General features: G+C 32.0%; 58 protein-coding genes (2 of these 58 cut by a window edge). 26 read left to right on the top strand and 32 right to left on the bottom strand.

The features are described 5' to 3' along the window. From V8G69_RS11150 to acs, 9 genes are all read left to right on the top strand, one after another. A protein-coding gene (locus V8G69_RS11150) for a hypothetical protein (protein WP_394882007.1) crosses the window boundary here: on the top strand, positions 1-1,018 show its 3' portion. Its footprint begins 206 nt before the window's first position; only the last 1,018 of its 1,224 coding nucleotides appear in the window; its start codon lies beyond the left edge, outside the window; the stop codon is at positions 1,016-1,018. 11 nt (positions 1,019-1,029) lie between these two features. Next, complete coding sequence (locus V8G69_RS11155; protein ID WP_331633516.1) at positions 1,030-1,290, top strand: DUF4212 domain-containing protein; 261 nt, start codon at positions 1,030-1,032, stop codon at positions 1,288-1,290. A 24-nt stretch (positions 1,291-1,314) separates the two neighbouring features. Further along, complete coding sequence (locus V8G69_RS11160; protein ID WP_394882008.1) at positions 1,315-3,087, top strand: sodium:solute symporter family protein; 1,773 nt, start codon at positions 1,315-1,317, stop codon at positions 3,085-3,087. A gap of 89 nt (positions 3,088-3,176) precedes the next feature. Then, positions 3,177-3,371 (top strand): hypothetical protein, encoded by a 195-nt coding sequence (locus V8G69_RS11165; protein WP_394882009.1) that lies wholly within the window; start codon positions 3,177-3,179, stop codon positions 3,369-3,371. Further along, entirely contained in the window at positions 3,364-6,051 is a 2,688-nt protein-coding gene (locus V8G69_RS11170) for an ATP-binding protein (protein ID WP_394882010.1), read from the top strand. Before V8G69_RS11165 ends, V8G69_RS11170 begins: the two co-directional genes overlap by 8 nt. Before the next feature lie 15 nt (positions 6,052-6,066). Further along, a complete protein-coding gene (locus V8G69_RS11175) occupies positions 6,067-6,432 on the top strand; it encodes a response regulator transcription factor (RefSeq protein WP_394882011.1) in 366 nt (121 codons plus the stop codon). A gap of 48 nt (positions 6,433-6,480) precedes the next feature. Then, a complete protein-coding gene (locus V8G69_RS11180) occupies positions 6,481-6,705 on the top strand; it encodes a hypothetical protein (RefSeq protein ID WP_394882012.1) in 225 nt (74 codons plus the stop codon). Beyond that, a complete protein-coding gene (locus V8G69_RS11185) occupies positions 6,702-8,594 on the top strand; it encodes an acetate--CoA ligase (RefSeq protein WP_394882013.1) in 1,893 nt (630 codons plus the stop codon). Before V8G69_RS11180 ends, V8G69_RS11185 begins: the two co-directional genes overlap by 4 nt. Before the next feature lie 13 nt (positions 8,595-8,607). Then, the gene (acs, locus tag V8G69_RS11190) at positions 8,608-10,515 is read left to right on the top strand and encodes an acetate--CoA ligase (protein WP_394882014.1); all 1,908 of its coding nucleotides are present in this window, start codon (positions 8,608-8,610) and stop codon (positions 10,513-10,515) included. 47 nt (positions 10,516-10,562) lie between these two features. Here the strand turns inward: acs and V8G69_RS11195 are convergent, their stop codons facing one another. Further along, complete coding sequence (locus V8G69_RS11195) at positions 10,563-11,228, bottom strand: PolC-type DNA polymerase III (protein WP_394882016.1); 666 nt, start codon at positions 11,226-11,228, stop codon at positions 10,563-10,565. A 1-nt stretch (position 11,229) separates the two neighbouring features. Then, positions 11,230-13,137: a DUF294 nucleotidyltransferase-like domain-containing protein gene (locus V8G69_RS11200; protein WP_394882017.1), complete on the bottom strand. Its 1,908-nt coding sequence runs from the start codon at positions 13,135-13,137 to the stop codon at positions 11,230-11,232. A gap of 285 nt (positions 13,138-13,422) precedes the next feature. On the opposite strand from V8G69_RS11200, the gene V8G69_RS11205 reads away from it, so the two are divergent. After that, positions 13,423-14,430 carry an NAD(P)-dependent alcohol dehydrogenase gene (locus tag V8G69_RS11205; protein WP_394882018.1) on the top strand — a complete coding sequence of 336 codons (1,008 nt, stop codon included), beginning with the start codon at positions 13,423-13,425 and terminating at the stop codon, positions 14,428-14,430. Positions 14,431-14,660: 230 nt separating this feature from the next. Here V8G69_RS11205 and V8G69_RS11210 read toward each other — a convergent pair whose 3' ends face one another. The 8 genes from V8G69_RS11210 to V8G69_RS11245 all read right to left on the bottom strand — a co-directional run bounded on the left by V8G69_RS11210 (position 14,661) and on the right by V8G69_RS11245 (position 22,376). After that, positions 14,661-15,002, bottom strand: coding sequence for a hypothetical protein (locus V8G69_RS11210; RefSeq protein WP_394882020.1), 342 nt, complete (start codon positions 15,000-15,002; stop codon positions 14,661-14,663). A 26-nt stretch (positions 15,003-15,028) separates the two neighbouring features. Beyond that, positions 15,029-15,217 carry a hypothetical protein gene (locus V8G69_RS11215; protein WP_394882021.1) on the bottom strand — a complete coding sequence of 63 codons (189 nt, stop codon included), beginning with the start codon at positions 15,215-15,217 and terminating at the stop codon, positions 15,029-15,031. A 138-nt stretch (positions 15,218-15,355) separates the two neighbouring features. Further along, positions 15,356-18,478, bottom strand: coding sequence for a M1 family aminopeptidase (locus tag V8G69_RS11220; protein ID WP_394882022.1), 3,123 nt, complete (start codon positions 18,476-18,478; stop codon positions 15,356-15,358). Between the two features lie 64 nt (positions 18,479-18,542). Next, complete coding sequence (locus V8G69_RS11225; RefSeq protein WP_394882023.1) at positions 18,543-19,418, bottom strand: ABC transporter ATP-binding protein; 876 nt, start codon at positions 19,416-19,418, stop codon at positions 18,543-18,545. Positions 19,419-19,511: 93 nt separating this feature from the next. After that, a complete protein-coding gene (locus V8G69_RS11230) occupies positions 19,512-19,718 on the bottom strand; it encodes a helix-turn-helix domain-containing protein (protein ID WP_394882024.1) in 207 nt (68 codons plus the stop codon). A 2-nt stretch (positions 19,719-19,720) separates the two neighbouring features. Further along, positions 19,721-20,239: a DUF2975 domain-containing protein gene (locus V8G69_RS11235; RefSeq protein WP_394882025.1), complete on the bottom strand. Its 519-nt coding sequence runs from the start codon at positions 20,237-20,239 to the stop codon at positions 19,721-19,723. Between the two features lie 343 nt (positions 20,240-20,582). Further along, positions 20,583-21,314 (bottom strand): hypothetical protein, encoded by a 732-nt coding sequence (locus V8G69_RS11240; RefSeq protein WP_394882027.1) that lies wholly within the window; start codon positions 21,312-21,314, stop codon positions 20,583-20,585. A gap of 147 nt (positions 21,315-21,461) precedes the next feature. After that, positions 21,462-22,376: a hypothetical protein gene (locus V8G69_RS11245; protein WP_394882028.1), complete on the bottom strand. Its 915-nt coding sequence runs from the start codon at positions 22,374-22,376 to the stop codon at positions 21,462-21,464. Positions 22,377-22,687: 311 nt separating this feature from the next. Here V8G69_RS11245 and V8G69_RS11250 point away from each other — a divergent pair, with 311 nt between their 5' ends. Both V8G69_RS11250 and V8G69_RS11255 read left to right on the top strand, forming a co-directional pair. Next, positions 22,688-23,056 carry a DsrE family protein gene (locus V8G69_RS11250; protein ID WP_394882029.1) on the top strand — a complete coding sequence of 123 codons (369 nt, stop codon included), beginning with the start codon at positions 22,688-22,690 and terminating at the stop codon, positions 23,054-23,056. A 3-nt stretch (positions 23,057-23,059) separates the two neighbouring features. After that, on the top strand, positions 23,060-23,428 hold the full coding sequence (locus V8G69_RS11255) for a rhodanese-like domain-containing protein (protein WP_394882031.1): 369 nt from the start codon (positions 23,060-23,062) through the stop codon (positions 23,426-23,428). A gap of 51 nt (positions 23,429-23,479) precedes the next feature. Here the strand turns inward: V8G69_RS11255 and V8G69_RS11260 are convergent, their stop codons facing one another. The 7 genes from V8G69_RS11260 to V8G69_RS11290 all read right to left on the bottom strand — a co-directional run bounded on the left by V8G69_RS11260 (position 23,480) and on the right by V8G69_RS11290 (position 28,892). Beyond that, a complete protein-coding gene (locus V8G69_RS11260) occupies positions 23,480-24,346 on the bottom strand; it encodes an AraC family transcriptional regulator (protein ID WP_394882032.1) in 867 nt (288 codons plus the stop codon). Positions 24,347-24,494: 148 nt separating this feature from the next. Beyond that, positions 24,495-25,118, bottom strand: coding sequence for a CatB-related O-acetyltransferase (locus V8G69_RS11265; RefSeq protein WP_394882033.1), 624 nt, complete (start codon positions 25,116-25,118; stop codon positions 24,495-24,497). 393 nt (positions 25,119-25,511) lie between these two features. Then, positions 25,512-25,967 carry an anthrone oxygenase family protein gene (locus tag V8G69_RS11270; protein WP_394882035.1) on the bottom strand — a complete coding sequence of 152 codons (456 nt, stop codon included), beginning with the start codon at positions 25,965-25,967 and terminating at the stop codon, positions 25,512-25,514. 39 nt (positions 25,968-26,006) lie between these two features. Next, positions 26,007-26,489: a cupin domain-containing protein gene (locus V8G69_RS11275; protein ID WP_394882036.1), complete on the bottom strand. Its 483-nt coding sequence runs from the start codon at positions 26,487-26,489 to the stop codon at positions 26,007-26,009. A gap of 267 nt (positions 26,490-26,756) precedes the next feature. Beyond that, a complete protein-coding gene (locus tag V8G69_RS11280) occupies positions 26,757-27,119 on the bottom strand; it encodes a hypothetical protein (protein ID WP_394882037.1) in 363 nt (120 codons plus the stop codon). A gap of 1 nt (position 27,120) precedes the next feature. Continuing rightward, entirely contained in the window at positions 27,121-27,510 is a 390-nt protein-coding gene (locus V8G69_RS11285) for a hypothetical protein (protein WP_394882038.1), read from the bottom strand. An 11-nt stretch (positions 27,511-27,521) separates the two neighbouring features. Further along, positions 27,522-28,892, bottom strand: coding sequence for a hypothetical protein (locus V8G69_RS11290; RefSeq protein WP_394882039.1), 1,371 nt, complete (start codon positions 28,890-28,892; stop codon positions 27,522-27,524). A gap of 403 nt (positions 28,893-29,295) precedes the next feature. On the opposite strand from V8G69_RS11290, the gene V8G69_RS11295 reads away from it, so the two are divergent. The 7 genes from V8G69_RS11295 (at position 29,296) to V8G69_RS11325 (ending at position 35,756) form a co-directional block, all read left to right on the top strand. Beyond that, positions 29,296-31,062, top strand: coding sequence for an ABC transporter ATP-binding protein (locus V8G69_RS11295; RefSeq protein WP_394882041.1), 1,767 nt, complete (start codon positions 29,296-29,298; stop codon positions 31,060-31,062). An 11-nt stretch (positions 31,063-31,073) separates the two neighbouring features. Next, positions 31,074-31,592 (top strand): DinB family protein, encoded by a 519-nt coding sequence (locus V8G69_RS11300; protein WP_394882042.1) that lies wholly within the window; start codon positions 31,074-31,076, stop codon positions 31,590-31,592. 117 nt (positions 31,593-31,709) lie between these two features. Continuing rightward, positions 31,710-32,267 (top strand): Crp/Fnr family transcriptional regulator, encoded by a 558-nt coding sequence (locus V8G69_RS11305; RefSeq protein ID WP_394882044.1) that lies wholly within the window; start codon positions 31,710-31,712, stop codon positions 32,265-32,267. Positions 32,268-32,362: 95 nt separating this feature from the next. Beyond that, on the top strand, positions 32,363-32,716 hold the full coding sequence (locus V8G69_RS11310; RefSeq protein ID WP_394882046.1) for a nuclear transport factor 2 family protein: 354 nt from the start codon (positions 32,363-32,365) through the stop codon (positions 32,714-32,716). Positions 32,717-32,753: 37 nt separating this feature from the next. Continuing rightward, a complete protein-coding gene (locus V8G69_RS11315; RefSeq protein WP_394882048.1) occupies positions 32,754-33,332 on the top strand; it encodes a YceI family protein in 579 nt (192 codons plus the stop codon). A 112-nt stretch (positions 33,333-33,444) separates the two neighbouring features. Then, on the top strand, positions 33,445-34,056 hold the full coding sequence (locus V8G69_RS11320; RefSeq protein WP_394882049.1) for a DEAD/DEAH box helicase: 612 nt from the start codon (positions 33,445-33,447) through the stop codon (positions 34,054-34,056). A gap of 119 nt (positions 34,057-34,175) precedes the next feature. Further along, positions 34,176-35,756: a hypothetical protein gene (locus V8G69_RS11325; RefSeq protein ID WP_394882050.1), complete on the top strand. Its 1,581-nt coding sequence runs from the start codon at positions 34,176-34,178 to the stop codon at positions 35,754-35,756. Between the two features lie 284 nt (positions 35,757-36,040). Here V8G69_RS11325 and V8G69_RS11330 read toward each other — a convergent pair whose 3' ends face one another. The 6 genes from V8G69_RS11330 to V8G69_RS11355 all read right to left on the bottom strand — a co-directional run bounded on the left by V8G69_RS11330 (position 36,041) and on the right by V8G69_RS11355 (position 42,006). Continuing rightward, positions 36,041-37,582, bottom strand: a complete 1,542-nt coding sequence (locus tag V8G69_RS11330; RefSeq protein WP_394882051.1) for an acyl-CoA carboxylase subunit beta — start codon at positions 37,580-37,582, stop codon at positions 36,041-36,043. A 3-nt stretch (positions 37,583-37,585) separates the two neighbouring features. Then, a complete protein-coding gene (gene accC / locus V8G69_RS11335) occupies positions 37,586-39,028 on the bottom strand; it encodes an acetyl-CoA carboxylase biotin carboxylase subunit (protein ID WP_394882052.1) in 1,443 nt (480 codons plus the stop codon). After that, positions 39,025-39,507 (bottom strand): acetyl-CoA carboxylase biotin carboxyl carrier protein subunit, encoded by a 483-nt coding sequence (locus tag V8G69_RS11340; protein ID WP_394882053.1) that lies wholly within the window; start codon positions 39,505-39,507, stop codon positions 39,025-39,027. The genes accC and V8G69_RS11340 overlap by 4 nt, the downstream gene beginning before the upstream one ends. A gap of 117 nt (positions 39,508-39,624) precedes the next feature. Then, the gene (locus V8G69_RS11345) at positions 39,625-40,302 is read right to left on the bottom strand and encodes a PrsW family intramembrane metalloprotease (RefSeq protein WP_394882054.1); all 678 of its coding nucleotides are present in this window, start codon (positions 40,300-40,302) and stop codon (positions 39,625-39,627) included. A gap of 6 nt (positions 40,303-40,308) precedes the next feature. Continuing rightward, positions 40,309-40,866: an NUDIX domain-containing protein gene (locus tag V8G69_RS11350; protein WP_394882055.1), complete on the bottom strand. Its 558-nt coding sequence runs from the start codon at positions 40,864-40,866 to the stop codon at positions 40,309-40,311. 51 nt (positions 40,867-40,917) lie between these two features. After that, on the bottom strand, positions 40,918-42,006 hold the full coding sequence (locus V8G69_RS11355) for a M42 family metallopeptidase (protein ID WP_394882056.1): 1,089 nt from the start codon (positions 42,004-42,006) through the stop codon (positions 40,918-40,920). Positions 42,007-42,186: 180 nt separating this feature from the next. Between V8G69_RS11355 and V8G69_RS11360 the strand changes: the two genes are divergently transcribed. The 5 genes from V8G69_RS11360 (at position 42,187) to V8G69_RS11380 (ending at position 48,679) form a co-directional block, all read left to right on the top strand. Next, complete coding sequence (locus V8G69_RS11360; RefSeq protein WP_394882057.1) at positions 42,187-43,071, top strand: ABC transporter ATP-binding protein; 885 nt, start codon at positions 42,187-42,189, stop codon at positions 43,069-43,071. 35 nt (positions 43,072-43,106) lie between these two features. Beyond that, on the top strand, positions 43,107-46,763 hold the full coding sequence (locus V8G69_RS11365) for a M1 family aminopeptidase (RefSeq protein ID WP_394882058.1): 3,657 nt from the start codon (positions 43,107-43,109) through the stop codon (positions 46,761-46,763). Between the two features lie 92 nt (positions 46,764-46,855). Further along, a complete protein-coding gene (locus V8G69_RS11370; RefSeq protein ID WP_394882059.1) occupies positions 46,856-47,530 on the top strand; it encodes a DUF4294 domain-containing protein in 675 nt (224 codons plus the stop codon). 9 nt (positions 47,531-47,539) lie between these two features. Then, a complete protein-coding gene (locus V8G69_RS11375) occupies positions 47,540-48,163 on the top strand; it encodes a hemolysin III family protein (RefSeq protein ID WP_394882061.1) in 624 nt (207 codons plus the stop codon). Between the two features lie 24 nt (positions 48,164-48,187). Continuing rightward, positions 48,188-48,679, top strand: a complete 492-nt coding sequence (locus tag V8G69_RS11380) for a GNAT family N-acetyltransferase (RefSeq protein ID WP_394882062.1) — start codon at positions 48,188-48,190, stop codon at positions 48,677-48,679. Between the two features lie 125 nt (positions 48,680-48,804). On the opposite strand, the gene V8G69_RS11385 is transcribed toward V8G69_RS11380, so the two are convergent. The 4 genes from V8G69_RS11385 to V8G69_RS11400 all read right to left on the bottom strand — a co-directional run bounded on the left by V8G69_RS11385 (position 48,805) and on the right by V8G69_RS11400 (position 51,089). After that, positions 48,805-49,104, bottom strand: a complete 300-nt coding sequence (locus V8G69_RS11385; RefSeq protein WP_394882063.1) for a GIY-YIG nuclease family protein — start codon at positions 49,102-49,104, stop codon at positions 48,805-48,807. Between the two features lie 148 nt (positions 49,105-49,252). Continuing rightward, a complete protein-coding gene (locus V8G69_RS11390) occupies positions 49,253-49,681 on the bottom strand; it encodes a DUF4268 domain-containing protein (RefSeq protein WP_394882064.1) in 429 nt (142 codons plus the stop codon). Next, positions 49,681-50,352 carry a ZIP family metal transporter gene (locus V8G69_RS11395; protein WP_394882065.1) on the bottom strand — a complete coding sequence of 224 codons (672 nt, stop codon included), beginning with the start codon at positions 50,350-50,352 and terminating at the stop codon, positions 49,681-49,683. Before V8G69_RS11395 ends, V8G69_RS11390 begins: the two co-directional genes overlap by 1 nt. Before the next feature lie 5 nt (positions 50,353-50,357). Beyond that, positions 50,358-51,089 carry a class I SAM-dependent methyltransferase gene (locus V8G69_RS11400; RefSeq protein ID WP_394882161.1) on the bottom strand — a complete coding sequence of 244 codons (732 nt, stop codon included), beginning with the start codon at positions 51,087-51,089 and terminating at the stop codon, positions 50,358-50,360. Positions 51,090-51,304: 215 nt separating this feature from the next. Here V8G69_RS11400 and V8G69_RS11405 point away from each other — a divergent pair, with 215 nt between their 5' ends. Next, positions 51,305-52,462 (top strand): class I SAM-dependent RNA methyltransferase, encoded by a 1,158-nt coding sequence (locus V8G69_RS11405; RefSeq protein WP_394882066.1) that lies wholly within the window; start codon positions 51,305-51,307, stop codon positions 52,460-52,462. Positions 52,463-52,834: 372 nt separating this feature from the next. Here V8G69_RS11405 and V8G69_RS11410 read toward each other — a convergent pair whose 3' ends face one another. Further along, the gene (locus tag V8G69_RS11410; RefSeq protein WP_394882067.1) at positions 52,835-54,457 is read right to left on the bottom strand and encodes a TIGR02391 family protein; all 1,623 of its coding nucleotides are present in this window, start codon (positions 54,455-54,457) and stop codon (positions 52,835-52,837) included. After that, positions 54,447-55,508, bottom strand: a complete 1,062-nt coding sequence (locus tag V8G69_RS11415; RefSeq protein WP_394882068.1) for a DNA cytosine methyltransferase — start codon at positions 55,506-55,508, stop codon at positions 54,447-54,449. The genes V8G69_RS11410 and V8G69_RS11415 overlap by 11 nt, the downstream gene beginning before the upstream one ends. A gap of 279 nt (positions 55,509-55,787) precedes the next feature. Here V8G69_RS11415 and V8G69_RS11420 point away from each other — a divergent pair, with 279 nt between their 5' ends. Further along, a complete protein-coding gene (locus V8G69_RS11420; protein WP_394882069.1) occupies positions 55,788-55,967 on the top strand; it encodes a hypothetical protein in 180 nt (59 codons plus the stop codon). A 64-nt stretch (positions 55,968-56,031) separates the two neighbouring features. Here the strand turns inward: V8G69_RS11420 and V8G69_RS11425 are convergent, their stop codons facing one another. The 3 genes from V8G69_RS11425 to V8G69_RS11435 form a co-directional block, all read right to left on the bottom strand. Next, positions 56,032-56,463: a universal stress protein gene (locus V8G69_RS11425; protein ID WP_394882070.1), complete on the bottom strand. Its 432-nt coding sequence runs from the start codon at positions 56,461-56,463 to the stop codon at positions 56,032-56,034. An 87-nt stretch (positions 56,464-56,550) separates the two neighbouring features. Next, positions 56,551-56,922, bottom strand: a complete 372-nt coding sequence (locus tag V8G69_RS11430) for a hypothetical protein (protein WP_394882071.1) — start codon at positions 56,920-56,922, stop codon at positions 56,551-56,553. A 163-nt stretch (positions 56,923-57,085) separates the two neighbouring features. After that, on the bottom strand, positions 57,086-57,671 hold the end of the coding sequence (locus V8G69_RS11435) for a type II toxin-antitoxin system HipA family toxin (protein WP_394882072.1). 725 nt of this gene lie beyond the right edge of the window; only the last 586 of its 1,311 coding nucleotides appear in the window; its start codon lies beyond the right edge, outside the window; its stop codon occupies positions 57,086-57,088.

Here is a 57,671-nt window from a genome sequence, read left to right on the forward strand (position 1 = left end):
TTTAAGGCGCGCCAGGGTCTTAATGTATGCTCAAATTAATGACAAGTTTTTAATCTTAACTCATTTCGGATTAAATAGCTTAAACAGTTCAACTTTAAATCCAACAGGAAAAGGAGATGGTTCTCAATTATTTTTTCATGATGTTTGGGCTCAGTATAGCTTAGGAAAAAATCATGCAATTGGTGGTGGATTACATTATTTTAATGGTATTTCAAGGCTAAATAACCAAAGTACATTAAACATGATGACCTTAGATAATAATCGTCAGTCATGGTCTACTTTAGGTTTAACAGATCAGTTTGCAAGACATATTGGTGTATTCGCAAAAGGTAAATTTGGAAGTCTTCAATATCGTGTAGCAATAAACGATGCTATTGTCAATGGGCTTGACACTAGAGATCCTTCAACTGGTGGACCAGCCACTTATGCTGGAAAGCGTTTAATAGGTTCAAAAGATGCAGGAAAGGCTTACGCAGGTTATTTTGAATATAATTTTCTTGACCAAGAATCTAATTTCTTGCCATTTAAAGTGGGTTCATACCTAGGCGAGAAAAAGATTTTTAATATTGGAGCTGGTTTCTTTGTACATCCAAGTGGTTCTGTAATTATGGATTCAAATGGAGATTATAAAGGAGAAGATGTTAGTCTTTTGGCTATTGATGCATTTTATGATACACCACTAGGAGATGATGGAAGTGCAATTACTGCCTATGCAACGTATCAAAATAATGATTATGGAAAGGATTATTTATTTAGTGCTTATGGTACCGGTAGTATGGTTTATGGCCATGTAGGTTATGTTTTTGCAGGTGATAAAGCTAAAACAAGATTCCAACCTTACATTTCTTATGCTTCAAACTCTTATGATGCAGTAAGCGATAGTAGAAATATTTTTGGATTAGGAGCTAATGCTTATTTAAGTGGGCACAATTCAAAATTAACTTTAGAATATCAAAACCAGAAGTTTGGAAGTTCAAAAACAGGAACACTTACCCTTCAAGCAATGATTTACTTATAAAAAATAAAACTATGTCAGAAAAACAAAAACATGCAACTGCATACTGGAAAAAGAACTTAAGTTATTTAGTTATTTTATTAACTATATGGTTTTTAGTTTCTTATGGTGCAGGAATATTATTTAAAGATGAATTGAATAATATAAAATTGGGTGGATTTAAACTTGGGTTTTGGTTCGCACAACAAGGTTCTATTTATGTATTCGTAATACTAATTTTCGTTTACGTAAGATTGATGAATAAACTAGATAAAAAATTCGGTTTCGACGAGTAACCCTTAACTAAAAAAACAGAAATTATGAGTGTACAAACATGGACATGGATATTAGTTGGGCTTACTTTCGCCCTATATTTTGGAATTGCAATTTGGGCCAGAGCTGGTTCAACTAAAGAATTCTATGTTGCAGGTGGAGGAGTTTCACCTTTAGCAAATGGTATGGCAACTGCAGCCGACTGGATGAGTGCTGCTTCTTTTATAAGTATGGCAGGTATTATTTCGTTTGCAGGTTATGATGGATCTGTCTATCTTATGGGATGGACAGGTGGTTATGTACTATTAGCGTTACTTTTAGCACCTTACTTAAGGAAATTTGGAAAGTTTACGGTACCAGATTTTATTGGTGACAGATATTATTCACATACAGCGAGAACTGTGGCTGTTATTTGTGCGTTAATTGTTTCATTTACTTATGTTGCAGGACAAATGCGTGGTGTGGGAATTGTATTTTCCCAATTTTTACAAGTTGATATCAATTTAGGAGTAATTATTGGGATGGCAGTTGTGCTTGTTTTTGCCTTTTTAGGAGGCATGAAAGGGATTACCTATACTCAAGTTGCTCAATATTGTGTTTTGATATTCGCTTTTATGGTTCCGGCTATATTTATTTCATTGCAAATGACAGGAAATCCAATACCCCAATTAGGTATGGGAAGTAAAACACATGATGGCGTTTTCTTATTAGATAAGCTAGATACGCTTCATACACAATTAGGCTTTAAAGAATATACTAGTGGAACTAAATCTACTTGGGATGTTTTTGCAATTACTTTAGCACTAATGGTTGGAACTGCAGGATTACCACACGTAATTGTTAGATTCTTTACTGTGCCAAAAGTAAAAGATGCTAGAAAGTCAGCTGGCTTAGCGTTATTATTTATTGCTATATTATATACAACTGCACCTGCAATTGCAGTATTTTCAAGAACCAATCTTATTGAAACAGTAAGTGATAAAGAATATGCTTCAATTCCAGAATGGTTTAAAAACTGGGAAGACACAGGATTAATAGCTTGGAGTGATAAAAATGGTGATGGAAAAATTCAATATATAGAAGGAGCTTCTACTAAAGGAAAACCTGCTTATACTAGCGAAAGAGGTGCCCATGGAGAGCGTTTAGTATCAAATGCTTCTGATGGTGCAAATGAACTATATGTAGATAGAGATATTATGGTATTGGCGAATCCAGAGATTGCTAATTTGCCAAACTGGGTAATTGCTTTAGTAGCAGCCGGTGGATTGGCGGCCGCTTTATCTACAGCTGCAGGTTTATTACTGGTGATTTCAACATCTATTTCTCATGATTTAATTAAAAAACAAATCAAGCCAAATATTTCTGAAAAAGGAGAATTAATGGCAGCTCGTATTGCAATTTTTGTTGCTATTCTTATAGCAGGAATTTTTGGAATTTATCCGCCAGGGTTTGTTGCTGCAGTTGTAGCTTTGGCATTTGGTTTGGCAGCAGCTTCATTCTTCCCAGCTATTATACTTGGAATTTTTGATAAGCGCATGAACAAAGAAGGCGCAATTTCAGGGATGATTGTAGGTATAACACTTATGTTATTTTACATGATTCGTTATAAAACAGGTTTAATTGGTGTTATGGAACCAAGACCAGCAAGCGAATGGTGGTTTGGTACATCGCCAGAAGGTTTTGGTACCGTAGCCATGATTTTAAATGTGATAGTATCTGTAGTTGTTTCAAGATTAACAACACCTCCTCCAACACATGTTCAAGAAATTGTTGAAAGCATAAGAATACCAAGTGGTGCCGGTGAAGCTACTTCACATTAATAGAAACTAATTTAATACCCAAAAACAGTATTGCATTAATTTGTAATACTGTTTTTTTCTTACATTTAGTAAAATTAAAATTTTTCAGAATGAAAAAACGTCATGAACAGAAACTTGTTGTTTTGGCATTAAGTTTATTATTGCTATTTAATGTACCTTTTGTTTTGATTTTCAATTTAGATGGTGCGATTTTCGGATTTCCTACGTTTTATTTTTCATTGTTTTTAATATGGCTTTTATCCATAGTAATTTCCTATATTATTTTAAGTAAGCATTATGAGTAATTATACTTTAATAAGTATTATCATTTGTTATTTAGCGATTTTATTTTATATCGCTTTTTTGGCTGAAAAAAATTCTAAAAGCAAATGGGTAAATAACCCTTTTATATATACGTTATCATTAGCAGTTTACTGTTCTGCATGGACTTACTACGGTAGTGTTGGCATTGCTGCAAATTCAGGAATAAGTTTTTTGCCAATTTATTTAGGCCCTGTAATTGCAGTTCCTTTATGGATAGTTGTTTTAAGAAAGATCATGCGTATATCAAAACAACACAAAATTTCTTCAATTGCAGATTTTGTTTCACTACGTTATGGGAACAATAGGTTTTTAGGAGCTCTCATTACAATGATTTGTGTCTTTGGAATTTTGCCTTATATTTCTTTGCAGCTTAAGGCTATTTCAGAAACTTTTGAAATCATGATTGATGAAACAAGTTATGTTTCAACCAGTATTTTTGATGATACTACATTTTATATTGCAGTACTGTTAGCTGTTTTTGCTGCTTTTTTTGGAACACAAGCAACCGATGCTTCTGAAAAACATCGTGGAATTGTAGTTTCTGTTGCTTTTGAATCGATTTTAAAATTGTTGTTTTTCTTAATAATTGGCATCTATGTAACCTATTATCTTTTTGACGGGACATCTGATATTTATAATAAAATTTCAATAACTCCAAATTTTAAAAGCTTAACCAAAATAAATGGATTAGAAGATGGATTTGATTGGTTTTTTATGATGATGATTTCGTTTATTGCTATTTTTTTATTACCCAGACAGTTTCAAGTTTCAGTTTTAGAAAACAATAGAGAAAAGCATTTAAAACAAGCCATTTGGATGTTTCCTTTGTATTTATTGCTCTTTAACGTTTTTGTAATATTTATAGCTTGGGGTGGAAAACTAACCTTTGGAAATGGAGTAAATGCTGAATACTTTACCTTATTGTTGCCACTTCAAAACAATAATGTGTTTTTAGCATTGTTGGTTTTTTTAGGAGGATTTTCAGCTGTTATTTCCATGGTGGTAGTTTCAACTTTAGCCTTGTCTACAATGGTAAGTAATAATCTAATCATTCCATATGGATTTTTGGATAAGTTTATAGAAGGACATCCAGATAAAAACTCTAATTACATTAAAAATATTCGTCGAATTTCCATTTTTTGCATAATTATTACGGCTTATGCTTTTTATATTAATTTTTCAATTGAACTTTCTTTATACTCAATTGGATTAATATCTTTTGTTGTAATTTCACAATTGGCGCCATCTTTTTTTATTGGGTTGTTTTGGAATCGAGGATCATCAAAAGCGTCAATTATTGGAATTATCGTTGGCTTTATAATTACGGTTTATACATTAGTATTACCATTTACAATAGAAGCTTTTACTGGTATTCATGATTTTACCGACCATGGATTGTTTAATATTTCAGCCTTAAAACCTTATGCACTTTTTGGCATTGATTTTTTATCGCCACCAGCTCATGCATTTTTTTGGAGCATGTCGGCAAATGTGATGTGTTATCTTATTTTTTCATTGACTTCAAAAGGAAATTACAGAGAGCGTAATTATGCCGAAATGTTTGTAGATAGCCGTAATTATTCATCATTGCAAGACAATGCGTTAGTTTGGAAAGGAGAAGCTTATGTGAGAGATATTAAAAATGTACTAAATAAATTTTTAGGTGAAGAACGTGCTCAACGTGCTTTAAATTTGTTTTTTATGAAGTACAAAATTCCTCCAAACACACAAATGGCCGATGCACGATTGATTAATTTTTCCGAAAAACTTTTAACAGGAAGTATTGGTAGTGCATCTGCTAAGATACTTATTGCAAGCGTTGTAAAAGAAGAGCAGGTAAGTTTGGTAGAGGTTTTAAAAATTTTGGAAGAATCAAAAGAAACGATAGCTAGTAATAAAGCACTTCGTGAAAAATCTCAAGAATTAACAAGTCTTGCTTTAAAATTAAAAGAAGCAAATGAAGAGCTAATCAGTAAAGACAAACAAAAAGATGAGTTTTTAGATACTGTTGCTCATGAATTAAAAACACCTGTTACCGGAATTAGAGCAGCTACAGAATTGTTAATGGATGATGATGAGATGCCGTCAGAAATAAAAGAGCAGTTTTTAAATAATATGCTTAATGATTCAGACAGGCTCTCAAGGTTAATTAATAATATTCTTGATTTTGAAAAACTTTCGCGAGGTAGAAATCAACTAAATATAAAGCAGAATGGCATTAAAAATACTGTTAAACAAGCCATAATTGGAGTTAAACAATTGGCTATCAATAAAGGGGTGACAATAATAAACGATAATTTGGTGGACTTTCGTTTTTCTTATGATGAAGACAGAATATTGCAGGTGTTAACCAACCTACTGTCAAACGCTTTAAAGTTTACAGAGCCAAATGTTGGAAAGATCATTGTTGAATATAAAATGATAAATAATTTTGTGGAATTTTATGTTATTGACAATGGGAAAGGAATTGCCGAAGAAGATTTTGACCATATTTTTGATAAATTTTATCAGTCAAAAAACCAGAATACGGTTAAGCCAGAAGGAAGCGGTTTAGGCTTAGCGATTTGCAAACAAATACTTGAACAACATAACGGAAAAATTTGGGCTAAAAAGGGTAATAAAAAAGGCGCAACCTTTGTTTTTATGCTACCTTTTGAGTAAATTGTACACGCTATTATGAAAAAGAAAATTTTAATTGTTGATGATGAACCCAACATCGTGATGACTCTTGAGTATACATTCAAAAAACAAGATTTTGAAGTGTTTATAGCAAGAGATGGAAGCGAAGCATTACATATTTTAGAAAGCAATTGCCCAGATATTGTTTTATTGGATATTATGATGCCAGATGTTGATGGTTATCAAACATTAAAATATATTAAAAGTAAAGAGAGTTTAAAAAAAACCAAAGTGGTTTTTTTAACTGCAAAAAATAAAGCTTCAGATATTGAAAAAGGCTTAAAACTTGGGGCAGACAAATATTTAATCAAGCCGTTTTCAATAAAAAAAATAGTTTCAGAAGTACTTGAACTACTAAATTAATTTTGGTTTTGTGTGCAAACAATCAATGTTTAATTTAAGTAAGTAAAAATGAAATTTCAGTTAAACCCTTTGGCATCAGATATTTTAATAAGTATCTATGCTGTAATTACCTTGTATTTTCGTTTTAAATTAGAAAACAGTACAGAAGTAAGTTTCTTAAATTCTATTGTAATGGGGATTGCTTTTGTAGTCATTATATGGGCACTAATCAAATTAAAAATTTTAAATCCTAATTGGTTTGGTCTGTTTAACTCTAATAAAACCAAGCCATGAAATATCAAGATTTTTATAATAAGAGCATAAAAAAGCCAGAAGATTTCTGGAAAAAACAAGCACAAAATTTAGCGTGGTACAAAGAACCAACAAACATTCTTTCAAAAAATGACGATGGTTATCATCAGTGGTTTGAAGATGGTAAACTCAATTTAAGTTATTTATGTATAGATAAGCATATTGAAGATGGTTTTGGAAGACAAAATGCCATCATTTATGATTCTCCTGTAACCAATTCTAAAGAGATAATTACTTATAATAGATTACATAAAGAGGTATCTAAATTAGCAGGAGCACTTAAAGAAATTGGTTTGAAGAAAGGAGATACAGCAATTATTTATATGCCAATGATTCCACAAGCTGTTTATGCTATGTTGGCATGTGTTAGAATTGGAGTCATTCATTCTGTGGTTTTTGGTGGGTTTGCACCCAATGAGTTAGCAATCAGAATAGACGATTGTAAACCAAAAGTTATTTTAACAGCTTCAAGTGGTATTGAAATAGACAGGATTTTGCCTTACAAGCCATATGTTGATGAAGCGATTAAATTAGCAGAGCATAAACCAAGCAGCGTTATTATCTACCAAAGGCATTTAGGTGCAGATACACCTGGTAAACCATACGATATAGATTATGTTAAAGCCGTGAGTACGGCTACTCCTGTTGATCCGATAGAAGTAGAATCTACACATCCTTCATATATTTTATACACATCTGGAACAACCGGAAAACCTAAAGGAATTATAAGAGATACCGGAGGTTATGCAACAGCTTTAAAGTTTTCTATGAAATATGTTTACGGAGTTGAACAAGGAGATGTTTTTTGGGCTGCAAGTGATGTTGGTTGGGTTGTAGGGCATAGTTATATTGTTTATGGGCCTTTACTAAACAGAAATACTTCTGTATTATTTGAGGGAAAGCCAGTTAGAACTCCAGATTCATCAACATTTTGGCGTATCATTGAAGAGTATAAAGTAAAAGTGATGTTTACCGCACCAACCGCAATTAGAGCTATTAAAAAAGAAGATCCCAATGGAAAATTTATAAAGGAATATGATTTATCAAAACTTAAATATCAGTTTTTAGCAGGTGAGCGTTGTGATGTGTCTACACTCAAGTGGACAGAAGAAAAATTAAAAATACCAGTGATTGATCATTGGTGGCAAACAGAATCTGGTTGGCCTATGTTAGCAAATATGGCTGGAGTAGAATTGGCTAAAGTGAAACCAGGTTCTGCAACTTTCCCTGTTTGCGGATATGATATTCAAATTTTAAGTGATGATGGTGAAATTGTTAATGCAGGAACCGAAGGTTACGTTGCAGTAAAATTACCATTGCCACCAGGAAATTTATTAAACATTTGGGGCAATCCAGAGCGCTTTTTTGCGGGTTATTTAGAACGTTTTCCAGGATATTATTTTTCTGGAGATGGAGGCTACAAAGATAAAGATGGCTATGTTTATATTACCGGTAGAGTAGATGATGTAATAAATGTAGCTGGCCATAGACTCTCAACAGCCGATATGGAAGAAGTTGTGGCTTCTCATGCTTCTGTTGCAGAATGTGCCGTAATAGGAATTCACGATGATCTTAAAGGACAAATTCCATTAGCATTAGCAGTAACAAAATCAGGCAATGAAATTGCCGAATCAGTTATACAAGAAGAAATTGTTTTAAGCGTTAGAAAAAAAATTGGAGCAGTCGCTTCTTTAAGGCAGGTTATTATTGTTGAAAGATTACCAAAAACACGTTCAGGGAAAATTCTTCGTAAATTGTTACGCAGTATTGCAGATCAAGAAGATTACAAGGTACCTTCAACTATTGATGATCCTTTTATTATTGACGAAATAACGCATAAACTAAAAACGCATAAAGTAGGAAAACACTAAAACTAAATTAATTATGAGTAATTACCATATAAAACACTTAGAAGAATATTATCAAGTATATAGAAAATCTGTTAGAGAACCTGAAAATTTTTGGGCTGAGGTTGCTGAAGAGCACTTTATGTGGAGAAAAAAATGGACCAATGTTTTAAAATGGGATTTTAGTATCCCAGAAATTAAATGGTTTGAAGGTGCAAAATTAAATATTACCGAAAATTGTATTGACAGGCATTTAAGAACAAAAGGAGATAAAACAGCCATTATTTTTGAGCCTAACAGTCCAGATGAAGAAGCGCAACATATTACTTATAATCAACTTTACGAGCGTGTTTGTAAAATGGCAAACGTTTTAAAGTCTCAAGGAATTCAAAAAGGAGATCGAGTTTGTATTTATTTACCAATGATTCCAGAATTGGCAATTTCTTTATTGGCATGTGCTAGAATTGGAGCCATTCATTCAGTAGTATTTGCAGGGTTTTCTTCCACAGCATTAGCAACAAGAATTAATGATAGTGAATGTAAGCTGGTAATTGCTTCCGATGGTTCTTTTCGAGGTTCAAAATCCATTGATTTAAAAGGAATTGTTGATGATGCTTTAGATCGTTGCCCATGTGTTGAAAAGGTGTTGGTGGTTAAAAGGACCAATTCAAAAGTAACCATGAAAGAAGGGAGAGACATCTGGATTCAACCTTTATTAGATAACGCTTCTAATGATTGTTATCCAGAAATAATGGATGCTGAAGACCCTTTATTTATTCTTTACACTTCTGGTTCAACTGGAAAACCTAAAGGCATGGTGCATACCACCGCAGGTTATATGGTTTATACAGCTTATACTTTTAAAAATGTATTTCAATATAAAGATGAAGATATTTATTGGTGTACTGCAGATATAGGTTGGATAACTGGGCATAGTTATATAGTCTATGGACCATTGGCAAATGGAGCAACTACTGTTATGTTTGAAGGTGTTCCACATTATCCAGATTTTGGGCGTTTTTGGCAAATCATTGAAAAGCATAAAATAAATCAGTTTTACACAGCGCCAACAGCTATTAGAGCATTAGCTAAACAAAATATTTCTTTTGCAGAAGATCAAGATTTAACATCACTTAGAGTTTTAGGTTCGGTTGGTGAACCTATCAATGAAGAAGCTTGGCATTGGTATAACGACGTAATCGGAAAGAAAAGAAGCCCAATTGTTGATACTTGGTGGCAAACTGAAACGGGAGGTATCATGATTTCTCCTATACCTTTTGTAACACCTACAAAACCAACATATGCAACATTACCTTTTCCTGGGATTCAACCGGTTTTAATGGATGAAGCGGGTGAAGAATTAAAAGGAAATCAAGTAGATGGAAGGTTGTGTATCAAGTATCCTTGGCCTTCTATTGCCAGAACTATTTGGGGAGACCATCAGCGTTATAAAGACACTTATTTCTCTGCTTTTGAAAATAAATACTTTACTGGTGATGGCGCTTTGCGTGATGAAGTTGGATATTACAGAATAACAGGTAGAGTTGATGATGTTATTATTGTTTCAGGACATAATTTAGGTACAGCTCCAATTGAAGATGCAATCAATGAGCATCCAGCGGTAGCAGAATCTGCTATTGTAGGTTTCCCTCACGATATTAAAGGAAATGCTTTATACGGTTTTGTAATTTTGAAAGAAACCGGGGAAGGAAGGGTTCATGATAATGTGCGTAATGAGATTAATCAAATTATTACAGAGCATATTGGGCCAATTGCTAAGTTGGATAAAATTCAATTTACAAGTGGATTGCCAAAAACACGTAGCGGAAAAATTATGCGACGTATTTTACGTAAAATAGCTTGTAAAGATTTTAATAATTTAGGAGATACTTCTACATTACTGAACCCAGAAGTTGTTCAGGAAATTATTGATAATGCTTTATAATTATCAATAATATTAAATAAAAAAAAGCACCTTTTAAGGTGCTTTTTTTATAACAATCCAATTCTTGAAACTGGAGATTCTAACTCATGTAATGTGATTTTCTTTTTGAGTTTTAAATGAGATAAGATTTTCAAAAAAAGCAAAGCTGTTATATAAGCATCACCAGAAGCTGTGTGCCTGTCATGTTGCGGAATATTAAACAGTTTTGCTAAATCATCTAAACTAAAATGACTTTTTGTTGATCTGTCTAAGTCAGTTTTTTTATAGATGTATCCCAAGTCTAAAGCTCTATTCTTTAATTTTGGCAAACCCATTCGCTTTAAAGAAGCGTTTATCATGGCAATATCAAAAGCTGTATGATGAGCAATTAATACTGAGTTTTCAATATAATTCAAAAACAACCTTATAGCTTCTTTTTCCTCAATTTTTGTGCGATTTCCTTCTTTAAGAATACCATGAATCTTTACACTATCATTTTTAAAAACATCTTGACTAAGATAACACTCAATGCTATCTGATATTTTAATAGTATGTTCTGTAATGCCAATAGCACCAATTGATAAAATTCTATCTTCTTTGATGTTTAAACCAGTAGTTTCAGTATCAAACACAACAAATCGTATAGTTTCAATATTGGTATCTTGCTTATTTTTAAAGTGATTTAAATAAGTATTCCAAAAATCTGGATATTCTTTTTTTTTAAACCAAGGCATATTATAAGAATTGTGAAAGGTTAAAACGGACTAAAATCAATTCCTGTATTTCTTTGATAGCTTTAAAGCAGTTTTTTAATTCCAATCGGTTGGCTTTGCTAAGTGATTTTAAATCTATAAATCGCCCAGAATCTTGATGTTTTAAACCTTGTTCTGTTCTAAAACGAAGCAAATTTTTGAATGCCAAAAGACAATCGTTATACAATTCTTTATTTTGAGGCTCAAGCTGAATAAGCTTTTCATACCTTAAAACCGTATTGTTATGCGCTTTTACATTATTTGAAAGAATCAATAATCTTGCTGCATCCACTAAAGGCATCATGGCTCTTGCCTTAATATCAAATTGGTCTTTATGTTCGCCACTTTGTTCAACTAAAAACTGTCTAAAAAAGCTTAATGGTGGTGGATTTTTTAATGCATTTACTCCTAAATGGTTTAAAAATATTTGATGATAATTTATTGATTCAAAAATGTCTTCAGCCATTTTATCAACCAAATTATGATTTCCAAAAGCAAGCTCAAAATCAAAAAATATGGTACATAGCATCAAATTATCTTCATCGGGTGAAGTTATCCATCGTTTAAATTGTTGTTTCCATTCAGAAACAGACAAGCACCATTTAGGGTTGCTAGCCATCATATTTGCCGGACAGAATTCAAACCCAACGGTATTCAAATCATTGTTTATTTTTTTTGAAAGCGCTAAAAAATAGTCTTTAGTTTTCTTTAATTGAGTTTTTGGAACATCGTCAAAAACCAAAGCATTATCCTGATCTGTTAATAATAATTGTTCTTCTCTTCCCTGACTTCCAATAGCTAACCAAGCAAATGTGGTTGGTGGAGGATTTTCCATGCTTTTAATGGCATTTTCAATTATTTTATTGGTAATACTATTGTTTATGGCAGTTATAATTTTTGAAGCAAAAGTTATTGAAATTTGCTGATCAATATAGCGTTTCAATAAATTTTGAGCTCGTAATCGTATTTGCTTTAAATCTTCAATTGATTTTGACCGTTTTACTTCCTTAATTAATACAGAAGCATTATTTTCCCTAATAACTATAATATCATGTTCAGAAAGAATTCCAGTAAGTTCAGAATTTACTGTGCCATCATTTGTAATGCACAAATGTGTGATTCTGTGTTTTAGCATCGCTATTTGCGCTTCTGCAACCGTAATATTTTTTGGATAAGCAATAACTGGAGATGACATTATTTTTGTCACACTTTCATTAATAGAAAATAACCCAGTCGCAATTTTAGTACGTATATCTTTATCTGTTATAATACCAAGCGGTTTGTTTTTTTGAGTAATAACAACTGAACCAACTCTTTTTTCGGTCATTAAAACAGCAGCTTCTTTAATGCTGCTTTCCGGAGAACACGTAATGGGGTTTTTTGAATAATCAGCAGTTTGTTCTTCTAAAAAATCTTGTATTACAGTACCAGTGTGGTTTGGTATTCCTAAAAAATGATGTTCTTGTTTATCATCATTGGTTTTTCGATAATTGGAAACTAAATTTGACATTAAGTACTTACTGGCTTCTGTATTAGAAGCTATATAATCTTCAAATAGAGTTGATGAAATACTATAAACAATACTTTCTTCAATGGCTTTTGCACTTAATAAATAAATTCCTTGACGCATTAAAGCTCTCAAGCCAAAAATATCACCTTCATCACATTCATCAATGAGGTCATTGGTTGCAGTGAACAATCCAATATCACCATCTTTCACAACATAAAATTTATCTTTTACTGGTTCATTTGCCTTAAAAAGAAAACTATCCTTTTCAATGTAATGAACCTCAATAGACTTGCATATTGATAATAAATTATCTGGTATAAGCATGCTAAAAGGAGGAAAACCCTTTAGAAAATCGTAAATACGCTCAGCAATAGTATTCATGCAACCAATTTAGATAAAAATAGATGTACTAACTATGAATTATATCATGTTTTGTGCTAAATAAATATAGTTTTCTAAGTTGAGGTTTAAACTATTTTAAAGTCTAACAGCAATTCACCTTCAATATATGATTGTATTATTAACATCAAATGTTTTTATGAATTTTAGTTTTTTATGTAGTAAAAACTTGAAATATGCTTTTTTGTTTAAAAGAATTTTAACGTCTTTTTTACAAGTAGTATGTCATTTTTTTATACCTTATGACTGTAAAAAACAAAAGCTATTATGTTAAAAATAAACGCTTATGCTACAAACCAGGCTGGAGCAAAACTAGAAAAATTTCAATATGAATTGCCAAATATTGGTAATGAAGAAGTAGATATTAAGGTGCACTATTGTGGAGTTTGCCATTCAGATTTAAGTATGATTAATAATGATTGGGGCATGACACAATATCCGTTAGTTCCTGGACATGAAATAGTTGGGGAAGTCATTGCTTTAGGCAGCGAGGTTAAAGGCCTTAAAATAGGCGATAAAGTGGGTATGGGCTGGTATTCTGCATCATGTATGCATTGTAACCAATGTATGGATGGAAATCAACATTTATGTGGTAGTGCAGAAGGCACTATAGTTGGACGCCACGGTGGTTTTGCAGATGCAGTAAGAGGGCATTGGTCGTGGGTTACTTTATTGCCTAAAGGATTGGATATGTCAAAAGCAGGACCCTTATTTTGTGGAGGTATTACCGTGTTTAACCCAATAGTTTTATCAGGTGTGCAACCAACCGATAAAGTAGGGGTGATTGGTGTTGGAGGTTTGGGGCATATGGCTATTAAGTTTTTAAAAGCTTGGGGTTGCGAGGTTACAGCTTTTAGTTCAAACCCCAATAAGAAAGACGAAATATTAAAAATGGGTGCACATCATGTAGTAGATTCTATAAATCCTGATGCGTTGCAAGGTATTGCTGGCTCATTAAATTTTATATTAAACACCACAAATGTAACTTTAGATTGGAACTCCTTTTTAACTACTTTAGCACCACAAGGTAAATTGCATACGGTTGGTGCTGTTTTAGAACCTATGGCTATTCCTGCATTTAGTATGATTATGGGCGAAAAATCTGTTGGCGGAAGTCCGTTAGGCAGTATTGCATTAACCCGTAAAATGTTGGAATTTTGTGTACGGCACAATATTTATCCTACAGTTGAAGAATTTAAAATGGAAGATGTAAATAAAGCGATGCAACACTTAGAAGAAGGAAAAGCTCGTTTTAGAATTGTACTTAAAGCTTAATTAATTTAATTTTATTCGATATGGCAAAGTCACACGACGCTAAGAAAACCGTAAAAAAAGAAGCTGTCTTAAGTCCAAAGGAAAAGAAAGCTGCAAAAATTGCTAAAAAAGCCAAGCGAACTTAGTTTTGTTTCTTTTTAAAAGTTAAAAAACACTCTTTTTAGAGTGTTTTTTGTTTTAATATTTATAAAAAATAAGATATTCAATTACTTATATAAACATATCAAATTTTAATTTAAAGGAATAGAAACTCCAAAGGCTACTGCACCAGAAAACTGTTCCACACTTGGTTGAAAATAATACAGAAGGCCAATATCAAAGTTATGTTTGCGTCCTAATTCCAATCCTAGAGAGAAAGGGATATGTAGAATTAATCCACTTTTATTTATATCAGCAAATGGTGTAAAAGTTTCAAATGAACCTATTGAGGCACCAACTCCAACTTCAAAATATGGAGCAACCCAAGGAATTGGTATGGCAACTCTGGCTTTTCCTCCAATTAAAAATGCATTTGAAGTTACTTTGTAAATAGTAGGGTTTTCGTTTAAGTCTTTTCCGTTTGATTTTGTCAAAATCAGTCCAGCATATGACCTTATGTCTATCCATTTGGAAGGTCAAGCACATATTCGCCTAGTAAATAAAATCCAGAGCCAACTACATCTATATCATCATAAGGAGCACTCAATCCGTAACCTATTGAAATATCAACAGTTTTTTCTTTTATTAATTGAGCTTTTGCTTGAACAGTAGCCAAAACTATCAAAATTAATATTATAGTTTTTCTCATAATATATTATAAAGTGTTTTTTGTGTAGTTTCGTTTTATAAGTTGGATTGCACTAGCAAATTTTTATATCATTGTTGTGTGTCGTTTTTCCTTTCCGCATGTTATGTTTTTCACATCAGACCTGATTCTGACATCATTTCAATTCTTAAATATGTCATCCATCTTCGTATAATTCTCTTTTTTGGTAAACATTTTCAATTCTTTAATCAAGTCTATGGTTGTTGCAGGCTGTAACGGGAATTTATGTTTGGTCAATAAACTTTTTAAAGCCAAATTAATTTTCTCTTCGCCAATCAACAAATACAATTCATACATTTTTACCAGACCCTTGTTATATATGGTATTGGTGTTATTTGGATTTGATTTATATAAAGGCTCTTCGCCACTAAAAGCTTTTTCACTATCATACATGTTTTGATGAAGCCTGACCATTTCTAACATTTTTTCTATACCATATTCGTTTTTGTAGAGCATTAATTGTGTGTATTGAGCTAGTGTTTCAGTAAGCACACCGCTACCTTCTCTATAGTCGGGGTTTAGCTGTGCATTACCCCACCATTGATGTGACAATTCGTGTCCTGCCAATTCATTGATAATATCGTGACCTTCACCTTGCGATAAGTTTAAATGAAATTGTGTTTCATTGATAAAAATGGTTGCAGGATAAGCTGTTGCAGCAAAACCTCTCGTAAAAGAACTTATTTCGGCAAAGCGAATGGTTTTGTAAGGGTATTCCCTAAAATGTGTTTCACAATACTGCAATGTTTTTTTGATGCTGTTGATTAAATGTGAAATATTTTGATGGTGTTTGGGGTCGTAAAATATTTCTATGGCAATATCATGATAGTTCAATTTTTGAATGGCATATTTTGCTGATGAAACTGCAAATCGGAACGGAATATTATGGGTTCTATAATGAAAATAATTTCGGTTGCTCTTTGAATAGTTATTTACCAATTCTCCAACTGAAATTGCCGTTTGGTTAATCGAAGTTGAAACAACAGCATCAAGATTTATAAATTCATAATTGTATGGATTTGCCAACGGCGTATCTACTTTTGTAAGTGACTCCTGTAATGGCAATTCTCGTTTCTTTCGCTCTAATTCATCTTCAATTTCATTGTCAAAGTTATAACCAACAGATGGAAAATAATTGCTAATGCGCATAAAAGCACCATTTTCTACAATGGCATTAAATGATTGATGGCCTTTTGAAGGTTCTATTTTATATTCAAATTTAAAGCCAATTGAAATACTGTCATTGGCTAACAATTTTTGTTTTGTCTTGAATAGATATTGCCCAAATTCTTCATCTTTTTTTACTAAAGTTAATTGTGATGAAGTTATAAAATTCCAAGTGATTTCATTTGATGTATTGATTAAAACTTCTGAAATTTCTTCTTGTGTTTTGTTGACCAGAATGTATGTTCCTTCAACTTTATAACTATTCTCCTCGGGAAATAAATCGATGCTGGTTTTTACATCGGTAATACTGGGTTGAGGTTTGTTTTTATAGGAGTTATATTTTTCTTCATAATGCTGTTGCCAGTTCATCAGAATTTCTTTGGAAACACCACCACTTTTGGTCATCATATAAATGCCAGATAGTAGCATTACTATAAAAGGTAAAATCAAAATAGTAAATGATTTCCGTTTTGTTTTCAAAACCGATTTGTTCAAAAAAAGAATAGCCAAAACAGAAAGTAGTATTGCAAAAGACAAACTGTACAACATAGTAACTGAAAATACTTTTGGGTAATATCCAAGACCATTTATATCGCTAAAAGCATCGGGCAAAAAATTGGCAAAGCGGAGTAGAGGATGTTTAAATCCAAATGCTTTTCCCAAAGAAGAATTTGTCAAAACCAAAAAGACGGCACAAACAGAAAGGGCAATGTATTTGTTTTTTAGAATGTATTGAAAAGTAATAATAACAAGGCCACAAAGCGATGCAGGCAAACCAATGAAATAGAATAAAGACAAATAAGCACTCCAATCTATGATTGGATATTGAAAAATAGCCTGAAACAGCACACCTAAAACAATACTAAAAAATATCAAAATCAACGAAATGATAGATACCATACCAAATTTTGAAATGAACAAAGCCGAGTTTGAATAGGGTGTTGAATTTTCGATAGATAAAAAATTGACACTTTTACTTTTCCAAACCAATTCACTTCCATAAAAAAGCATTGCCAACAACAAAATGGAAGGAATTGTTGCGAGAATTGTATTAATCATTAAAGTTGTAGTAACAAAATATTGTGGCAATCGGATACCTCCTACGATTGCTCCGTACATTTCCATGCCAACTATAAATAGGGTTATGGCAACTAGTAAAACAAAAGGAATACTTTTTATGGTTGATTTTAAATCTATTTTTAAAAAAGACACAATTGTTGAGATGAAATATTTTTTTCCGTTTGATTTTGTTATCGTTTTAGTATAAACATATTTTCTGTCTATTAATTCGTTGATGGTTTCAACTTTCTTTTTTGGTTTGTTTGAATTTTTGAATTGGAAGCGTTTATATACAGTATAAAAAATGGTAAGAGCCAATAAAATAATTGCAATTCTGTTGAACAACAAATTTTCTGATAGTTGCAAAACCATTGTGTTTTTTTGTAATGCCGTCCAATATTGGGTTTGTTCAAAAAAAGCGACCATGCCGAATGGGTCTAACTTTGACGATATGCTCATTGCATTATCTGAAACAGGAGAAGCACCAGCAAATAATGGCGAATTTGAAAAAATGGAAACTACCATATACAGCACATAAATGCCCAATCCACTTAAAGAAATAAGCATTTTATTTTTGCTAAACCAGGCGGTGCAACAAACTATAACGGTACATAAAAAGATATTGGGCAGCACGATTATCAAAAAGGAATTCAGATAATAATTAAAATGAAAAATCCCCCATTTTTCGCTGTTGTCCATTTTTATAAAATGCCCAAGCATATAGCCAATTATAAATAGCAGGAATGTAAATACAGCCATTCCAAAAACCAATAAAAATCGACTCACAAAATAGTTTCTGATGGTAATTGGTGTTGCATAAAGTATCTGTTCAAAGTGATTGTCTTGTTCCCTCAATAAACTTTGAGAAGCCATGATTACAATAGGAAAAAGGCTTGCCAAAGAAAACAACCCCAATATGAAATTGATGGCATAAGGAGAATTATATTTGATGTTTGGAAATGCAATACCCGCAGAAGTTCCAACCAAAATGCCAAACCCAAGAAATGACAATAGCATGACATAAAATGAAATCTTACGACTATAAAATTTCCATTCGAAAAAAATTAAATGACGTAACATCTTATTGTGGTTTTTGTAATGTGGTGAAATAAACATCTTCTAAATCGGCTTCCGTTTGTGTAAATCCATTAAGCGGATTTTCATTGTCAAAAACTTTAATACTTAATTTGCCAGCTTGCAATTGGGTAGAAATAATCTTATACTGATTTTGATATTCAAGAAGTTTATTTTTATCAATGTACTTCTTCCAAACTTTGCCATTAATTTCGGCAATAAATTGTTCGGGGTTACCAGTTAACAGTAATTCTCCTTTGTTGATAATTGCCATTTGTGTACAAAGATTTCTAACATCCTCGACCAAGTGTGTAGATAGAATGACTATGATGTTTTCGCCAATTTCACTTAACAAATTGTTGAAGCGGTTTCGTTCTTCGGGGTCTAAACCAGCTGTTGGTTCATCTACAATAATAATCTTTGGACTGCCTAAAAGTGCTTGGGCAACGCCAAATCGCTGACGCATTCCGCCACTGAAAGTACTAACGGCTTTGTTTTTTTGTTCAAATAGATTAGTTTTTTCGAGCAGTGCCAATATTTGTTCTTTTCGAGCCCCTTTATCATTCAATCCTTTTAAAATGGCCAAGTGATTGAGCAGGTCATAAGCCGAAATATTTTGATAAACACCTAAATCTTGAGGTAAATAGCCCAATTGTTTTTTGATGAATGCCGGATTTTTAACAATGTCTTCACCATTGAATAAAATTGAACCATTATCGGGTTGTTGCAAGCCAACTATGGTTTTCATTAAGGTAGATTTGCCTGCACCATTTGGTCCCAATAGGCCAAACATTCCATTTTCTATTTCAAGCGTAATATTGCCCAATGCTTTCATACCATTGGCATACGTTTTTGTGAGATTTTTGATTTTTAAACTGTTCATCTTTTGATTGATTCATTATAATATTTAGACATAGTATTATTTGTCAACTTCCTTTAAGTAGTTGGTATTTAATAGATATAATTGATTTGGATTTTATTCTTCTACATACTCCATAATGTCGCCTGGTTGACATTCCAATGCTTTGCAAATAGCTTCTAAAGTATCAAACCGAAACCCTTTGGCTTTTCCCGTTTTTAGTATAGATAAATTAGCAGGTGTAATGTTTAGAATTTCCGCCAATTCTTTGCTTTGCATTTTTCGTTTGGCAAGCATAACGTCTATGTTTATTACTATTGCCATAACTATATGTATAAATCTTGTTCATTCTGTAAATTGACGCCTTGCTTAAAAATGGCATATAAGAAATAAGCAAACACACCCAGAAAAAAGTGAATTACAGCAACCCATTCCAATCCTTCTTCTATATTACCAGCAAAAACATAGGCTAATAGAATGGCTAATGATGGAACGAATATATTTGCCAAACAAAACCATTTTAATTGTTTTATCCCATATTCGGTAAACAATTTGGGTTGCTTAAAAACATTAAAGACATTGCTTACCAACAAAAAGAAAACACTGTAAAGACCAAGTGGAATTAGGAGATTAAAAATTTTGTAGCCCCAATTGTTCTCGCCAAGTAAAAATGGTGTCTTGGTAAAGGGATAACAGACAGCAAAGTTTTTTCCGTTATCTTGGTTGATGTAACCCCATTCGGTCAGTACTGAAAAGAGTGAATAAACTGTAACCAAAATATATGATATGGTTACTATTCTTGTGATATAGAATAAAATTGTAGAAATGAGTTTGACATTCTTCATCTGACAAAATTTTAATTTATTACTGCAAATAAACAAATAATTATCGTATTACAATAATTATTTATCAAAATAATTATTATTTCGGGTGAAGTATTGATTTTTTTGACAAACTTTTTTAGAAGATATTTTTGGGTGATTTTTTAGAAGCGTGTCTTTTTTTCTTCCAATAGTACTTTTTTTACGTCAGATTTTATTAAAATGTTTTGTGCTTTAATCACGAAACTTCGAGACGATTTAATACGCTCTCAATTTCATTCCGTTAGATTTTTCATTGTCGGTAGGATTTTTAGAAGTAGGCTAGAACCAAGCAATTATTTTTACACGGTGTTACAAAACGTTTTATTTACTCAATAATTATTTCTGTTAAACCACAGCTTTTTGGAATATAAATTTTCTTACCAGTTTTTATAAAATCAATTAGTTTTTCAGTATATCTTAATTTTCCGAAATAATCGGTATAATATATTTCTTTTATTAATCCCATTGGTGTCTTTTTATTTAATATCCATTTTTCATATAGGTTAAGATTTCTGAAAAGAGGTAAATTGAAATTTGATGATTTATCTATAATTAAATAAGTAGTTCCAATTTTTTTTCTTTTTCTTTTTTTTGAATTACTATAACTGTATTTATAATGATTAAAAGACACATTATTAATTAATGTATCTTTTAATTTGACAAGATCAAAATCATCTTTCTTTAAGTGATTAATACTTAAGGGATCTGCTAATCCTCTAATATCCCTACAATTCATATTAATCAAATCAGCGTCATTTAAATTTGATTTTAAGACTACAGCCTTTGAAATAAGTTTTCTTTTGTGGTCTTGAAAAACGAGGTTATAATTTAAACTATCTTCTTCAGTGATAACCGCATAATATTCGTTCTGTTTTGAATTAATTAAAAAATATCCTTTCACATTTCGCTCAGAAACTTTATAACCTTGTTTCCTAATTTTGACTGGCTTTTCGTAACGTATCATTGCATCATATTCCATTATATAATCAAAATCATATAGTTTTTGTGAATAACTAATGGTAAATGTTAAACTAAATAGTAAAATCAGAGTTTTCATTAATAATGTTTAGTAATGTGATTGTGTTGAATTTCGTTACGTAAATTAAGACAAAAGAGATAAAAAAGAAACAAATTAAGGGAATGCGAGGATTTTCCGATAGGAAAGTCAGAAGAATGAATTATATACGGTGCTAGAAGCTGGCTTTTATTCATTCCACTTTAATAGTACATCAGCAACACTTTGATGAACTTTCTCTGCCAATAATGTGGCAAGTGCAGAATCGTCTAATAGATTTTTTTGACTTTTTAATTCTTGCCAAAGGTTCTGGAATGCGGTAATTCCGCCTACATCATATATGTTTCCTGCAGCCATATGCCATCGGCATTGATACCATCCATAGTTATTGGGATATTGTTGGCCGATTACGTCGTAATTGGACTCCAGTTGTTCTAGGGTTGTGTATTTTAATTCTTCCTTATTTGCAGACGACACGACCATTTTTGGGAAAATTGTTAAGGCTGGTAACAACTCAGGCTCCTTTTCTGCTATGTAGGTATGAAGAAGAATATTTGCAAATAATTCTCCCATCCATTTACGTTGCATAGTAAGTTCGCCTTGGCTATGAAAAGCATGTCCTAATTCGTGAATAGCCAATAGGTCAAAAAAGCTCCGCATTGTCAATGAATGGTTTTTGTCGGAATATGTATTTGAAATTTCTTGAGTAAGCTCAGACGGTAATTTGTCTAATGGTGGAATAAAGCTTTTCCAAAAGGCATTGTCATCAGAAGCGACAATTAGCGTTTGAGAATCATTATAATGTGGCATTCCGTAAACAGGAAAGTTGGTATATTTATTCCAATCGGCTGGTGATAACACTAATAAAGTAACTGAAGGCTTAAAATTAATAAGTGATTTATAAAATGATATTACACTATCACAACGTATAGCCATTATTTCAGCCTGCTCTTTTGAATCTTTACTAAAGTAAGTATTTGTATTATGCCCTGCCAAATGATTCAGATTTTCAAAAGATTGAGCATGTATTTTAGATAAATGCACAAATAGCAAAATACATAAGCCTATAAGTATTGATTTGCTGTGGTTTTCAATTGGTTTCATTGCCTGTTGATATAAAGTTTAAACGTGTTCAGTTTGGGTCAAACTTGTCGCTAACTGGTTTATATTATTAGTTGCGTGGTTAAGCACCTAATTTAGTAAATAAAACCGAATAGACACGAGTGCAGTAAACTGGCTGTGCAATTTTAGTAAGTAGGCTTACTTTTATTTCTAATATTTTAAAGTTTTTTTGCCTTTTTCTACTATTGAACCTTCAAGTCTGTTTTTTGAACTTTTTAATCAATTTGGATTTTTTAATCACTCATACATTTGCCATATCAAAATAATTATTAATCATTCTAATAAATTAAATTATGAGTACAAAAAAGAAAGTGGTAGTATTAATAAGTTACGGTTTAGATGACGAAAGATCATCTGTAGCTTGGAGCATTGCAAATGGAGGTATTAAATCTGGATTAGATGTAAGTATTTTTTTAGTTAGTTCGGGAGTTGATTGGGTAAGAAAAGGAGCTGCAGATAATGTTCATTTAAATCCTAAAGACCCAACAATGAAACAAATGATTGATGCCGTTGTAAATAACAAGTGCAGAATCATGGTTTGTCCTCCTTGTGCTGAAGTTAGAGGCTATTCAGTTGACAACTTAATTGATGAAGTTGAATTGATTGGCTCTGGAGCTTTACATCAATTAATTTTAGAAGGAGCAGAGGTAATATCACTTTAATTTATGATCGCACAAAAAGGAAGAACGTATAAAGAAGTTATTGGGCAAATAACTGTTGATAGTTTAGATGCTATTATAGCTGAAAAAAGTTATACAATTATTGATGTTAGGAATCCTAAAGGAATTGAAACACAAGGAAGTATACCTGGTGCAATTAATGTTCCATTTGATTCAATTGATAAATTTATTGAAGAGGATAACACGGTTTTTAACAATGATAATTCCATTTTATTCTGTTGTACTGGAGGCGTCATGTCTTACATGGCAGCTATGAAAGCACAAGAAAAAGGCGTTAAAAATGTATATAATTTAGAAGGTGGTCATTCAGCTTGGTTAAAATATAAGAACAAAACAGGCAATGAAAACGAATAAAGGAGATTATTAAAGAGGGTTAATTAATGGCCCTCTTTAATTTAATGGATTTTAGGTTTTTTTTGAATTTCTCCATTGGTTAGGAGTCATGTTAAATTGATTTTTAAATGATCTAATAAAGTGCGAATCACTTTCGAAACCACAATCGTAACATATTTGTTGAATTGTAAAGTCTGTATTTAGAATCAGGTTACGAGCCATATGTAACCTTTTGGCGAGTAACCATTTTCCAGGGGATATATTGTATAGCTTATTAAATTCTCTTTTAAATGAAGATATACTTTTGCCACATAATCTAGCAAATTCATCAACTTTTAAATTATACATAAAATGTTCTTCCATTATTCTCTCAATAGTGCCATTTACATTTTGAGACAATGTATAAAACACGTTTTTAATATCTGAATTAGTACGATCTGTACAGATATTTAAAAGCATTTCTCTGAATTTTAACTCTAGAATTTTTTGCGGAATTTTTTCATCTTTTTTTAAATATGAAAAAAAAGAATTATATAATGCATTTAAACTTTCTGAAACATTAATTGGATAAACAAAATCTGGGTGGTTTATTTTTTTGAGAGCTATGATTTCTCTAGAGATATCTTCTTCAACACATTTTTTAATAAAGCTGTCTTTCATAAAAAACATTAGCACACAAAAACCTTCTTCAAAATACTGTTGGTTTTTAAAAGCTCCTTTTCTTACAAATATAGATTGATTTTCTTTTACTAGGTATTCAGCTGCCGGAGTAATCCATTTTTTTTTACCACTTAATACATATACAACACTATGACATTCTGACCATGCCATAAAAAGTTCTTCTTTAATAGGGCATTTAAACTCCACTATTAAATAATCATCTCCAATTATTTTGTTATAACCTGGAGTTTCCAAAAAGTGTTTATACGAATCGAACATAAATATTAAATCCTTATTATTCAAATTTAATAAATTATATTAAATCAAGTACAAAACGATAAATGATGCCTTTACTATAATTAAATCTGCTTTTTATAAATAGACAAGAACAAGCAATTACTTGTAGCTATTGTTGTACGTTCGTTTTTTATTCAATCAATTTTTCAATTTTATAGTCTGTTAAGTTCTGAATTTTCTTTGTGATTTTATCAATATCCCAATTCCACCATTTTAATTCTAATAGTTTTGTAATTACATCTTCTGAAAATCGTTTTTTGATTTCCTTTGCAGGATTTCCACCAACAATAGTATAAGGCTCAACATCTTTAATTACCGTCGAATTTGCAGCAATAATGGCTCCGTCTCCAATATTTATTCCAGCCATAATTGTTGCGTTGTAGCCAATCCAAACGTCATTACCAATATTTATGTCTCCTTTTTTGGGATACGATTTTCCTTCCATTGCATTTTCCCACCCATTTCCAAAAATAGCAAAAGGATAAGTTGTTAGAGAATTTGTCAAATGATTTGCTCCATTCATTATAAATTTTACGTCAGATGCAATCATACAAAACTTACCAATAATGAGTTTGTCACCTACAAAGTCAAAATGATATTTTACATTTTTTTCAAAATTTTCTACATTTTCGGAATCGTCATAATACGTATAATCTCCAACAATAATGTTAGGGTTTTTGATGATATTCTTTAAAAAGCAAAGTCTGTCGTAATTGTCAAGTGGAAATTTTATGTCTTTATTTGGACCTGTCATATAGTTTTTATTCTGTTAAGTTTATTATGGAGTCAGTATTGCAACTAACTTTGGTTTAGTATAAAACCAGCAATTTTTTTATACAGTTGTTAACCTTTTGTTTTTTAATTTTTATCGTTATTATTTCTCAGATAGATACTTTTAGAAACCCCAAATTTTTAAACTTGTTCTTTAGCCATTTTTTGGCCTTTGCTAATTTCAAAATCAGATTGTGAATTCATATTGATAATGCTCGTTTTTTTTTTGCTTGCTGCCAACGGTTTGTGTATGGTTTCGTTGCATGGTTTGAGAACTAATTTATTAAAAAATCACATAAGTATGGTTCATCCGAGAGGATTTTCGTAAGTAAGCTAAAAACTAGCAATTTTTTATTTACGGTGTTAGCAGTAGTTTTTAATCATTTTTCATGCTTGTCCATACAATGAGACAAAGGCCTATAAAAGCGCTCAAGGTCCTTACTTCATGATAAAACCACCAATTATTTCTTAGTTCCATCCAATTATTCGGAGGGCTATTCATATTCCAGGTCATTACAATACTGTTAATCGGTTGATTTCCAAATTTGGTTGTTAGACCGCTAAGAACTAAAAAAATAGTTGCTATCAGCAGGATTAAGAAAGCACGTTTTTCATTTTTATGAAGGAGAGCGGAAGTTAATGTTAATAGAATAGTAATAAGCCCAAGAATCGGCATCAGTGTATTTAAGGCATTTATTGCGCTTTGTTGTTGCTCAATAAATGTTGGCGCCGATAAATCCTTTGGGTTATAGCCAACCCATATTCCAAATATTGTTCCAGCCACCAACGCTGCCATAATAATGTTGAGGAATCGAATGATGTTTTTTGTCATATAATTGATTTAATGGTGGAAGTATTCACAATTAATAATTTATTCTGCTTTCAAAGGTGCCCCAACAACTTTCATATCATGGTCTGCAAAAACTTTTGCAACTTCTTCTTTCGTAGGAGGTGAAATCCATTGGTTTGTAGCCTTAAAGAATGCTTCCATTTTTCCAGCTGGTAAATAGGAAACTATCATTTTTCCTTTATCTGTCAGCTGAACGAAAGCATGCTGAACATTTCTTGGAAGAAAAATCGTGTCTCCCGATTTCATTTTATGTTTGTCATCACCAACTTGGAATAAATACTCTCCTTCAATAACATAAAACCATTCGTCCTGGAAAGGGTGAATATGTAATGGAGGCCCTCCATTTGGAGTAAGTCCCGTTTGCTCAAAAACAGCTAAATAGCTTTCAGTGTCAGCCCCTGAAATTTTAATGTCTAAGTTATTTAGGGTGACTCCTTTCATTCTATAGTGTTTACCAAATCTGGCTTCACCAGCCGCTACTTTAAATCCTTTTTTCGGTCTCATAAAAATGTTGGTTTTGATTTTGGCTAAAATACTCAAAGGAAAAAGAGCAATCAGAGTTAAAAAAAATTTTCCTCGTTTCATAATTATTGTTTTGCCTTTGTTCAAATTTGCAGTAGCATGATATTGCTGCTAACGGTCTCGGCTATGAGCAGTTGGGGATTTTACGCTCTAACTTTTCAGTTTAGCACAGACCTGTATTTTATGTTAATGCTTTAGTTTTATGACTTTCACCCCAATTGTTTATAGCCAATGTTGTGCGTAGCCTTTTTAGTCGCTTGTACTCCAACCGTGCTCAATTCCATCCCATCCATAATGTTTGTCGTGATATTGCGTCATAGCTGCTTGAAATTGTGCAATAATCAATACAGCGTCACTATTCGTTGGTAAACTTTCTTCATCAAGTAAGTCAAGAAACTCTACAGTTGGGTCATCTTTCATTATTGTTTGGACTTTACTCAATATTCGGTTAGTCATTTTTACCTTGAGTTCATTAAGTACACCGTCTTGTTTTTTCTTCGACAATTCTTTAATCTCTTCATACACCGAATTTAAAATTGGAGATAACATGTCAAATTGTTCTGCATTTGCTTTTGTCGGTTTACCTTTGGTTGGAAATTTCTTTTTACTCATTTTATTTTTCTTTAATAATTTTAGGTGTGACTGTTCTAATATCAGATAACTTTCCGTCAATAACCCAAAACCAATGTTGTGGGTAACTATCTTCTTTTTTAACATTATCTGACCTTAATTTTTCAAAACAATTAAGATATTGAGTTAACATCATAGCGACATCACTATTTGTTGGCATATCATCATCTTCAAATACCTCAAAGTCATTAAATGGTTTATAATCATCTCCAAGCAATATATTTGCATCAACCAAAATTTGATTAACGAACTTAAGTTTGAATTTATTTAAAGCGTCATTTTGTGATTTTCTTGATAAAACACTTATTTCATTATGTAAACCTTGTAATTGTGCTTGCTGCTTTTCAAAAGTATCTACTTCTTGTTTAGTCATTTTTCATTTTTTTACGCAGGGCAACTTCTTGTAAATTCTATATATTTCCTTTTTATAACTTCTATCGGAAGCCGTTGTTTACTTTCATAAACTTCACACATTAATTGTAAGTCTGAATCATCTAAAACCAAAATACATCTTCTTTGACCAGCCCATAAGTCAATAGTGTTTTTGAAAATACTTTTTGGAACTTTATTCCGTGTAAAAATAATTCCAAACCGACCAAATTGTTCTGTTAAATATCTGTTTAACTGGTTTATATGTTCTCTCTTTACTTCTTTTACATTCTTTAATTCAATTACCAACTGTCTTGATTCATAAGTATCATAAATATCAGCTAAAAAGTCAAAAGACCTATTATTATAAAAAATCAAATCCCTTATTTGAGTTCCTGAATCGATCCTACTTTGCTCCTTTGCAAAATCTAAATGAGGATACAGCAAAGAAGACATGATTTGTACCATCAAATCCTCATACTTCATATCAGCATTGTTTGTTTTTCCTGTCGGTAACTTTAATATTGTACTCTGTTTCCTTTTGACAGATAAAACTGGAATTTGAGTGAAAAGCGGGTCGTTAGTTAAATTCTTATTGTCTTGTTCTTTTAAAGAAATGTAGGAACTAACCAAGTCATAATTATTTCTATTAAAATCAAGAATTTGTACTCGATTTAATTTACCATCATACTCTTTCTCTATATCTTTTATGTAATAATTATTAAAGTAATCCTCATAATTAATCCAAGGAACAAATTTTAACCATCTTTTCGGTGTCAAAATTATTGGTTGTCCGTTTTCTGGATTTAGAGGAAGATAGGTTTCCTCAATTTTTAACTTTTGAGTTTTGTAATCGTAAATTGGTATTGTACATTTTTCAATGGGAATTTTATGTTTTTGACATTGATCTATAGTGAAATCAACTAAAAAAGACTTGATAAGACAACAGCTAATATCGCTTACTCTATCCTTCGATACATTATCAACTAATAATTGTATTTCCTCAAAATGTTGAAAACCTTGCTTATTAATTTGAGGAACAGATTTGAAAAGAGTTAATATATCTTCAGCCGTTTTTGTACCTATTTTTTTTCCTTGTCTTGTTTTTGAATTTCCCAAACCAATTTCATTACACTCTGATAACTCAATTAGGATTTCTTTAGCTTGTTGTTCATTACCCTTTACAAATAAGTGTCCTAATTGATTGAAAGAATTGACTATTGAAGTATGTAAAGAATTATCTTGTTGAGAATTGATTTTCCACATTAGAAAAGGGTCAACATATAATGGAATGTCTTCATCAAGAAAAGGAATTGCAAAATCAACTTCCTCTTGTAAAAAAGGAAGGTTATGGTAATCATTTAGTCTTGGTCTTATTATTACCATTCAGTTTTTTTGGTTACGCACAACAATAGGATATAGACAATTGCCTATATCCATACTATAACACTAATATAGTAAATATATACTTACAAAAAGCAAACATTTTTATAATAACTAAGGGTTATTTGGGTTTTATTTTGCATTCAACCATCCTTTGTTCGGCCAAAGCCCCATCTAAAAAAAATACACCAAAACCGTAGCTGAACAAAACCCGAACAAAACTCGAACAAAACCTCTGCTTTTTTAGGCGCTTGTGTCAATTTGTGGCAATGTGTGTTAATATGTGTCACGGGTTCGTAAATTAAGTTGAGGTCTATAAGTCTTTAATAAGATTCTGTATATTTATAAAAAATCGTTGTAAAGAATAGTTAATTTAGCAGACTATTCTTATTCATTAAAACATCTCATGCAACATCTTAAAAATACCGATTCAAATAAAACAAAGTCTAAAGTAACCATGGCAACGGCCTTTAAAACTATTATTTGGCCAAGGCGAAATCTGGTTTTTATTGGTTTAATTCTAATTGTTTTAAGCAGATTGTCGAGCTTGGTATTGCCCTGGAAAAGTAAAGCTTTGTTAGACGATGTTATTCCAAACAAAGATTACGACCAGCTTAAAAGTTTATTGTTAATTGTTGGTTTAGCTATTTTAGTTCAGGCAGTTACTTCATTTTTATTAACCCGAATTTTAAGCGTGCAGGCACAATATCTTATATCAGAATTACGTGCCCAGGTTCAAAAAAAAGTATTGTCATTACCCATCAGTTTTTTCGATAATACCAAATCTGGTGGTTTGGTATCGCGTATTATGAGCGATGTGGAAGGCGTGCGTAACTTAATAGGTACCGGGTTGGTGCAAATGGTTGGTGGTACCATTACAGCAGTTATTTCTTTGGTATTGCTGATTAGGATAAGTCCGTCAATGACTTTATTTGTCCTTGTGCCAGTGGCCATTTTTGGATTTATTGCATTGAAAGCCTTTGGATATATCAGGCCCATTTTTAGAGTTCGGGGAAAAATTAATGCAGAAGTTACCGGCAGATTAACCGAAACCTTGGCTGGTGTGCGTGTTATTAAAGCCTTTAATGCCGAAGAGCAGGAAAATAAAACCTTTGAAAAAGGTGTTGAAAGACTGTTCCAGAATGTAAAGAAAAGCTTAACAGCTACGGCTTTTATGACAAGTTCTTCAACGTTTTTGCTTGGAATCGCATCAACGGGTATTATGGGCATTGGTGGCTATAAGATTATGACAGGCGATTTAACGGTTGGAGATTTCTTGTCCTTTACATTGTTACTTGGTTTTATGATTGCACCTATTGTACAAATGAGCAATATTGGCAGTCAGCTTACGGAAGCATTTGCCGGATTGGATAGAACCGAGGAACTTATGAATATGACTGCCGAAGAAGATAATGAAGCCAGAACCATTGCTTTGCAAACCATTAAAGGCGATATAGAATTTAACGATGTGTCTTTTTCTTATGAAGCTGGTAAACAGGTATTGCATAACATTAGCTTTAAAGCACCGGCAGGTTCGGTAACGGCTTTGGTAGGGAGTTCGGGTTCAGGGAAATCAACTATTGCAGGATTATCGGCTACTTTTTTAACACCAAAATCGGGAACAGTAACCATTGATAATCAAGATTTATCAAAAGTGAAATTAACTACGTATCGACAATATTTAGGCGTTGTTTTGCAAGATGAGTTTTTGTTTGAAGGCACTATAAGGGAAAACATTATGTTTCCAAGACCAGATGCCAGTGAGGAAGATTTGCAAAGTGCCGTAAAAGCTGCTTATGTAAACGAATTTACAGACAGATTTGATGATGGTTTAGATACCTTAATAGGGGAGCGAGGAGTGAAATTATCGGGAGGGCAACGTCAGAGATTGGCCATTGCCCGAGCCATTTTAGCAAACCCAAAAATTATTATCTTAGATGAAGCAACCTCAAATTTAGATACAGAAAGTGAAGCTTTGATTCAGAAAAGTTTAGCTGAACTGATGAAAAACAGAACCACCATTGTGATTGCTCACCGATTGAGTACTATTAGAAAAGCAGACCAGATTTTAGTGGTTGAAGCTGGACATATTATTGAAAGAGGCACCCATGATGAATTGATCGCTTTACAAGGGCGTTATTACGATTTATACACCTATCAGGCTAAAATTTAAAATTTTTAAATATGACAACAAAAGATTTAAAAACAACAGAATACGGACCTTATTATAAATCATATTTAGCTTTGGTACCGGCAAACTTGGAATTAATTGAAGGGTATTATTCAGGACAACAAAACGCTTTAGACTTTTTTAAATCGTTATCCAATGATAAGCTTGAATATAGATATGAAGAAAATAAATGGACCGTTAAGGAACTTTTTCAGCACATTATAGATACCGAACGTATTTTTATGTATCGCTGTTTGCGAATTGCCAGACATGATAGAACACCGCTATCTGGTTTTGAGCAAAACGATTATATAGAGCCATCTCAAGCAAACAAAAAAACATTGGAAGCGCTTTTGGAAGAATATCAAATGGTAAGACAAAATTCAATCATCTTATTAAAAAGCTTAAATGAAAATGATTTAAATTTTATTGGAAATGCCAGTGGAAATAATTTATCTGCAAGAGCGGCAGCATTTATAGTATTGGGTCATGAGCTTTGGCATATGAAAATTATAAAAGAAAGATATCTTTAAAAGCTAATAAGAGAAAGCGCGCGAAAAAGTAAATCGAAAAACGTATTAATAATTAAATTTGTTGTCGTCAACAATCGTATATAATTTAAAATGAACATAGCACCACTTTTAAAATACATGAGTAATTACATCTCTTTAACTAAGGAGGAAGAAGATATTCTTGTTTCAAAAGTGTTGTATAAAAAATATTTAAAAGGGCAATATATTGTGCAACAAGGCGATGTTTGCAAATATTCGGGTTTTGTTATATCTGGTTGCACAAAAACATTTTATGTAGATGAAGAAGGGCAGGAGCATATAGTTATGTTTTCAATTGAAGACTGGTGGGCTTCAGATATGGGTAGTTTTGTTACCCAAACGCCAGCCGATTTTAATGTGCAATGTTTAGAAAATACAGAGCTGATCATATTTTCTCATGATAATATTGAAGAATTATATATTTTAATTCCAAAATTAGAACGTTTTTTCAGGCAAATTGTAGAGAAAGGATTGGCAGCTTCACAAAAACGAATTGTTAGAAGTTTCAGCTTGTCGGCCAAAGAACAATACCTGCATTTTAGAAACCAATATCCAAAAATTGAGCAACGTATTCCACAATATATGATTGCATCTTACCTTGGCATAACAAAAGAGTTTTTAAGCAAAATTAAAAGCCAGCTTATCTTAGAACAGTAAAATGTTAAACTAGATTAACATCATTTAATAAACTACGTTATTTTTATTACAAGCCTTATTCCTGAAATTTGTATCATAATATTTTAATAAAAATTATGAATGCATTAATTGAAAAAATAAGCACTATAAATGACATGATTCTTCAGGGAAAAGCGTTAGAAGCTTTTGAGGAATTTTATCATGATGATGTGGTTATGCAAGAAAATGACAGCCCCGAATTTGTTGGGAAAGAAATTAACAGAAAAAGAGAAGAAGAATTTTTTGCTTCAATAACAGAGTTTAGAGGAGCAAAACCATTAAACATTGCAATTGGAGAAAGTACCACGATGGTGGAGTGGCATTTTGATTACACCCATAAAGATTGGGGAGTTAAAAACTTTACCCAGGTTGCTGTACAAGAATGGAAAGACGGAAAAATAATAAAAGAAAAATTTTATTACGGATCTTAAAAAAAAAACAGTAAACAATAAATAACAAAAATTAAAAATGAAAAAAACAATTAAAAATTTAGCAATAGTAGCTTTAGTAGCATTTACAACATTTTCTTTTACAAACGTAGATGTAGAAAAAAAAGAAATTAAAGTTGAGAATAGTAAATTAGTTTGGAAAGGATATAAAGTAGCTGGTTCTCACGAAGGAACCATTGCAATAAAATCTGGTTCATTAAGTTTTAGTGATGAAAAATTAGTAGGTGGAGAGTTTGTAGTAGACATGACAACCTTAGTGAGTACAGACTTAGAAGGTGAATACAAAGGTAAATTAGAAGGACACTTAAAGTCTGATGATTTCTTTGGTGTAGCAAACTTCCCAACAGCAACATTAGTATTTAAAGATGTGAAAGCAACTGGAAAAAACTCTTATTCAGTTACTGGAGACTTAACTATTAAAGGAAAAACAAATCCAATTACATTTAGCATTTCAATTTATGGAAGTAAAGCTACTGCAACTTTAAAAGTAGACAGAACTTTATATGATGTAAAGTATGGTTCAGCAAGTTTCTTTGATGGTATTAAAGATAAAGCTATCTATGATGAATTTGATCTAGTGTCAGATTTACAGTTTTAATTAGAAGTTTAGATTAATAGCCATAAAAAGCGTTCAGAAATGAACGCTTTTTTGTTTTTATAATTACCCTTTTAAAAAGACTATCTTTGCTTACCATTATTTATAAATAACTATGTCGTTTAAAAAATTTATAGAGCCTTTAAAATTAAATCTTAAAAGCAAAGGGATTGAGTCGCCTTTGGAACTTCAAAATCTAATCTTATCAAAAATTAAAGGAGGAATAAGCATGTTTTGCATTGCTCCTAAAGGTTCAGGAAAAACAACAAGTATTATTTTAAGTGTCATTCAAAAATTGAATGGAGAAGCTTTGGGAGATGCCCCAAGAGCATTAATATTCGTGAAAGATAAAGAAGCGGCTCTACATTTAGAAGAAGAATTTAAAACCTATTTAAAAGGAACAGATTTACGAATCTATTCTGTTTATGATGAATATAATATGGAATTGCAGCGCGAAGATTTGTTTTTAGGAACAGATATCGTAATAACAACACCTAAACGATTAAATAGAATATTTTACTTGAATGGTATTAATTTAAACGAACTCCAAATGTTTATTGTTGAAGATGCCGAGTTTTTGTTTAGAAACAGCCTTTTTGCAGAAGTGGCAAGAACCCCGGAAAGTATAGAAAGATGCCAATACTTGGTGTTTACAACCAAATTCGATCAACGGTTTGAGCGCTGGCAAGATACGTTTATGTTCAACGCTCAAGTTATAAAGGTTTGAAGAATATAAGATGTTAACTTTGAATTCATAATATGAATCGTTTAAATCATTATCTTGCCCAGTCTATTTTAATTTTTATATTTTAAAGTATTATTTCACAACAGTATAGAGATTTATTAATGCTTAAGAATCATTCTAATCTTAAAATAATATGGTGCTGCTTTTCCCTAGCTGTATGCTATCTGTCAGGTTTTAGCCAAAATAAAGAAGACTATCGTTATTTAGTTGATTCAGCAGATCTTTATATTGATACAGATAGTAAAAAAGCCTTATCATTTTTAGATTCTATTCCAAATCCCATTGAACAAAACATAAAAGGAAAACTTGCAGATTACTATGCTATTAAATCATTAATACATGATGATTATAAAGAATATTCAAAAATGTATCAATGTAATATTCTTGCGCTTAAGTATGCTGAAAAAGAAAAAAATTACAAAGTTGCAGGCCAAGCAAGTTTAGATTTATTTACAAATATATACTTTGTTAAAAAAGATTCTTCAGCATATAAATACTTAGTTAAGGCTAAAGAGTATTTTGATTTGAGTAATTATCCTCATGGAGTTTTAGAGGTTCAGCAAATGTATGCTTATGCTAAATTTATGAATCGAGATTTTAATGGCTGTAATGAATTGATATTAAATCATCTAAGTGAATATAGAAGCGTTAAAGATGATGCTTATTTTTATATGTTTGCTACTTATATGCTTACTGTAAATTACATTTTTCTTGGAAATTTTGAAGAAGCCCATAACTATTTTAAAGAGTTTAAAACATTAAAAGATAACCCAACAATTGCAGAGTATAATTATTTATCATTTGAGGCTTCTATAGATATCTCATTGGCAGAACAATATTTTAATAGAAAGCAGATAGACTCTACATTGTATTATTTAAAAAATTCGACCAAATTGAAAGTTTATATGGGGGAGGATGCGATGAAAGGGTATTATGATTTATATGCCAATTTTTATAAAAATTCTGGTGATATTGATAAGTCAAAAGCTTATATCGATTCTTTAATGACTTTTAAGGATAAAATTTACAAAAATACTATTAATGCAAGCTTTCAAATTAATGAGTCACTTTTAAAAACAGAGTCTGAATTACAATCTAGGGACAAAAAGATTTTTTATAATGAAATATTAGTCACCCTATTGTTTTTGGTTTTAATACTTTTAAGTGTTTTTTATTTTATTTTTTATAGAAAACATAAAGAGAAATTTACCTCATATAATAAACAAAGCAGCAACCTTTCTTATTTAAAATCTAATAATGAGCAACTTACTGTAAAAATACTTGGCTTAGAAGGATATATAAGAAGTTTAAAAAAGGAAGTAAAACTAATTTCAACCATTGAAGGTTTAGATAAACAACGGGAACAGATAAAAAACCTTTACAAAAATTTACATATTAATTCTTCAACATTATTAGATAAAAGCGAGAGTCATTTAGATTTAGTTAATGATTTAAATGTAGATTTTTTTAAAAAAATAAAAGAGTTTTATCCACAACTTAACAATTCAGAAGTAATTATATGCTACTATTTGTTTATTGACTTTAAAAACAAAGAAATTGCTGTATTTCTTAATTCATCAGTTAGGGCTATAGAGAGTAAACGATACCGTATTACTAAGAAAATCAATCTAGAAGATAGCACTTTGGTTCAGCATCTTAAAGATACTTTTAAACCGTCATAGTTTAAAACAATGTTTTTTATTAGTCTGAGTAGTTAATGCGTAGTTGTTAGTAGTGTGTATTTTATACTGTTTTATCAAATTTGTACAGCTATTGATCAACACATAGCTATCATGTAAACCTGCATATTTATATTATCGGTTGGTTGGTTATATATAACATTGATTTTTATTTATAGCTTAAAAGTATAATATGTAGGCTTCTTGTTTAAGAAATCTTAAGGTTATGATTTTTTTACAAGATGATGTTATGGTAAAAGGAGCCTACTAGTAGGCTCCTTTTTATTTTATAAAGGAATATTCCCGTGTTTTCTATCTGGTTTTACAACCTTTTTATTTTCAAGCATTGAGAATACTTTAATCAGCTTTCTTCTTGTGTCTTGTGGCAAAATAATTTCATCTATAAAACCACGTCTTGCCGCTCTATAAGGGTTTGTGAATTTTTCAGCATATTCTGCCTCTTTTTCTGCTAGTTTTTCAGCAGGATTATCGGCGGTGGCTATCTCGTTTTTAAATATAATTTCACTGGCTCCTTTAGCACCCATAACAGCTATTTCCGCACTTGGCCATGCAAAATTCATGTCGGCTCCAATATGTTTAGAATTCATAACATCATAGGCTCCTCCATATGCTTTTCTTGTAATAACTGTCACTCTTGGTACGGTTGCCTCACTTAAAGCATATAATAATTTAGCACCATGAACAATAATACCGTTCCATTCCTGATCTGTTCCTGGCAAAAATCCGGGTACATCTACCAATACTAATAAAGGGATATTAAAACAGTCACAAAAACGAGTAAAGCGTGCTGCTTTTTTGGAGCTGTTTACATCTAATACACCTGCTAAATACATAGGCTGATTTGCTATAATTCCAACACTTTTTCCTGCAATTCTTGAAAAGCCAACAATAATATTTTCAGCATAATCTTTATGGATTTCATAAAACGAATCTTCATCAATAATACCTTTTATAACATCGTGCATATCATAAGGTTTATTGGCATTGTCAGGAATGATGTCTGATAGAACATCTCTTATTTCATCTGCTAGCTTAAAGGGTAGTTTTTGTGCGACTTCTTTATTGTTTTGAGGTATGTAACTCAAAAGTTTTTTAACGTCTTCTAAACATCCAACATCATTGGCAGATGTTTTATGAGCAACACCCGATTTTGAAGCATGGGTATAAGCACCGCCTAATTCTTCTGAAGTTACATTTTCGTTGGTTACCGTTTTTACTACGTTAGGACCAGTAACAAACATATAACTAGTGTTTTCTACCATCAATGTAAAATCTGTCATGGCTGGGGAATAAACAGCTCCACCTGCACAAGGCCCCATAATAGCTGAAATTTGTGGTATTACTCCTGATGCATTGACATTTCTGTAAAAAATATCGGCATAACCACCTAATGAACGCACACCTTCTTGAATCCTTGCGCCACCAGAATCGTTTAATCCAATGATTGGAGCACCAACTTTTATAGCTAAATCCATTATTTTACAAATCTTTTCAGCATGTGTTTCAGATAAAGAACCTCCAAAAACAGTAAAATCCTGTGCATAAATATATACTAATCTTCCATTAATAGTGCCATAGCCGGTAATAACTCCATCACCAGGATAGAGTTCGTATTCCATTCCAAAATCTGTAGTTCTGTGGGTTACAAAAGCATCTATTTCTTCAAAAGAAGCTTCATCTAATAAATAGTTAACACGTTCCCTGGCAGTAAGTTTTTTATTTTGATGTTGTTTGTCAATACGTTTTTGTCCGCCACCTAAATGTGCTAATGCTATTTGCTGATTTAGTTTGTTGATTTTTGAATCCATAGATTATTGATTTGGTAATCGTACTAAATTTTTATCTTCCACATATTGTTTTACTGCAATTAACGCAGCAATTCTAGCTTCAATTTCTGTTTGCTGTTTTAAAACTTCTGGGGAATAATATTTTTTTACAAAATGAGTGTCAAAATTTCCAGATACAAAAGCTTCATGTTCAAATACATATTTTCCAAAAGGTAATGTAGTTTTTACGCCTTCAATATTGTAATTATCAATGGCTTTTATCATTAATTGAATAGCTTCTTCGCGAGATTTCCCATAGGTGATTAATTTAGATATCATTGGGTCGTAATAAATGGGTATATCCATACCTTCTTCAAAACCATTATCAACTCTAATCCCTTCTCCAACTGGTAATTTGTAAACATCAAGATGACCTACACTTGGTAAAAAGTCGTTTAATGGATCTTCAGCATAAACACGTAATTCTAGTGCATGACCATGGATTTTTAAATCCTCTTGTTTCATTGACAAGGCTTCACCTCTTGCTATTTTTATTTGAAGCTCAACTAAGTCAACACCAGCTATTATTTCTGAAACAGGATGTTCTACCTGCAACCTGGTATTCATTTCTAAAAAGTAGAAATTATGATTTGCATCCAGTAAAAATTCGACAGTTCCGGCACCTAAATAATCACAGGATTTTGCGACTTTAATAGCAGCATCTCCCATTTTCTCTCTTAACTCAGGTGTTAATACTGATGATGGAGCTTCTTCAATTACTTTTTGATGGCGCCTTTGAATACTGCATTCCCGTTCAAAAAAATGCAAAACATTACCGTGACTGTCTGCCATGATTTGTATTTCAATATGTCTTGGAGATGTCACGTATTTTTCAATAAAAACAGAGCCATCACCAAATGCAGATGTAGCTTCGCTTATGGCACGATTCATTTGCGACTCTAAATCACTTTCTTTGTCAACTACACGCATGCCTTTTCCGCCGCCGCCTGCTGATGCTTTAATTAAAATAGGAAATCCTATTTCCTTAGCTATTTCTTTGGCTTTTGATACATCTATAATAGCTTCATCGATACCCGGAACCATAGGAATGTTATAGTGCTTTACCGCTTCTTTAGCAGCTAATTTACTGCCCATAATTTTAATGGCTTTTGAACGTGGGCCAATAAAAATAATGTTGTTTTGTTCGCATAATTCGGCAAAAGAGGCATTTTCACTCAAAAAGCCATAACCAGGATGAATAGCATCAACATGTAATTTTTTGGCTACTTCAATAATTTTATCACCTCTTAAATAGGACTGGTTTGATGGTGGTTCACCAATACAAACTGCTTCATCAGCAAATTTGACATGTGGTGCATTTCTGTCGGCAGTTGAGAAAACAGCAACTGTTTTAATGCCCATTTTCTGGGCAGTTTTCATGACACGAATGGCTATTTCTCCTCTGTTTGCAACTAATAATTTTCTCATTTCTCAAACACAATTAATAAACTTCCTTTGTCAACAGCATCTCCTTTTTTTACTGAAATTGATTTAATTACTCCATTGCGTGGAGACGTTAAAACATTTTCCATTTTCATGGCTTCAAGAATAAGCAAGGCATCATCTTCTTTAACTGTTTGTCCAACAGTGATATTGATTTCTAAAATTAAACCTGGCATTGGAGCTTTTATGGAATCAATATGTTTTAATGAGCCTAAGGAAAAACCCATATCATTTATTAATAAATCCAATGGATTTTTAATCTTGATGAAATAGGTGTTATTGTTAATTTTTACTTCGTAAGATTTTGAATTAAAATCGGATGCTGTTATTTCTGAAATATAAGATTTATCATTATTCAGAATATGATATTTTGATTCTGAAATTTTAATAGCATCTAGTTTGGAAATATCTTCTGATGAAATATCTAATTCTAAATTAGAATTTACATTGACATTAAAATTCATGCAATACAAGTTTAGTTTACATAAATATAAAGATTATAATATAATTGACACAGTATAATCTTAACCAAAAGGGATTTCTCTTTTAGTTTTAAAAAATGAAATAATGATTGGAATAAATCAATAGTTTTTTAAACGACTTCTTTCCTGATGCTTTTTTATGGCTTTTCTAGATAATAAAATTCCAATAATCAATGATATAAAGGCACCAGTCCAAATACCTGGAACAAAATCAATAAAAAGGAAAAAATCATAAGCACCATGAAATATTATAGCTAAAAGTAAACCAGTAAGATTTAAAACTATTCTGTTTTTTGAAAATTTAGCTTTGCCTATATAATAACCCATTAGAATTGCAAACGTAGCATGAGCAGGAACGGCGGTAAAGGCTCTTACCAATGCTGTTTGATATCCACTTTGAATAACATAAGAAATATTTTCGGTAGCAGCAAAACCCATGGAAACCATCACTGCATATACAATGCCGTCAAAAGGTTCGTTAAAGACAGATTTGGGTTGAGCATAATATCTAACAATGATATATTTGCTAAACTCTTCTGTCAATCCCACAACAAAAAATGCTTTTATAAATTGTTGATATATACTATAATCATCTGGAAGCGGTAAAATAATGTTAATTAAATAGTATAAAACTGTGGTAACGATAATGCTAACTATAGCACCTAATAAAAAGTTGTATAGCAAGAGTCTTTTAGGTTCTTTTTCGTATTTATCTTTTATGTATATATAGATAATTATTAAAAAAACCGGAGCAATAGCTAACAGGATTAAATTCATAGGCTATTAATATGAATTAATCATTTTTTTGATGTTATTTAAAACCGATTCGTAATAATGTTTATTGCTTGGAATAAAATGATTATTCTCTCCAATATGATCTAAAATATTTTCAAAAGACTCAAATGAAACCAATTTTAAAGCTTCAACTTCGCCAATTTGTGGAATTAGTTTTGAAACAGGAACTTTTAATTCAGCAATATATGTGTGATGGAATTCAAAGTCTTTAATACCGTTTGGATACGATTGGAAACATTCAAATACGCCTATTTTTTGTAATTCGTCAGGTATAAGATCTAACCCAATTTCTTCTTTAACTTCACGAATCGCCGCTTGAATGATTAATTCACCAGCATCAACATGACCAGCAACTGAAACATCCCATAATAAAGGACAAATAGACTTATTAGCATCTCGCTGGGCTAAAAGGATTTCTTTTTCTTTTGTATAAAGCCAAACATGAGCCGTATTATGGTAATAGCCCATAGTATGTATTTCTGATTTTAAAGCTTTGTTTCCAGTAAGTTTACCTTCTTTATTAACTATATCAATATATTCGTCCATAGCTTCGGTGATAAATAAAGATTCCTGCTTTTGCAGGAATCAGAATTGGTTTTATTTAAAATAACTGAATGTTTCTCCTTCTTTGATGTTTAAAAGAGATTCATAAATTAATTTAATAACATTTTCAACATCTTCTCTATGAACCATTTCAACGGTGGTATGCATATAACGCAATGGTAATGATATTAATGCAGAAGCAACACCTCCATTGCTGTAAGCAAATGCATCGGTATCTGTCCCCGTTGCACGAGATAAAGCATTACGTTGGAAAGGTATTTTTTTAGCATCAGCAGTATCGGTAATTAGATCGCGTAATTTTTGTTGTACCGCTGGAGCATATGCAATAACGGGACCTTTACCCATTTCTAAATCACCTTGGATTTTTTTCTCAATCATAGGTGTTGTCGTGTCATGGGTTACATCGGTTACAATGGCTACATTAGGTTTTATGTTTTGGGTAATCATTTCAGCACCACGTAATCCTATTTCTTCTTGAACTGAGTTTACCACATATAAACCAAAGGGTAGTGTTTTCTTGTTTTCATGAAGTAATCTTGCTACTTCAGCAATCATAAATCCTCCCATTCTGTTGTCAAGAGCTCTGCACACAAATTTATCACCATTTAAAATATGAAACTCATCAGGATACGTAATCACACATCCTACGTGTACTCCTAGTTTTTCAACTTCCTCTTTGTTTTTACAACCGCAGTCAATAAAAATATTCTCTGGTTTTGGTGGTTCTTCGTTACCTGTTTTACGCGTGTGTATTGCTGGCCAACCAAAAACACCTTTTATAATGCCATTTTTAGTATGAATATTTACAACTTTACTTGGTGCAATTTGATGGTCGCTGCCACCATTTCTAATAACATAAATCAATCCGTTATCAGAAATATAATTAACATACCATGAAATTTCATCGGCATGTCCTTCAATGACGACTTTATATTTAGCTTTAGGATTAATAACGCCAACGGCTGTCCCGTAAGTATCTGTTATAAATTCATCAACATAGGGCTTTAAATAATTCATCCATAATTTTTGCCCATCCCATTCATAACCAGTTGGAGCGGCATTATTTAAATAGGCTTCTAAAAAAGCCATTGATTTTTTGTTTAAAATCGATTTTTTTGACATGGTTTAATTATGTTTTTTAAAAACCTAAAAGCAGGTTTTTTTATTGTAATTCTTAAAAGTAAATTTCAGTAAAAATAACATGATTTATTTAGTTTTTAGCACTGTAGTTTTAATATTTTGTAACAAATTTGACTATTTTCACACCTATTAACCAATTAAGAATGACATAAAACCTAAAAGATGAAGTTAATCATTAAAGATCTTACTAAAACTTATAATAATGGAGTAAAGGCCATTGATAATTTAAATTTAGAAATAGGAGCAGGAATGTTTGGGTTATTAGGAAAAAATGGCGCTGGAAAATCATCTTTAATGAGAACCATTGCCACGTTACAAAGTCCCGATTCGGGTTCTATCACTTTTGGAGATATTGATGTTCTAGAAGATAAAATGGCTTTAAGGAAAATATTAGGGTATTTACCGCAGTCGTTTGGTGTGTATCCAAAAATGTCTGCCGAAGACTTATTGGATTATTTTGCAACACTTAAGGGTGTTAAATCCAAAGCAGATAGACAAAAACTGGTAAAAGAGGTTTTAGAAATCACAAACCTATATGATGTTAGGAAAAAAGAAGTGGCAGGATATTCGGGTGGAATGAAACAACGTTTTGGCATAGCTCAGTTACTATTAAATAATCCTAAATTAATTATTGTAGATGAACCAACAGCTGGTTTAGATCCTGCAGAACGCCAGAGGTTTTTAAATGTTCTGCGTGAAGTGGGAACCAATTGTACGGTGATTTTTTCAACCCATATTGTTGACGATGTTAAAGAATTATGTCATGAAATGGCTATTTTAGATGAAGGAAAAATTGTTAAGCAAATTACGCCAATTCTCGCGATAGAAGAAATTAAAGGTCAAATCTGGACTAAAATAATTGAACGTGATGAGTTGGAATCTATGGAAGCAACCTATAAAGTGCTTTCATCAAACTATAATCAAGATAACACTTTAAATATTCGGGTACATTCATTAGAACAACCAGCAGAAGATTTTAAAGATGCCACTCCACAATTAGATGATGTGTATTTTATTGCATTAAAAGAAGAACCTGTTCTTGCTTAATAATAGCAATATTTTTCTAACCAAAAACACAATACATGTTCTCAACAATATATTTACACGAATTAAGATACTGGTTTAAAAAACCTGCTTTTTACATATATATGGCAATTTTTTTAGTATTGTCATTATTTCTTTCTGCTAGTTCTGCAGGAATTTTTGATTTTTTAACAGTTTCAACCGGATCTTCTAAAATTGTAAACTCTCCAATGGGAGTTATTGGGTTATTTAATGGGTTAACAACCTTTATATTCTTTTTGTTTCCTTCAATTATTGGAGTAACCATTTACCGTGATTATAAAAGTGAAATGCATACTATTTTATATTCGTATCCATTTTCAAAAGCTAATTATTTATTTGCAAAGTTTCTTTCAGGGATAACCATTGTTACTATCATTACTTTGGTAATCGGACTAGGGATGTTAGTTGGTTTTAGATTGCCGGGAACAAATCAGGATATTGTTGGGCCAGTCATTTTGCAGGCTTATGTTCAGGCGTATTTTGTGTATATCATTCCTAATATATTACTGTTTGGAGCAATTGTATTTGCAGTTGTAACCTTTACAAGAAATATTGCGGCTGGATTTATAACAGTAGTGTTGTTAATGCTTGTTCAGGGAATTGTTGCCAATTTATTGTCAGATCCTGAAAACCGACTTATTTCATCTCTATTAGATCCATTTGGTGCTGAAGCTGCTAATTATTATACTCGGTATTGGACAGTTACCGAACAAAATGAAATGATGCTTCCTGTGAAAGGTGTAATTATTTATAACCGATTAATATGGTTAGGAATAGCTCTGGCTGTTTTTTCTTTAGTATTCAAATATTTTTCGTTTAGTCAAAATGCCATGTCATTTTCATTTAGAAAGACAAAAGGCGAACGTTCAACTAAAAGTAATTTTGGAGGTATTACCAAAATTCATTTGCCTAAAGTAGATTTTGATTTTTCATTTATTCAAAATTTAAAAACTACCTGGAGACTTTCTAATATAGATTTAAAGTATATCATAAAAAGCTGGCCGTTTATTAGTATTGTCTTAGTTGGGCTAATTTTTATTTTAATTTCTGCAACTGCTTTAGGCGAAATATTCGGAACCAAAACATTACCGGTTACATGGCAAATGCTTTTAATTCCAGGAAATAGTTTTTCTCTTTTTATCAACATTCTAACGTTTTTGTATGCCGGTATGTTGGTTCACAGAGGAAAAATGGATAACATGAACCATTTGATGGATGTCACACCAATTCCTAATTGGAGTTTACTGTTATCAAAGTTGATAGCCTTATTAAAAATGCAAGCGTTATTGTTGCTAGTTGTTATAATTGGCGGTATGATGATTCAAATTTATCATGGTTATTATGATTTTGAAATTGGTCATTATTTATATGAATTGTACATACTAAACTTTATAGGCTTTGCAATTTGGGCACTTTTATCTTTGTTTGTGCAAACACTTATTGGCAATCCATATTTAGGATTGTTTGTTTTGTTGGTTATTTCTATTGGAATTCCTTTTCTATCATTTGCAGGAATAGAACAGGCTATTTTTAAATATAACCAAGCTCCAGGGTTTCAATATTCAGATATGAATGGTTATGGAACCTCATTTTCGCCATACATTATTCATAAATTGTACTGGTTATTTTGTGGACTAATGCTATTGTGTTTTTCTGCATTATTTTGGGTTAGAGGTTTACCAAATTCTTTTAGAGAACGTTATACAATTGCTAAATCCCGCTTTAAAGGTTTTGTATTAGTTGGTTTTAGTGTTTGCTTTGTTGTTTTTTTAAGTTTAGGATCTACCATTTATTATGAGAATAATATTTTGAATGAAAGAATATCTTCTAAAGATCAGGAAAAGCGCTCCGTAACTTGGGAGAAAACTTATAAGAAGTATGAAAAAGCTTTGCAACCAAGAATAGTTTCAGTAAACTGTAATGTGAATATTTTTCCAAAGGAATTAAATTTTGATGCTACAGGAACCTATATTATGGTTAATAAAACAAAGGTTGCCATTGATAGTATTTTATTGAATTACAATGAGTATCCAAGTACTTTTGAGTTTAATAAACCAAACGATTTAGTTTCAAAGGACACCATTTTTAATTTCAATATTTATAAACTTAAAAAATCTCTTTTACCTGGCGACACCTTACAATTGAGTTTTGCTGTAAAAAACAAAACAAATACTTTTTTAAGAAATAATTCGCCAGTATTATACAATGGTACCTTTATTAATAATTTTCAATTATTTCCGTCTTTAGGATATGACAGTGGCTCTGAATTGCAGGATAATGAAGTTAGAAAAAAATACGGGTTACCAGACAATGATTTAAAGCCTGAACCTACAGATTCCACGGCTTTGGGAAATACCTACATTTCAAAAGACGCCGATTGGATTGATTTTGAAGCAACTGTAAGCACGTCTTTAGATCAAATTGCCATAGCACCAGGATATTTACAAAAGGAATGGAAAGAAGGTGAAAGGCATTATTTTCATTATAAAATGGATAGTAAGATTTTAAATTTTTATGCCTTTAATTCTGCTAAATATGAAATTAAAAAAGATACGTGGCATGATGTTAATTTAGAGATTTATCATCATAAAGGACATGAATTTAATTTGGATAGAATGATTGCTGGACTAAAAGCATCTTTAGATTATAATTCAAAAAACTTCAGTCCATATCAGCATAAACAAGCTCGTATCGTGGAATTTCCGAGAACCAGTGGCAGTTTTGCTCAATCTTTTCCTAACACCATTCCGTATTCTGAAGGTGTTGGTTTTATTGCAGATGTTGATGATACTGAAGAAGGTGGTGTAGATTACCCATTCGCAATTACAGTGCACGAAGTAGCGCATCAATGGTGGGCACATCAGGTTATTGGTGCCGATGTTTTAGGGGCAACCATGTTATCGGAAAGTCTTTCAGAATATGTTGCTTTAAAAGTATTGGAACATCAACACGGCAAATCAAAAATGCGTAAATTTTTAAAGAAAGCTTTAGACGATTATTTAACACAGAGAACTTTTGAGAATAAACGAGAAAAACCTTTAATGTACAATGATGGGCAAGGTTATATTCGTTACCAAAAAGGTTCTTTAGTGTTTTATGCATTGAGTGATTATATTGGAGAAGACACTTTGAATAATGCTTTAAAAAGCTATGTTGAAAAAGTAAAATTTCAGGAACCACCTTATACAACATCGGTTGAAATGGTTAATTATATTAAGCAGGCAACACCAGATAGTTTACAATATGTCATTCATGATATGTTTGAAACCATTACTTTATATTCAAACAGAATAGTTGATGTAAGTTCAAAAGCATTAGAAAATGGAAAATATCAGGTAGATATTGAGTTTAATGTGAGTAAATACAGAAATAACGAAAAAGGCAGAAAATATTATGGGACAAAAGTAGGGGACACCTTAAGTTATAAAACCGAAAGCATGAATAAACCAGAACTTTCAGTTTTGTTAGCAGATTACATCGATATTGGTGTTTTTACTCAAGAAGAAGCTGATGGTAAAAAGAAAGAAAAAGAATTGTATTTAAAGAAGCATAAGGTGACGGCCATCAATAATAGAGTAACTATTATAGTTAATGAAAAGCCTACAGAAGTTGGTGTCGATCCATATAACAAATTGATTGACACAAGTTCGGATGATAATAGGAGAGAGCTTTAATTTAAAAACTCACAAGAACAATAATAAATTAAATTTTAGGTTTTAAAGCAGGTAAATTAGTAATTTTGAATACTAAAATTTTTATCTCATATATGAATTATTTGCCCTACATATTCATAATTTTCCCTTTCTTATTGTTTTCTCAGGTTAATAAGGTTGAGAAAGATTCAACGGAATATGATTACTATCTTATTGAAGGAGATTCCATTCCAAGAGATACCATTCGTCTTAATGAAATTTATGTGCTTAACGGGCTAAAGTTTCCAAGTAAGGAAGACAGAATGCGATATTTAATTTTAAGGCGCAAAACCATTAAAGTATATCCGTATGCAAAAATGGCTGCAGATAGGCTGGATTCTTTAAATGCCAGGTTAGAAAAATTACCAAATAAGCGTGAAAAAAAGAAATACACTAAAAAAATTCAAAAATATATAGAAGGTGAGTTTTCAGAAAAACTAAAGAAATTTTCACGTACAGAAGGACAGATATTGATCAAGCTTATAAACAGACAAACAGGAGAAACCACGTATCAATTGGTAAAAGAACTGCGGAGTGGTTGGAGTGCTTTTTGGTTCAATACAACAGCAAGTATGTTTGATTTATCATTAAAAGAAGGGTATGATCCTATGAATGTTCTGGAAGATTATTTGATTGAAGATATTTTACAGCGCAATTTTTTAAGTGGTGTTTTAGAACGGCAACAAGCTGCCAAACCATACAACTTTTATGATTTGACCGATAAATGGTTAAGCAAAAAAAAGAAATAAATTCACTTCATGAAAATACAAACTCATTTTGAAGAAAAACTAAATGCACAAACACATGCTCTTGGTGCTGTTTTAGGAATTGTTGCATTGGTCTTACTTATAGTTTTTGATGCTCATAAAACGCCTTACAGCTTGTTTAGTGTTATCGTTTATGGGGTTTCTATCATTATTTTATTTTCTGCCTCAGCGTTATATCATTCGGTGAAAAGTGAAAGCAAAAAGCACTATTTCAGAATTGTAGATCACATAAGCATATACTTTTTAATAGCAGGCACTTATACGCCGGTTTTGCTTATTTCTTTGTATGGAAGTTTAGGCTGGACTTTATTTTATGTGGTTTGGGGAATTGCTATTTTCGGAATCATTTTAAAATTATTCTTTACGGGCAGATTTGAAATATTTTCGACCTTATTGTACTTAGTAATGGGTTGGCTAATCGTATTTGATTTTTCAAATACCTCGAAAGTGTTAGGCGATGGCATTTTGCTGCTTTTTGCTGGTGGCATGGCATACACTTTAGGAATTGTGTTTTATGTAATCCATCGCATTCCGTATCACCATGTTATTTGGCATCTGTTTGTTTTGGCTGGAGCCATCTTTCATTTTTTTATGATTTTCTTTTATGTCATTTAATATTTATTACCTTATTGAAACGTTATGACAGAATTTTTACAAGCGATTACCAAGCAACATTTTGAAGAAATTTCAGCTTTGGCAAACATCATTTGGCAAGAACATTATACATCAATTATTGGATTTGAACAGGTGGATTATATGGTGAAAAACTATCAGTCTGCAGAAGTGATGTATTCTCAATATAACGATGGGTACAGTTATTTTAAAGTGTATCATGACAACCAGTTTGTTGGTTATATTTCTATTAAAAAACAGGAAGACAGTTTGTTTTTAAGTAAGATTTATGTTTCTAAAGATTTTAGAGGACAAAAAATAGGGAAATCTGCCATGGAATTTGTTCAGGCCAAAGCCATTGAAATGAACTGTAAATCAATTACTCTTTGTGTAAACAGATTTAATGTAAATTCAATAAAGGCTTATGAAGCTATGGGATTTAAAACTGTTGGAGAAATGATAACCGATATTGGTAACGGCTTTGTAATGGATGATTATAAAATGGAGAAAGTATTATGATTTTTTTTCATTGTCACTTCGAGTGAAATTCTGAAAGAATTTTGTATCGAGAAGTCTATTTATATTGAAATTTCTCTTTTTGTCATGTCGAAATGAGGCACGATTGAGACATCACATAATTAATATTAAAAAATCTGATTGTTTAAAGTTTCCCAAGTTGGATTAAAATTTGATATCAATTTGTTTTTCTTTTCTCGCCTCCATTTTTTTAATTCCTTTTCTCTGTCAATTCCAAGTTTTGGAAAATCAAAAATTTCATAATAGACCAAGTATATACAATTGTATTTTCCAGCAAATGATTTTTTTGCATTTTGACTATCGAAATAGTGCTGAGATAATCTTTGTTGGATGTTGTTGGTAAACCCAATATATAATGTAGTTCTGTATTTGTTGGTAGTAATGTAAACGAAATAATTATTTTGCATAAACTAAATGTAGCAAATAGTTATGTTTTTATCGGAGTTATGCGATTTCTCACTGCGATCGAAATGACAAATCACCTCAAGTTTCTCCTTTAGTCATGTCGAAATGAGGCACGATTGAGACATCACAAGTCACAAACCCTGAGTTCTATCAATCCTCAAAAATATCTCTGTAATCCTCAAAAAAGGCTTCAAATAAACTCATGTTTTTATTAAAAAACTCCATCACATCACGCCATGTGTTTTTATTGTGAATAGACACTTTCTTGTCTAAAGGCACATAAACCCTTGAAATTTCTTTATCATTATCAAGAATATAAGTTTCTTCAAAAATAACTTCCGGTAAATAATCTTCCTTTAAAATAGATTGTAAAGATTGCAGTTTTTCCCAATATTTAATACGGTTTTCAAGATCATCTTCAAGATCTATAGCAACCAAAGCCGTTTTGGTATCAAAGTGAAATTTAAAACTAAAACCTTTAATTTTGGTGTCGTATAAAATCCATTTTCTCGGAAAAGACTTTCCAAAACTGGTCCAAAATTCATGTCGTAAAAGGCGTGATTCTTCTTTACTAAACATTACATTAAATACGCAATAACAATAGCTATAATTATAGTGATTAACTTGGTTAAGTTAAACTTATGGTTTTCGTTACTTTCAAACAAAATAGTGGTTGATATATGTAAAAAGATACCAATAACAATGCCCGATATTTCATTATAGTACGTTTGAAAAAACTCAAAGTTTTTTGATAATAAAACTCCTAGAGGCGTCATAAGAGCAAACACAATTAAAAAGAAGGCAACGTTTGCTTTACTTATTTTTGAAGCTAAAAAGAAGGTCGATAAAATAATGGCAACAGGTAATTTATGCACAATAATACCATAAATTAAATTATGATGCGCCTCAATAGGAATCCCTTCTAAAACAGAATGAATACATAAACTTATAAAAAGCAACCACGGAAACAACGTACTTTCTTTATTCAAATGTACATGACCATGCTCGGCACCTTTTGAGAAAAACTCCAGCACAATTTGAAGCATAATCCCAATCATGATAAACAATCCTATTGACTTCTGGTTGTTTTGATAAACTTCGGGTAAAAAGTTAAATACCGTAATAGAAAGTAAAAAAGCACCACTAAATGCCAGTAACAGTTTTAAATTTTTTTGTTGTGCCGGTTTTAAAATCACTACTATTAAAAACCCTAATAGCACGCTTAATATAGGAAGTATAATATTCAACATGTGTATTATTTAAAAATCATAACCAATCGTTCAGACGTTTGCAATCTAAATTTACTTAATTTATAATCGCCAAAAACATCCAGTAAATATACGCCAGCTTGTTCAAACAAAGCTTCAAAATCACTTAAAGTAAAGGCTTTTACACGTTCCTGGAAACTGTAATCAACACCTTCGTGCGTAAAATTAATATCCTTAAAAATATAGCCGTTTTGAGCATAACGCTTTAAAAAAAAGCTAATACCATCGATCACTTTTACTTCTTCTGAAACCAAGTTTTCAATAACAAAATCAGAATTCATAAAATCTATCACACCAAACCCAGTGTCATTAAGGTCTCCTTTTATAGCTTTAATAGTATTTAAGTTGTCCTCCTCATTTTCAAAGTACCCAAAACTGGTGAATAAATTAAATACTGCATCAAAAGGCTTGTTAAAAGGTTTGCACATATCGTGCACCTCAAAATGCAAATGCGGGTTTTCAAATTGTTTGGCAAAAGCAATACTGTTTTCAGACAAATCGGCACCAGTAACATCATAACCAAGCGTATTTAGATACACCGAGTGACGTCCTTTTCCACAAGCCAAATCTAAAATAGTCCCACCTTCAGGGATATTTAAATAATTGGTAAGGGTATCCATAAACGCATGCGCTTCGGCATCGTTTCTGTCTTTGTAAAGTATGTGGTAAAATGGTGTATCAAACCAAGAAGAAAACCATTCCGTAGTGTCTTTTATCATATACTTTTTTAATGGGTTTCCGTGCTGTTGCACGGTCAGGCTTTTCACTGTATCTTTTTCCTCTCTGTCTCTTTTTTTAATTCTTCCCTTTAGGAAGATGTTCGCTTGCGAACAGAAGGGAAAAAGGATGCCGCTTCAATCCTTAACCTAATTTTAAATAAACATTTAGATTGCCGCAAAATTAAGCTATTTTTGTAATCTATTTATAGTAAATAATGGAGAATAATTTTACAATGGTAGCCAAAACCTTATTTGGCTTTGAAGACTTATTGGCAAACGAACTTACACAACTTGGAGCACAAGATGTAAAAAAAGGGATTCGTAGTGTAAGTTTCTCTGGAGACAAAGGCTTTATGTATAAAGCTAATTTGGCTTTGCGTACCGCTATTAAAATATTAAAACCCATTGAAACCTTTGTAGTTACGGGTGAGCATGACTTGTACGAAAAGATTAAAGCCATGCCTTGGGAAACCTATTTAAAACCAACAGGAACCTTGGCTATCGATGCTACCATTCATTCCGATTTGTTTACCAATTCCCTGTACATTGCCCAAAAAACCAAAGATGCTATTGTGGATAGGTTTAGAGACCAAACCGGTGAACGACCCAATGTAGATTTACGTTTCCCGGATTTAAAGGTAAATATTCATATCGATAGACAACAATGTACGGTGTCTTTAGATTCTTCGGGAGACTCCTTACATAAACGTGGTTATAAAACAGCTACCAATATTGCACCTATAAACGAAGTGCTGGCAGCAGGATTAATTATGCTTTCTGGTTGGGATGGACAAACCGATTTTATGGACCCGATGTGTGGTAGTGGCACCATGCTTATTGAAGCCGCCATGATAGCTTGTAACATTCCGCCAAACTTAATGCGAAAAGAATTTGCCTTTGAACGCTGGCAGGATTGGGATGTGGATTTGTTTGAAAAAATTGAAGAATCTTTACTTAATAAAACACGCGATTTTCATTATAAAATCACAGGTTACGATAAAGCACCAAGTGCAGTTACTAAAGCCAAAGAGAACGTAAAAAATGCCCAGTTAGAAGATTTTATTGAGGTGAAGCATGAAGACTTTTTTAAAACCCAAAAAGGTGGTGACGATAAATTACACATGGTATTTAATCCGCCATATGGTGAGCGTTTAAATATTGATATGCAGGAGTTTTATAAAAGTATTGGTGACACCTTAAAACAAAATTACCCAAACACCGATGCCTGGTTTATTACAAGTAATCTGGATGCTTTAAAGCATGTGGGTTTACGGCCTTCGCGTAAAATACATTTGTTTAATGCCAAACTGGAAGCGCGTTTGGTTAAATACGAAATGTATGCCGGCAGTAAAAAAGGAAAGTATATGAAGTGATGGTCATTGTGAGCGTTATGCAATGAAGTGAAGCAATCTGTTAATTATTTGTGAGATTGCTTCAATCGTTCCTTTTTCACAATGACATTTGGTTAAATACGAAATGTCTGCTGGTAGTAAAAAAGGAAAGTATTTAAGGGAACCCGTTGGGTGTAATTATAAAAGAGAGAGGGTTAGTTATAGTTTTTGTCATTCCGACAGCGGAGGAATCTCATAAAATGATTAAATAATGTGATTTCTCATACTTCGAAATGACAAAATTGACTAATATTATATGTTATAAATAAAAATTTCGATAGCTTAAACTAATTTCACCCAATGGGTTAAGGTAATATTTTAATAGGTGCTCTTATACAATGTTGTGTAGCGTTTTTATACTGCGTTTTCAAGTCTTTTCATTAAATGTGACAAAAGACTCAAACCATCCAAACAATCTTTTTCACTAAATAAATCGGAATCTCTTAAATCTTTAATCTCTTCGTGTGAAACGGGGTTTCTACCGCCAGCTACAATTCCCATTGAAAGGAACTTCTGTCCATCTTCTATACTTTTTAAGGTGTCAGCGTGGAAATTTGAGCCATCTGATTTTTTGTAGGTAGAACATACGGACATTTGAGAATTATGACCAAAAACTTGACCCATCATATTTTGGTCACTTCCATTTGTTGAACCAGACTTGTTTCTTGTGTCTGTTATATACCGTTTAGCTGCTTCAATAAAAGCTCTGTAGAAATCCTTCTTTATGTAGTCAGTTTCAGCTGCGTTCTGAATTTGAGAATGTAATTGACGCCAATGAAAATAAGGGTAATCTGGAACAATAGTATGTAAGCTTTGAACAGCACTACTTTGAGTTTCCCCTGACATCTCTGAATTGTCAATAGAGTTTAACACTCCTTCAAGTTGTTCTCTAATATTTTCAGGTACTGTTGCTAACCAAGTAGGTACATCAACATTCGTTGTTTCTTTGATTCTAGCTTGCCTTTTTTCTTTTCTTTTGGTTCTCCAGATTCCTTCTAATGCTCTAATAGTATCCGATAAATATTCTCTTAATTTTTTAGTTATATCATTTTCCCAATTCAGGGACTGCCTATCAGTTGAGATAAAATCATCTTGATAGTCATCAACAAAGTCTACATCTAGCCATCCAGATAAGTAAGAGAAAAAGTGACTTGATTCTGCTCTGCCAAAAAACTCTGCTGAATTTACCATCCTGCCATTAGCGAAAAGTGTAATTCCCCTAAGACCCGGTTTAAGAGGTTTTTCAGTCGTGATTATTTTTCCACTTATTTCTCCCTTTTTATCGTAATCTTGATTTGATATATCCTTAAGTTCTGTAAAATCCCACTCAAATTCGGCAGTTATGTTCTCGTATTTTAGTTTATTATTTATTTCAATAATATCTCCATCATTCAGAGAAAGAAATACCTTGAAATGTTCGTCCTTAAAATTAAATAGTTTGGCAATACTGATTGAATAATCTTCTATTGAAAAACCAGATTTTCGTTTTAGTTCTTCGAGAACAATTAAAGTTCCTGACTCTTCTTCAGTTTTATTTATTTCAAATTCTGGGGAATAATCAGACCCTTCCCAAGTTAAAATATCGTTGTAATCAAGTGTAAACTTCACAGACTCATTGTCCTTCTGTGTAAGAATTGTGATTTTTGTCCCCAAGCCAAACAAAGCCAATTTCCCTAAACCTTTTTTACCAGTTGGTTTTCTATCACAGGAATTGATTTGATTTTCCTTTCTTCTATTTCTACCAATCCGCAAAAAATATTCGTTGACCTCAGCGAAAGACATTCCATCACCGTTATCTTGAACCTCAATTCTTAAAGAATCATTGTCGTACAGTCTAACATAAACTTCTGTAGCACAAGCATCATAAGAATTAGCTATTAATTCGGCTAAAGCTGGTGGAATATGAGAGTACATTTTTACACCAAGGTGCTCAATTGTATGAGCCTCAAATTTCATTATTAGTTTCTCATCTGCCATTGTTTGTATAGTTGTTTAAAATTGCTATACCTATTCTTTTGGCATATTCCGGAGGAACAGCGTTTCCTATTATTCTTGCAGTATCAGCAATTGATTTAGTTTTGAATTCAAAAGTTGTTGGGAATGATTGGAGTGTGGCTCCTTCTCTAATAGATAAAGCTCTGTTTTCATCAGGGTGAACAAATCTTCCGTTAGATATACTAAAAAATTTTGTAGTTATCGTAGGTGAAGGTCTATTCCACCATAATCTACCGAAGGTGTCTTTAAAAGAATCCGTTTTATTTTTAAAGCATCTAAGTTGTAAAGAAGGATTATTGGCAAACCCTAATCTGTCACCACCGTCTTTTTTTACATATTTTAATCGCTCAAGATTTATTTGAGATAATCCAGCTACGGAATGTTGAAATTTAGAATTATCTTTTGTTCCAGCTTCTATCTTTTTAAAACCGTTTTCTGAACCGAGTACATCTTTTACTACTAATCTCTTAGATTCAGATTTGAGTGGACTAACTTCTATCTCATTTATTCTATTCGCAATTAACGTAAAACGCTTTCGATTCTGTGGAACTCCGTAATCATTTACATTATGGATATCAAAGTGAATTGAATATTTCTTTTTTTTAAGCCAGTCAATAAAGCCCTGCAACCCACTTTCTTCTTTTTTCCTAAGAACACCTGGGACATTTTCTACAACTATATAACCTGGGTTCAAGTATCTCGCAAAACGTTGAAATTCTATTAGTAGATTTTTTGATTTTGATGATTTCTTTTTATCAGTATTAATAATACTCCAATATTGACAAGGACTGCATCCTATTAAAACTAAAGAATTATCGTTTCTTGTTAAACCAAGTTCTCTAGTAAGTTCTTTTTCTTTTAATTCAAAAACATCTGCTTCAATAAATTTTGCTCCTTCAATGTTTAATTCATAGGTTGCCTTGCATTTGTTTTCATTGTCTATTCCAGCTAAAACAGATATTCCTGCTTGGCTCATCCCTAGACTCATTCCGCCTCCACCACAATAGAAATCGACTGCTTTTAATTTGTTCATTTGTTTTTTAGTTCAAAGTTAATTTTTTCATTTAAATGCTACATAACGTTTAGGATAAGAATTCGTTTTTCAATGCTTTATATTCACTGATAAGCTAAGTTAGGGTAATTATACTACAAAATCTATAAGCACTTGTGTGTATTTTTAAGGAGTTATCAACGTTATTTTAGGGTGCGAGAGAAGACGTATTTTTTAATAAAATTTTTAAAGTATGACCAATATTAGTTTTTATAAGAAAATTTAAAAATAGCTTTGTTGTAAGTAATAAAAAACAATGTTATGAGCGATACTAAAACATGCTTGGTCTGCAAAAAATCATCTGAGGAAACACCGGTTACCAAATTTTACCATAAAAACAGTGCTTTTTATATTTGTCCACAACACATCCCTGTATTAATTCACAATCCACAGGAATTAGTTGGTTTATTGGATGGTGCTGATACTTTACAAGGCGGATAGGATAGTTTTTAATTGAAATCTATTGTCGGTTAGAGTGTTTTCCGAAAGGAAAATGAATCGAGAACTATTTTGAAGGCACTACCATTACAGGTATTTTTGAATGCCTGATGATGTGTTCTGAAACACTGCCTACCAGAAGATGCAACAAACCAGTTCTGCCATGAGTACCCATAACTATTAAATCGGCTTCCCAGATTTCTGCTGTTTTTATAATGTCTTTTGTTGGGCTGCCTTCTGGCATAAATTTCAAGATATCTTTGCCATTATACATAGTGGCCAATTCATCAAGGGTTTGTTCGGCTTTTTTTTTAAGGACTATTAAAGCTTGTTCCGGTAAAATGCCTGCATCTACGTTGCCCATTGCTTTTGAGGTGTCAACAACAAACAATAAGGCAACCTTGGCATCAACTTGGTGGGCCAACTCTAAACCTTTTTTTGCTGCTTGCATAGAGTATTCACTACTATCAACAGCGATTAAAATTTTTGAGTATGACATGATTTCTATTTAAAGACCGTATTCTATACTAATTTACAAATTTATTGTCTATCAGTTCAGAAAAAAGATCTTAATAGTTTATGATGGTTAAAAATTTTCTAGCCATAATAGAGCGGCTTCATGGGTTGAAAACACACTGAAAAAATATTTTTTATTTTTTGCTAGTTCTTGATATAACACCGTTAAAGCTGCGGTTTGTGGGTTGTCAATAATAATGGCATCGATAATGGTATCGTATTCTTCTAATGATTTATTGTTTTCATTAATGATAGTGTTTAAATCATTTACAGAGAATTTAAACGATGCTTGTAGCGAATCGGTTAAAATTTTTAATTTTCTTGGGTAGGTTTTATTTTCTTTGGTAACTCTTATGTATTCCACAATCTCATCTAAATATACATCATTTTTAAATTGTGACTCAAGAATATTTAAATCATTGTTAAAAGTAGATTTGATCATAGCCGTTTAATAATTAAAGTTTACCTGTTCGATTAAAAATTATCTGCTTAAAATTAAACAGTTAATGTTGTTTTGGGTTTCGTTTTATGTTTTTTAAAATCTAAGCAATTCACAATTATTGAGTTAAAATTACAATTTTTCAGGCTTCTTTTAAATGGTCTTATTAATTTAATTTAAGTAAGTTATTCTTAATAGTATCAAGTAATTGAGGTTTTACTGATACGGCATTTGCATAGATTTCCCAATTGTTTACAACGGTTTGTATGTCATCAATAATATGTTTTGCTTTTTTTATGTTCATGGCTTTAGCAAAAGTGAGTAAGTCGTTACGTGTAAAATCGTCGCGTTTACCATTTACGCTTAGTGCATGTTGATTAACCCATAAACTTCCTGGTCTGTAAGCATAACACACATCATAAGCAGGTGCCAGTTGCCAATTTTTACCTTGTTTTAAGATAAAAGAGAAGTTCTTGGTATGGTCATCACAGTTTTTTGCCAAGATATTGAATACCATTCTTCTGTACATTTGTTCGGCTTGCGGGTAGGGCAAACGTAGGATTCGCATGGTTTGGAACAACTGTTCGTAACTGAAACTTGCCATGTCGTTGAAATCGTAATGCTGCAGGGCACAAAGTGTTTGCACATGGTGTTTTGTGTTGTTTCCTTCGCGGTCGTAACGTTTGGTCATAAAATGGGCTCTACCATGTTCTTCAAGTAATATAGATTCCATCATATCAATACCACAATCG

The organism is Gaetbulibacter sp. M235 (assembly GCF_043876835.1).
Lineage (GTDB): Bacteria > Bacteroidota > Bacteroidia > Flavobacteriales > Flavobacteriaceae > Yeosuana.

Bases quoted from the DNA above. Each gene is read 5' to 3' on its own strand.
- V8G69_RS11400 (WP_394882161.1), bottom strand. From the start codon at position 51,089: ATGATAAAAGACACTACGGAATGGTTTTCTTCTTGGTTTGATACACCA.
- V8G69_RS11230 (WP_394882024.1), bottom strand. From the start codon at position 19,718: ATGGCAATAGTAATAAACATAGACGTTATGCTTGCCAAACGAAAAATG.
- V8G69_RS11255 (WP_394882031.1), top strand. From the start codon at position 23,060: ATGATCGCACAAAAAGGAAGAACGTATAAAGAAGTTATTGGGCAAATA.
- V8G69_RS11350 (WP_394882055.1), bottom strand. From the start codon at position 40,866: ATGGACGAATATATTGATATAGTTAATAAAGAAGGTAAACTTACTGGA.
- V8G69_RS11285 (WP_394882038.1), bottom strand. From the start codon at position 27,510: ATGACTAAACAAGAAGTAGATACTTTTGAAAAGCAGCAAGCACAATTA.
- V8G69_RS11205 (WP_394882018.1), top strand. From the start codon at position 13,423: ATGTTAAAAATAAACGCTTATGCTACAAACCAGGCTGGAGCAAAACTA.
- V8G69_RS11200 (WP_394882017.1), bottom strand. From the start codon at position 13,137: ATGAATACTATTGCTGAGCGTATTTACGATTTTCTAAAGGGTTTTCCT.
- V8G69_RS11415 (WP_394882068.1), bottom strand. From the start codon at position 55,508: ATGAACAAATTAAAAGCAGTCGATTTCTATTGTGGTGGAGGCGGAATG.
- V8G69_RS11410 (WP_394882067.1), bottom strand. From the start codon at position 54,457: ATGGCAGATGAGAAACTAATAATGAAATTTGAGGCTCATACAATTGAG.
- V8G69_RS11390 (WP_394882064.1), bottom strand. From the start codon at position 49,681: ATGTTTAGTAAAGAAGAATCACGCCTTTTACGACATGAATTTTGGACC.
- V8G69_RS11160 (WP_394882008.1), top strand. From the start codon at position 1,315: ATGAGTGTACAAACATGGACATGGATATTAGTTGGGCTTACTTTCGCC.
- V8G69_RS11430 (WP_394882071.1), bottom strand. From the start codon at position 56,922: ATGATCAAATCTACTTTTAACAATGATTTAAATATTCTTGAGTCACAA.
- V8G69_RS11370 (WP_394882059.1), top strand. From the start codon at position 46,856: ATGAATTATTTGCCCTACATATTCATAATTTTCCCTTTCTTATTGTTT.
- V8G69_RS11175 (WP_394882011.1), top strand. From the start codon at position 6,067: ATGAAAAAGAAAATTTTAATTGTTGATGATGAACCCAACATCGTGATG.
- accC (WP_394882052.1), bottom strand. From the start codon at position 39,028: ATGAGAAAATTATTAGTTGCAAACAGAGGAGAAATAGCCATTCGTGTC.
- V8G69_RS11240 (WP_394882027.1), bottom strand. From the start codon at position 21,314: ATGAAAACTCTGATTTTACTATTTAGTTTAACATTTACCATTAGTTAT.
- V8G69_RS11155 (WP_331633516.1), top strand. From the start codon at position 1,030: ATGTCAGAAAAACAAAAACATGCAACTGCATACTGGAAAAAGAACTTA.
- V8G69_RS11420 (WP_394882069.1), top strand. From the start codon at position 55,788: ATGAGCGATACTAAAACATGCTTGGTCTGCAAAAAATCATCTGAGGAA.
- V8G69_RS11385 (WP_394882063.1), bottom strand. From the start codon at position 49,104: ATGCAAAATAATTATTTCGTTTACATTACTACCAACAAATACAGAACT.
- V8G69_RS11235 (WP_394882025.1), bottom strand. From the start codon at position 20,239: ATGAAGAATGTCAAACTCATTTCTACAATTTTATTCTATATCACAAGA.
- V8G69_RS11345 (WP_394882054.1), bottom strand. From the start codon at position 40,302: ATGAATTTAATCCTGTTAGCTATTGCTCCGGTTTTTTTAATAATTATC.
- V8G69_RS11260 (WP_394882032.1), bottom strand. From the start codon at position 24,346: ATGTTCGATTCGTATAAACACTTTTTGGAAACTCCAGGTTATAACAAA.
- V8G69_RS11305 (WP_394882044.1), top strand. From the start codon at position 31,710: ATGAGTAATTACATCTCTTTAACTAAGGAGGAAGAAGATATTCTTGTT.
- V8G69_RS11405 (WP_394882066.1), top strand. From the start codon at position 51,305: ATGGAGAATAATTTTACAATGGTAGCCAAAACCTTATTTGGCTTTGAA.
- V8G69_RS11300 (WP_394882042.1), top strand. From the start codon at position 31,074: ATGACAACAAAAGATTTAAAAACAACAGAATACGGACCTTATTATAAA.
- V8G69_RS11180 (WP_394882012.1), top strand. From the start codon at position 6,481: ATGAAATTTCAGTTAAACCCTTTGGCATCAGATATTTTAATAAGTATC.
- V8G69_RS11375 (WP_394882061.1), top strand. From the start codon at position 47,540: ATGAAAATACAAACTCATTTTGAAGAAAAACTAAATGCACAAACACAT.
- V8G69_RS11315 (WP_394882048.1), top strand. From the start codon at position 32,754: ATGAAAAAAACAATTAAAAATTTAGCAATAGTAGCTTTAGTAGCATTT.
- V8G69_RS11310 (WP_394882046.1), top strand. From the start codon at position 32,363: ATGAATGCATTAATTGAAAAAATAAGCACTATAAATGACATGATTCTT.
- V8G69_RS11170 (WP_394882010.1), top strand. From the start codon at position 3,364: ATGAGTAATTATACTTTAATAAGTATTATCATTTGTTATTTAGCGATT.
- V8G69_RS11265 (WP_394882033.1), bottom strand. From the start codon at position 25,118: ATGACAGGTCCAAATAAAGACATAAAATTTCCACTTGACAATTACGAC.
- V8G69_RS11250 (WP_394882029.1), top strand. From the start codon at position 22,688: ATGAGTACAAAAAAGAAAGTGGTAGTATTAATAAGTTACGGTTTAGAT.
- V8G69_RS11360 (WP_394882057.1), top strand. From the start codon at position 42,187: ATGAAGTTAATCATTAAAGATCTTACTAAAACTTATAATAATGGAGTA.
- V8G69_RS11270 (WP_394882035.1), bottom strand. From the start codon at position 25,967: ATGACAAAAAACATCATTCGATTCCTCAACATTATTATGGCAGCGTTG.
- V8G69_RS11380 (WP_394882062.1), top strand. From the start codon at position 48,188: ATGACAGAATTTTTACAAGCGATTACCAAGCAACATTTTGAAGAAATT.
- V8G69_RS11330 (WP_394882051.1), bottom strand. From the start codon at position 37,582: ATGGATTCAAAAATCAACAAACTAAATCAGCAAATAGCATTAGCACAT.
- V8G69_RS11355 (WP_394882056.1), bottom strand. From the start codon at position 42,006: ATGTCAAAAAAATCGATTTTAAACAAAAAATCAATGGCTTTTTTAGAA.
- V8G69_RS11395 (WP_394882065.1), bottom strand. From the start codon at position 50,352: ATGTTGAATATTATACTTCCTATATTAAGCGTGCTATTAGGGTTTTTA.
- V8G69_RS11340 (WP_394882053.1), bottom strand. From the start codon at position 39,507: ATGAATTTTAATGTCAATGTAAATTCTAATTTAGAATTAGATATTTCA.
- V8G69_RS11215 (WP_394882021.1), bottom strand. From the start codon at position 15,217: ATGAGAAAAACTATAATATTAATTTTGATAGTTTTGGCTACTGTTCAA.
- V8G69_RS11320 (WP_394882049.1), top strand. From the start codon at position 33,445: ATGTCGTTTAAAAAATTTATAGAGCCTTTAAAATTAAATCTTAAAAGC.
- V8G69_RS11425 (WP_394882070.1), bottom strand. From the start codon at position 56,463: ATGTCATACTCAAAAATTTTAATCGCTGTTGATAGTAGTGAATACTCT.
- V8G69_RS11165 (WP_394882009.1), top strand. From the start codon at position 3,177: ATGAAAAAACGTCATGAACAGAAACTTGTTGTTTTGGCATTAAGTTTA.
- V8G69_RS11280 (WP_394882037.1), bottom strand. From the start codon at position 27,119: ATGAGTAAAAAGAAATTTCCAACCAAAGGTAAACCGACAAAAGCAAAT.
- V8G69_RS11365 (WP_394882058.1), top strand. From the start codon at position 43,107: ATGTTCTCAACAATATATTTACACGAATTAAGATACTGGTTTAAAAAA.
- V8G69_RS11245 (WP_394882028.1), bottom strand. From the start codon at position 22,376: ATGAAACCAATTGAAAACCACAGCAAATCAATACTTATAGGCTTATGT.
- acs (WP_394882014.1), top strand. From the start codon at position 8,608: ATGAGTAATTACCATATAAAACACTTAGAAGAATATTATCAAGTATAT.
- V8G69_RS11220 (WP_394882022.1), bottom strand. From the start codon at position 18,478: ATGCTATTGTCATTTCTTGGGTTTGGCATTTTGGTTGGAACTTCTGCG.
- V8G69_RS11290 (WP_394882039.1), bottom strand. From the start codon at position 28,892: ATGGTAATAATAAGACCAAGACTAAATGATTACCATAACCTTCCTTTT.
- V8G69_RS11275 (WP_394882036.1), bottom strand. From the start codon at position 26,489: ATGAGACCGAAAAAAGGATTTAAAGTAGCGGCTGGTGAAGCCAGATTT.
- V8G69_RS11325 (WP_394882050.1), top strand. From the start codon at position 34,176: ATGCTTAAGAATCATTCTAATCTTAAAATAATATGGTGCTGCTTTTCC.
- V8G69_RS11295 (WP_394882041.1), top strand. From the start codon at position 29,296: ATGCAACATCTTAAAAATACCGATTCAAATAAAACAAAGTCTAAAGTA.
- V8G69_RS11225 (WP_394882023.1), bottom strand. From the start codon at position 19,418: ATGAACAGTTTAAAAATCAAAAATCTCACAAAAACGTATGCCAATGGT.
- V8G69_RS11185 (WP_394882013.1), top strand. From the start codon at position 6,702: ATGAAATATCAAGATTTTTATAATAAGAGCATAAAAAAGCCAGAAGAT.
- V8G69_RS11195 (WP_394882016.1), bottom strand. From the start codon at position 11,228: ATGCCTTGGTTTAAAAAAAAAGAATATCCAGATTTTTGGAATACTTAT.